Below are 57,671 nucleotides of genomic sequence, written 5' to 3'. Positions count from 1 at the left end.
ACCAGATCCTCGCCCCGAGACCAGATCCACAGGCGCCCGTCGCGTTTGACCAACTGCGAGCGGATGCCGTCCCATTTCCATTCCACCTGCCAGTTCTCGACAGGCCCCAGCTGGGCATCGAATTGATCGACGGGTAGCTGGAGGGCATGCGCCAGGAAAAACGGATAAGGCTGCCCGCCACGCTGGGCATGTTCATCGTCCGACTCGGGAGCGATCAGCGCAAGGTAAGCTTCCGCAGTCGGACGATGGGACAGGTCCGTATAGCCCACCAGACGCTGGGCTACGCGCTTGGCATCCAGGCCTGCCATGGTTGCGAGCGCGCGCGTAACCAGCAGCTTGGATACGCCAACTCGAAACTCGCCGGTAATAAGCTTGAGGCTGACCATGAGACTGGGCCGGTCCAGTTGCGACCACAGCTGCGGCAGGCGCTCAGCCAGTTCTTCCGGCACAAGGCCACGTAAGGGCAGAAGCCGCTCCTCCATCCAGACCGCCAGACCCTCATCCGAAAGATGCTCGGCGGTAGGAATAAGCAGCGACATCGTTTCTGCCAGATCGCCTACCGCCTGATAGCTCTCCTCGAACAGCCATTCCGGAAGGTTCGAGGCGGCAATCGTCAGCTCTCGAAGCTGGCGCGTGGGCACCGTTCGCCGCGGGCGTCCGCCGGCCAGGAAATAAACGGCCCAGGCTGCATCGGCAGGCTCGGCCTGGTTGAAGTAATCCTGCATGGCCTGGAGCTTGGCATTGCTTGAGGTTGTTGCATCCAGGCGGGCATAGAGATCGGCGAAGGCTTTCATCATGGTCTCGCTTTCTACACAGCGTTCAGAAGCAATCAGTAACGGGCCGCTCGCGAGCCTCTGTTAATCCGATATCGCTTCGCTGTTGTTATGAGCCTGTTATGGGGAAAGGAGTTCGTAATGTGGTGTGTTCCTGTTCCCCTGTCCGGTTTATCAGGCGACGTGGAACAGGAGGACCACTACAGCCTTCTAAGTGATTGTCTGACAATGAGGTTGCAGTAGATGGGCCAACATATCCGCTTCATCTGGATCGCCTGCCGGGACAGTCTCTGGTTTATCCCGATGGTGATAGCGCTCCTGGCGGCCGGATTGGCCGTGGCGCTCGTGTCCCTGGAGCGCCTGGGCATCATCAATGCAGGTGATCGGCTGGTGTGGCTGGCGGGTAGTACAGGGGAGGGGGCTCGTTCAGTGCTATCGGCGATTGGAACCAGTGTGGTGACGGTCACGGGCACGGTCTTTTCCATCATGATCGTTGCACTTCAGCTGTCCAGCAGTCAGTTCTCGCCGCGTCAACTCAGAAACTTCACTTCTGATCGAGCCAATCAAGTGGTCTTGGGCCTGCTGATCGGGACCTTCACGTACACCTTGATTGTCATGAGCATGATCCGCTCAGCCTCGCCCTCATCCGCGCCCTTCGTTCCACAGATCGCTATCGCGCTGGGCATAGTGCTGGCGTTGGTCAGCGTTGGTTTGATCATCTATTTCATCGATCACGCCTCCCGCTCCATGCAGATTGCCGTCATCCTGCAGCAGGTGACTCACCGCGCCAACGAACAGATTGAACAGGCCTTCGCGCCTCTCGATGAGCCCCGGGCCGAACCCGATGCGTATGTGGGCGAGGCGCTGGATAAGAACGGGTACCCTTTGTGTACGCAGCGGGGAGGGTATCTGCAGGCTGTCGACCGCAAGGGGCTGCTCAGGCTGGCGCACAAGCAGAGTCTGGTGGTTCGTGTGGAACACCGCACCGGAAGCTTTATCCTGCCCGGTGATCCAATTGCCTCTATCTGGCCTGCCGAGGCGGTTGATGCAACTGTCATGGCGGAGCTGATAAAGAAGTTCATTCTTGGATCGGATCGTACGCCCGAGCAGGATATCGAGTACTGGCTGATAGAAATGGCAGATATCGCGATCAAGGCGTTATCGCCTTCCATCAATGATCCTACTACGGCATTTCGAGCCATTGACCGGCTTTGTGAAACACTGGTGTTCCTAGGGCAGCGTAAGCCTTGCTGGACACATTGCGGTGACGACGGAAAGATTCGGTTGATCGAACGCCCTCTGACATTCGAGTTGGCGGTAGGGCTTGCATTTGAGCAGATCCACCATTTTGGCCAGACCAATCCTTCCGTGCTCAAAAAGCTGGCCGACTCGGTGAATGCATTGATAAAGCGGGTTCCGCATGATGAACGGGTCGCCTTGATTCGATACAGTCGCTTGCCTGATGACATTGCGCTGAAGCATTGATTGGCGCAAGCAAAAGGCGCACGGGCATATTCTTTTTTTTTAGGCGGACTTCTCGTTGTTGGGCTCGTCGTCTTCATCACCGTATTCCGTGGTAAAGCCTTGGGCATCCAGTCCCTGTTCACGAAGGTAGCGCACCAACACTCCCACAGAGCCATGGGTCACCATGACCCGTTCAGCCCCTGTCTGCTCAATGGCCCAGAGCAGGCCAGGCCAGTCGGCGTGGTCGGAGAGCACAAAGCCACGGTCCACGCCACGACGCCGACGCGTGCCACGCAGCATCATCCAGCCGCTGGCGAAGGCATCGCTATGCTCGCCGAATCGGCGAATCCAGGTGCTTCCGCCAGCCGAGGGCGGCGCAATGATCAGGGCCTTGCGCAGAAGAGGGTCGTTCTTCTTGAAGTCCCCTGCGTAGTGGGTATCCGGGATGTACACACCGCCTTCACGGTAGACCCGGTTGAGCGGTTCCACAGCGCCGTGAGTCAGAATAGGGCCGATACTCGCATCGATTCCGTGCAGGATGCGCTGTGCCTTGCCGAAAGCGTAGCAATACAGCACGCTGGCGCGGTCTTCCGCTGCATTCTGCCGCCACCAGGCATTGATCTGCGCAAAAATCTCTGCTTGCGGCTGCCAGGTATAAATAGGCAGGCCAAATGTGGATTCGGTAATGAAGGTGTGGCAGCGCACGGGTTCGAAGGCGTCACAGGTGCCGTCCGGTTCTACCTTGTAATCCCCCGACGCTACCCAGACCTCACCCTGATATTCCAGGCGGATCTGGGCTGAGCCCAGAACATGCCCGGCCGGATGAAGGCTGATCTTGACGCCATGGTGATCGATGACTTCGCCATAGTGCAGCGTTTGCAGATTGATGTCTTGCCCCAGTCGTGTGCGAAGAATGCCTTCGCTGGGTGCTGACGCCAGATAATGCTGATTCCCCCCACGTGCATGATCGCCATGGGCATGGGTAATGACGGAGCGTTCGACGGGGCGCCAGGGATCGATATAGAAATCCCCTGGAGGGCAATAGAGACCTTCGGGTCGGGCGATGACAAGATCCATGGTGTCGCTCTTGATGGGCTTATCTAATAAGAGCGGAACGGGGCGGATCAGTTCGAGCGGGCTGCGCTCGCCTTGTGACCTGAAAGGGCAGGCCTAGATCACCGGCTCTGCGCGGGAAGTGTGCGACCTATAGCAACCGTGGCGTTCCAGCAGCTCAGGAACCTCGGAATTGGGCACCGCCCGGCTGAAGAGGAACCCCTGACCAAATTCACATCCTGCCTCGCGTAGCCACTGGACCTGATAGTCGTGTTCGATCCCTTCGGCAATGGATGGCATGTTCAGACCATGCCCCAGCCCCAGCATGCAGCGTACAATCTTGTCATCCTTGTCATTGATAGCCATGGAGTCGATGAACTCGCGATCGATTTTCAACTTATCAAAGGTAAAGCGGCTGATCTGCGCCATGCTGGAATAGCCCGTGCCAAAGTCATCGACAGCGACCCGTACGCCCAGCTCCCGTAGCAGATCCAGGTTGAGCTTGGCCTGCCGGATATCCTTGACGATGGCGGTTTCGGTGATTTCGATTTCCAGCTGCGAGGCCGCAAAGCCGGTCTCAAGCAGAATACGTTCAATGCGGTCCGGCAGCAGAGGATCGCGCAGATCAATCGCACTCAGGTTGAAGGACAGATAAATGCCCGTAGGCCAGTATTTGGCATCGATACAGGCTTTTCGCAGGAGATAATCCGTCAACTCGGTCATCAGGCCGCTTTCCTCGGCCGCTGGAATGAATTTGTCGGGAACAATGGAGCCATGAATTGGATGGTCAAGGCGAGCCAGGGCTTCGAAACCGGCAATGGTCATTCCATCTAAGGCAACGATTGGCTGGTACTCAGGCCGGACGTAGCCGTGTTTGATGGACTCGCGCAATGCCTGAGCAATCATGGATTGCTGTTCCAGCATATGATCCTGGGCCATGTCGAAGAAGCGAATGATGTTCTTGCCGTTGCGTTTGCCCTGGTAGAGCGCAACATCGGCGCGACGAAGCAACGTACTGATGTCCTGCCCATCATTGGGGTAATGGGAAACGCCAAATGTGGCCGCCGTCATCAGTGCAGTCGAACCATGGACCATCGGGGTTGCAACCAGACCCGCCAGTCCTTTCAGAATGGCGTGGGCTGCGGTCTCGCTCTTGGCGGAATGCAGCAGAACAGCAAACTCGTCTCCACCCAGGCGGCAAATAAAATCTCCTTTAGGTAGAGCCGTAGCCACACGCTGCGAAATCTCTTCGAGCAACCGGTCGCCCGTAATATGGCCGTATATATCGTTGATGGCCTTGAATCCATCCAGGTCGAAAATGGCTAGGAAGAAGGGCTCCCGCGTGCCGCGTATCGCTTTTGCGAAATGCTCATTCAACGCGCGGCGATTCGGCAGGTGCGTGAGGTTGTCATGATTGGCCAGGTGATAGGCTTCCTCCTGCGCCTGCTTGCGTGCTTCGATTTCCTTACGCATATCCGCGATGCGACGGAATCCGAAGAAGAAGCCGCACCACCCAATGATGATGAATGCCGTTATGCATTCGTCGACTTGCCAGTGTTCGTGTCTGGCGCTAAAGGCTACGAGATGCTCGAAGAAATCACATTCGATCATCACGACAAGCAGTAAGACACCCAAGGCAATGATGCTGGCAACGTCTCTGAAATGCCTTTTATGCAGTGAGTAGAAAAAGGTCTTCAGAGACATGAGCAGCTCGGTAGCAAGATCGAACAAGGGGCAGGGCCTGGGACTGAGGTGAAGTCCTTGTCGTGTTATCGACGGCAGGCTGGCAAAGTTGATAGTGGCATTATGCTACGAATATAGTCTTTGAATATATAAAGTGACTTGAGGTTAAAGGCTCGCCTGCTCAGTGACGAGCAGGCGCTTTTTGGTCACCCTGCAAGCGTCTTCTGAACAGGCTCAAGCGGCAGACGAAGCGCCTCAGCAGCAGACGCGACCTCGCCAATTACAAGAATGGCTGGGCTCTTGAGCTGAAAGAGGGCCGCGTCGGCTAACAGGGTGCCCAGTGTGCTTCGGCATTCTCGCTGTTCCGGCAGGGAGGCGTTTTCGATCATGGCGACCGGGGTAGAGGCAGCCATCTGGCCTGCCAGGAGTCCCTGCTGAACATCGTTTAGTCGCGAAACGCCCATATAGATGACAAGGGTCGTGCCGCTTTGGGCCAGGGCGTCCCAATTCAATAAGCTGTCGTCCTGGGTATGGGCTGTGACCAGCGTAACGCCACGGGCAATGCCGCGATGAGTCAGTGAAATGCCGCAGTTCGTCGCACCTGCAAGACCGGCAGTGATGCCGTTGACGATTTCGCTTTGAATGCCATGGTTCGCCAGCCATTCGGCTTCTTCACCGCCTCGGCCAAAAATGCACGGATCGCCGCCCTTGAGGCGCGCCACGACCTTACCCTGGCGTGCATAACGCAGCATGAGGCGATGAATGAACGCTTGAGGGGTCGAGCGGCAGCCGCCCCGTTTGCCTACCCTGATGATGTGCGCATGCGGGCAATGCTCCAGCACGGCAGGATTGACCAGGTCGTCAATCAGGACTACCTGCGCCTCGCCCAATGCGCGAACGGCCTTGAGGGTCAAGAGCTCTGGATCACCTGGGCCTGCGCCGATCAGCCAGACTTTTGCATTCATGAATATACCCTCGTGTTCTACTCAATCAGGACAAATAAAAAAGGCGCAACCGCTGTAACCAGCAGGGACGCCTTTGTCCGGTTCTGTTCGGGCCTTGAAGGCCTCTTCAGAAAATACAGTGCTCGCCGTTGAGCGCCGCATTCTATGTCAGACAAATCAGTGCAGTGATTATGCCAAGTATTGAAATTAGCTGTGTAGAGCACTTTTCATCATGATTATGAATGACCATTACCCTTTTCTTGCACAGGTTTAGGTACTAGCGCACCTAAACGGTGCGCCTTATTGCCGACGTTTCAGGTATGGACAGGTGTCCGTGCCAGCAAGCGCTTGATCTCTGGAACACAGGAGCCGCACTGCGTACCACAGCCCAGCGACTCCTTCAGCCCGTTCAAATCAAGTCCTTCAGCGATACCGCCGCGAATGGCGGCTTCGCTGACATTCATGCAGTTGCAAAGCGTTTTGCAACTAACCCCGGTCTGGCTGCCAGGGGGTGTGCTGAGGGGCGCCAACAACCAACGGCGCAGGTCCTGATCCGCTCGACCTTCTTCCCACAGGCTCTTGAGCCAGCGTCGTGCTGCTGTTTCACCTGTCAGGCAGAGCGCGGTAATACGGCCCGCCTCGATACGAACCCGCTTACCCACCTGGCGGCGCGCATCGTCATAGGCCATGACTGGTCCGTCCAGCAGATTAAGGCCGTTATAGATCTGTGCAAGCAGAGCCTTGTCGGGTGACTCTCCATGTGCAGCGCGAATAAGCAGGGCCGGACGGTCGCGGCCAGTTAGGGTAAGACTGGCATGGCTAAAGGTTTCAAACAGTGGGCGCAGGGTTTCGAAGCGCATTTGTACATGGCCTTCTACCAGTGCGTACAGCTCCCAGGGGAGTTCTACCCTTTCCACTTCAATGCCGGCATGTTTGAGCTCCGGTTGCTTGGAGAGCGGATCGAATTCCGAGAGGGTGAGGGCATTGATACCGAGCCCTTTGAGAAAGCGATCCCCCCAGTGCATGGGCAGGAACGCTTGACCCGGTCTGATGTTCTCGTCTGACTCGACACGGACCAGAAGACTGCCGCGACGGCTTTTGACACGGGTCAGCTGGCCGCTCATCAGCCGACGGCGGCGCATATCGTCCGGGTGCAGGGAGAGAAGTGGCTCCTCCACATGGCTGAATAACCGCGCCGCCGTGCCGGTACGGCTCATGCCATGCCACTGGTCGCGTAGGCGGCCAGTATTGAGGGTCAGCGAATAGCGGGCATCACGCTTCTCTTTCGGCGCGGCGTACTCGTCAGCAACAAAGCGTGCCCGCCCCGACGTTGTGGGAAACACACCGTTTTCATACAGGCGGGGCGTGCCCTGGCTGGCGCCGGTGGGAAACGGCCATTGTTGGGGCCCATGGGCATCGATCAGCGAATAGCTGATACCGGAAAGGTCCAGGTCACGTCCTGTGGTCAGATGTTTATATTCCTCGAAGAGCGCTTCAGGTGTCGGGAAGGCGAATCGGCTGCTTTGCTCAGGGTACAGGCGGCTTTCCAGCCGGCGGGCAAAGTCAAGGGTGATGGCCCAGTCCGGGCGTGCTTCACCCGGTGCGGAGATGGCGCGGCGCACATGGCTGATGCGTCGCTCGGAGTTGGTTACCGTTCCTTCCTTCTCGCCCCAACTGGCCGCGGGAAGCAGCAAGTCGGCATAGCGACAGGTTTCGGTCGTGAAAAAGGCTTCCTGAACCACTACGAACGGACAGCGGGCCAGGGCTTCATGAATTTTGGCCTGATCTGGTACGGACTGAGCCGGATTGGTACAGGCAATCCAGAGTGCCTTGATTTTGCCGCTGTGCACCGCATCGAACAGTTCGATAGCCGAAAGGCCGGGCGTTTCAGGCAGCGCGTCGATACCCCAGTAACCCGCGACTTCGCTACGGTGAACAGGATCGGCTACCTCACGATGACCAGGAAGCAGGTTCGACAGGCTGCCGGTCTCACGTCCTCCCATGGCGTTGGGCTGGCCGGTCAGCGAGAAGGGACCGGCACCGGGTTTGCCGATCTGGCCTGTTGCCAGGTGCAGATTGATCAAGGCTGAGTTCTTGGCCACGCCTGCAGTGGACTGATTCAGCCCCATGCACCAGAGCGACAGAAACGCGGGCGATTCGCCAATCCATCGGGCGCAGGTCGTCAATGCCTCTACGGTAATGCCGCACAGCTCTGCCACCATGCTGGGGTTATAGTCTCGCACCAACGCTTTCAGGGCATCAAACCCCTCGGTATGGGCATCGATATAGCGACGGTCGGTCCAACCCTCCCAGAGCAGCAGGTGCAGGATACCGTGAAAGAGTGCAACATCGGTGCCTGGCTGAATGACCAGGTGCAGGTCGGCCAACTCGCAGGTGTCGGTACGGCGCGGGTCGACCACAATGATTTTCATGTCGGGTCGCTGGGCCTTTGCTTCTTCCAGGCGTCTGAACAGGACCGGATGGGCATAGGCCATGTTGCTGCCTGCAATCAGCAGGGTCTGTGCGTGTTCGATATCCTCATAAGAGCAAGGTGGCGCATCGGCTCCCAGGCTGCGCTTGTAACCGACCACCGCGGACGACATGCATAGCCGGGAGTTGCTGTCGATGTTGTTGGTACCGATCAGGGCACGGGCCAGTTTGTTGAAGGCATAGTAGTCTTCGGTCAGCAGCTGGCCGGAGATATAGAAGGCCACGCTGTCCGGGCCATGCTCGCGGAGGGTGTCGGCAAAGACGGTGGCAGCGTGGTCAAGCGCGCTGTTCCAATCGGTCCGGCTGCGTGCCAGCGTCTTGCCCAGGCGTAGTTCGGGGTAGAGCGCACGTGCATCCAGATCGCCGGTCAGGTGCAGCGTAGCGCCTTTGCTACAGAGCCTCCCGTAATTGGCTGGATGAGCCGGATCGCCCGTCACATTCAGGATGCGAGTACCGTCATGTTCGATCAGCACGCCACACCCTACGCCGCAATAACAGCAGGTTGAAGCAGTGATCTGAGTAGCAGCGCCATCACGCGGCTCGTGAGGATGGATGGTCATGGGGTGCTCCATTCTGTTCACGCGGGCCCGGCGGCGAGCCAGGTCAAACGATTAGGCGGCAGTCGTGCTGGCAATGATGTGAGCGCTGCGGCGCGTCTTCTCCAGAGCGAGATAGACGCGTCCGTCTTCTACTCTGACCGGATACCGATGGGCGCACCCTACATCCGGGGCCAGGGCTTCACCGGAGTCGAGAGCGATCTGCCAGTTGTGCAATGGACAGGCCACGGTCTTGCCAAAGACGATGCCCTGAGACAACGGGCCGTGCTTGTGCGGGCAACGATCATCCAGGGCAAAGACATCGTCAGAAGACGTGCGGAAGAGAGCAATGTCGCCTTTGGGACCTTCGATGACCCGGGCGCCCAGTTGAGGGATATCGGTCAATGCGCAGATGTTCAGCCAGTTCATGAGGTAATCCTGTTCAAGTCGCGTAAAAGGAATACGCGATGGGCCGCTCCGTAGGAGGGTGGTGAGCGAAGCGATACCCATCGATCAAGAGACGTCTATAGCGCCGCCACCGGAATCCGTTCGAATTCCTTCTTGAGCGCCGTCTGTTCGATGCGCGCCTTCCAGGGGTCCTGTTCCAGCGACAGGGCGAACATCAGCTGCTGATAGAGGCCTTTGCGCCGCTCGGCATCGTCCAGAATGGCAGTCTTGATGTGCGCAAGGCCCACGCGCTGCATGTAGTGCACGGTCCGTTCGAGGTAGAAGGCCTCCTGGCGGTACAGCTCGATAAAGGCCAAGCTGTACTCCATGACCTCTTCAGCCGTTTTCACCTTGGTAAAGAATTCGCCAGCTTCGGTCTTGATGCCGCCATTACCACCGATATACAGCTCCCAGCCGGAGTCCACACCAATGATGCCCACGTCCTTGATACCGGATTCGGCGCAGTTGCGCGGGCACCCGGAGACGGCCAGCTTGACCTTGTGCGGTGACCACATGCCGAACAGGGCATGTTCCAGATCAATTCCCATCTGGGTCGAGTTCTGGGTGCCAAAGCGGCAGAACTCGCTGCCCACGCAAGTCTTCACGGTGCGGATGGATTTGCCATAGGCATGGCCGCACGGCATGTCCAGATCCTTCCAGACCCCGGGCAAATCCTGCTTCTTGATACCCAGCAGGTCGATACGCTGGCCTCCAGTGACTTTCACCATGGGCACCTTGTATTTGTCGGCCACGTCCGCGATACGACGCAGTTCCGCTGCGCTGGTTACGCCGCCCCACATACGCGGAATAACCGAATAGGTGCCGTCTTTCTGGATGTTGGCGTGTGCGCGTTCGTTGATGAAGCGGGACTGCGGATCGTCCTTGGCTTCGCTGGGCCACGTGGAGATCAGGTAGTAATTGAGTGCCGGGCGGCAGGTGGCGCAGCCATTAGGCGTTTTCCAGCCCAGGGCCGTCATGGTTTCGGGAATGGTCGTCAGGTGCTGCTCACGGATGGCCTGACGAACGAAGCCATGGGTATGGTCAGTGCAGTTACATACCGGTTTTTCGCTCTTGGGCTTTACATCGGCCGCACCGCCCACCGTATTGATCAGGATCTGCTCCACCAGACCGGTACAGGAGCCGCAGGAGCTGGCCGCCTTGGTGTGCTTTTTCACCTCATCCACGGAGAGCAGGTTGTTTTCAGTGATGGCCTTGACGATAGTGCCCTTGCAGACGCCGTTGCATCCGCAGACCTCCATCTCGTCGCTCATCAGCATGGCCTTGTCCTGCCCCTGATGGCCCGCATCGCCTATGGCATGCTCGCCAAACATGAGCAGGTCACGGATTTCGCTAACATTGTGATTCTCACGAATCTGGCGGAAGTACCAGCCGCCATCTGCCGTATCGCCGTACAGGCACGTGCCGACGAGAATGTCGTCTCTTATCACCAGTTTCTTGTAGATACCGCCAATAGGATCGGAGAGGGTGATCTCCTCACAGCCTTCACCGCCCATGAAGTCCCCGGCGGAAAACAGGTCGATGCCCGTGACCTTGAGTTTGGTAGACGTCACCGAGCCGTGATATTCGGCGGTGCCCTGAAGGGCCAGATGATTGGCACACACCTTGGCCTGTTCGAACAAGGGGGCTACCAGGCCATAGGCAATGCCTCGGTGCGCTGCGCATTCTCCTACGGCAAAGATGTCTGGATCGGAGGTGCGCATCGTATCGTCGACGGTCAGGCCGCGGTTACAGGTCAATCCGGCTGATTCGGCCAGTGTATAGTTGGGACGAATGCCGGCAGCCATCACGACCAGATCAGCAGGTATTTGATCACCATCGGCGAAACGAACGGCGCAGACACGACCGTTGCCGTCATCGAGCAGCTCGGCGGTCTGCTTGGGCAGCAGAAAGTTGAGGCCACGGCTTTCCAGGGCGGTCTGCAAAAGGTTGCCAGCCGTCTTGTCCAGCTGGCGCTCCATCAACCAGTCACCGATATGAACGACGGTGACATCCATACCGCGTAGCTTGAGACCGTTGGCCGCTTCCAGACCCAGGAGGCCGCCGCCGATAACCACTGCGTGGCGATGCGTGGCTGCCGTATCGATCATGGCTTGGGTATCGGCAATGTCACGATAACCAATCACACCCTCCAGATCCTTGCCCGGAATGGGCAGGATGAAGGGGTTGGAGCCGGTGGCAATGATGAGTCGATCATACTCTGCCACGGTGCCGTCTTCGGCTATGACGCGGCGGTTCTGACGATCGATTTCCGTAACCCTGCGATTGAGATGCAGCTCGATAGCGTGCTCGGCGTACCAGTTGAGGTCGTTCAGGACGATCTCCTCAAAGGTCTGCTCGCCAGCCAGAACGGGGGATAGCAGGATGCGGTTGTAGTTCGGGTGTGGTTCTGCGCCAAAGACTGTTACGTCATACAGGTCAGGGGCGAGTTTGAACAGTTCTTCCAGGGTGCGTACCCCAGCCATGCCATTGCCGATCAGTACCAGCTTGAGCTTTTTCATCAGGCGTCTCCGCAAGCTGCCCACCGGGCGTGCTTGAAATCGAGGCAACAAAAAAGGCGTCCCGCACATGAATGCGAGGACGCCTTTGTCCGGTCCCGTTATCGGCCTGCATAGGCCTGTCGGGGGAGCGCTGCCGTTCGCCGTTGAAGGCTGCGCTTGATGTCTGCCTAGAGACTAAGCAGGGGACGTGCCAAGAATGTAACTGCCTGAGCTCGCTCTGTTTTTTGTCAGGAGATCCTGATTATTCTGAGCTTTTGTGCACCACTTTGAAGCGCATTGCACACTATCCGTGCGAACTTTCCTTGATAGGCGTGACGTTCTGTGTACTGGACGCTGGCCGATCACTGACCCAATTAACCTTGGGAAAAATACGGTGGAAAGGTTTGGGCATAGGCTCGATGTGCTTTTCGCGATAGTTGTAAAAGACGAAACCGCACTTGGCGAGCGCAATGGTGGTGTCGGTATCCGGCCGAGTAATGCGGAAGATGATATCGCCCCCGTATTTATTGAAGTCCATGACCCCAATGTCAAATTGCAGCTTGTCCCGCGCAAAGGCTTCAGCCAGATAAACGGTCGCAAGATCCGTCACCATGGTACCAATGCCATCCTCGGCACCATCCCGGATACCGTAGTAAAACATGAAGCGTGTACGAGCTTCTGAAATCATGGAAATCATCGACTCGTTACTCAAGTGGCCACCGGCATTGATGTCGGTACTGCGGACCGTTTGATGGGTAGTAAAATAAAACTGGTCGCTTGGAAGATTGAGTTCGATGCGGGCCATGAGGAGCTCCCTATGATCTTCTTATTGAGGGTTATGCTTGGAGCTTAGCAAGCATGCCGTCTGGAATCACGGTTCCTTCTCTCTTTTACACCCTTGAGGGGCAGTTTGAGAAGCAATTAAGTGAAACGTTTTTACAAGGCTTTCTTCACGAAACGTTGACGAGCCCCTCACCACACTTTTGTCATCTTATTTCAAGAGTTGTACGAGATGCTGAAGTTGAGACCGGTTCGTCCCGAGTGGCTCACGCTGATCGTGAGTGCGGCTTTCCTGATTTTTTACAACGTCCCACTGTGGACTCACCTGTTCAACGTGGTAACTCCTCTCGACGTGAAAGGTGTGCTCACCTTGGGCGCAGTGGCTGTTCTGTTCCTGGCAGCCTTCAACCTGATCCTGACCTTTTTTGCCTTTCGCTGGGTTTTCAAGCCGCTGCTAAGTGTGCTCTTTCTGAGTGCCGCAGGGGTTGCCTACTTCATGAACCAGTACGGCGTCCTGATCGATACGGAGATGCTCCGTAACATGCTGGAGACCGACACGGCCGAAGTGGGGGATCTGCTGTCATTCAAGCTGGCTGCCTATCTGCTCCTGCTCGGCGCGCTGCCGGTCTGGCTGCTCTGGAGGACACCGGTTCAGTATCGTCGGTGGCCGCGCGAGCTGTTGAGCAAATCCATTGCCAGCGGTGTAACCGCCGTGGTTATGGTCGGCGTAGCCATGCTCAATTATCAAAGCCTGTCTTCCCTGTTTCGTAATCACCACGAGATTCATATGCAGCTGACGCCCAGCAATTCTGTGGGTGCCTTGATCAGCTATGTTCATGACGCGACGGCCAAACCCAAGGGTCCGCTGCGCGAGATCGGTACGGATGCTGTACGCCTGGCGCCCGTCAGCGCCGGTGCGCACAAGACATTGACTGTTCTGGTCGTTGGGGAAAGCGCACGTGCCGACAACTTTGGCCTGGATGGCTATGGCCGCGATACAACGCCCGAGCTGCGCCAGGAGGAGGGCGTGATCAGCTTTACCGATATGCATTCCTGCGGCACCGAGACGGCAGTATCCGTACCCTGCATGTTCTCCAATCTGACCCGCGCGCATTACAGTGACAGTGTGGCCAAAAGTCAGGAGAACCTGCTTGATGTGCTTAAGCGGGCTGGATATGACGTGATCTGGCGCGACAATCAGGCCGGCTGCAAGGAAACCTGTAACCGTGTGGCCTTTGAAAGCCTGACAAAGGCTCAGGACCCGGCATTCTGCAGCGATGGCGAATGTCATGATGAAATCCTGCTCAAGGATATACAGGGCATCATCAATCACATGCAGCGCGACACTGTGCTAGTGCTCCACCAGATGGGCAGCCACGGTCCGGCCTACTTCAAACGCTACCCGGCGGCCTTCGAGTACTTTACCCCGGTATGCAAGAACAACGAGCTGAGCCAGTGCTCCCGGGAAAGTATCGTGAATGGATATGACAACACCATTCGCTACACCGATCATGTCCTGGCGAGCCTGATAAATACCTTGCGCGCCAATCAGGACAAGGTGAGTACCGCCATGTTTTACCTGTCCGATCATGGTGAGTCATTGGGTGAATACAATGTATTTCTTCATGGCATGCCGTACGCCGTAGCGCCGGATCAGCAGAAGCATATCGCCAGCGTAGCGTGGTTTTCTCAGCCGTATCAGCAGTCGATGGGGGTGAATAGCCAGTGTGTAGCGGTCCACCGGAATGACTCGCTCAGCCAGGACAACCTGTTCCATTCCATGTTGGGTCTCCTGCGTGTCCATACCCAGGTCTATAACGCAGAGCTGGATTTGTTTGCCAGCTGCCGTCAGCTCTCAGGGGCAACCGTGGCCAGTACGAGCCCGTCAACGCAACCGCCCGCGAACAAGCTCAACTGAAACAGGCGAGCTGGCCTTGGCGGGCTGGCTCGTCAGATCGATCAATGGCGATACAACCAGAGCAGCACAGCGGCGAGGTTGATCAGTAACGAAACGCAGGCCACTGTACGCCAGAATTTCAGTGGCTCGCGCTCCAGCAATGCCTTGGGCGGTAATGCAGGTTGCCGCTCGCCTTGCTCCAAAAGTAATAAGGCTTCCTCTGCCGTCTCGAAACGCTGGGCTGGATCGACCGCTACACCGCGCAGTAACCAGTCATTCAGCCAGAGCGGTACGTCGTGCCGATAGCGCAGCACACGTTCCGGCTGTTGAAAACGCGGTCGCTGGAAGGCCTCTATTTCTCCGTAGGGATAATGGCCTGTCAGCAGGTAATAGAGCGTAACGCCTACTGCAAAGATATCCTGCTGCGGCCCTGGTGCGGCACCTTTGAACGTTTCGGGCGCCAGATAGCTGGGCGTACCCGGCACCGCGCCCTCCCATTCATGGGAAAGGCCAGGGCAATAGGCAAGGCCAAAGTCCAGTAGCCTGAGTTCGCCATCATCGCCCCGGTGCAGATTCTCGGGTTTGATATCCCGGTGCAGAATATTGCGCCGATGCAGTTGACCCAGGGCGCGCAGGAGGCGGGTTGCGGTATCCAGCCACTCGCCAAGCGGAAATGGACCGGCCTGTTTGAATTGGACAGCCAGCGTGCGGCCCGGGTATTCACGCTGTACGTAATACAGGTGCTGACGTTGAGGCAGTGGATGCAGTTCGACAAAAGCCCTTCCGGCGACGCGGCGCAGAAACCACTCCTCCATCAGGAGCGCCTGCATGGCCTGGGTATCACCTTGCTGACCTGGGGCGAGAGTCTTGAGCAGCCAGGGCCGCCCGGCGCTGTCACGCACGCGATACAGCCAGGACTGCTGAGAGATCGCCAGGCGCTGTTCGACCTGCCAGCCCTCGAACATCTGGCCCTCTTTGAATCGTGGTGGAACAGGCCAGCCCGCTACCTCGGCGAGGGCATCCGCCAAGGGCTTTTCGGGCAGTGTATCGACGCGTATCAATAACGCGCTGGCGTTGTCCTGACTGCCCGCCAGATGGGCTGCCTGGATCAAGGCATGGGCCGCTGACATGGGGTTGGCTTCATCCAACAATATACGTCGTATAGCCGCATCACCTAGGCAGGCCCAGACTCCATCACTGACCAGCAGGAAGCAATCACCGATTTGCAGATCACCTTCATGAAAGTCCACGATCAGATGAGCTTCCAGCCCCAGAGCACGTGTCAGAACATGTTGCATGCCGGGCTGTTGCCAGACGTGGTCTTCTGTCAGACAGGAGAGTGTCTGGCCTCTAAGGTGATAGGCCCGACAATCGCCTACATGGGCAAGGGTGTAGCGGTGCCCTCTGAGCACAAGGGCCGTCAGCGTCGTCAGTAACGGCTGGCCTTGGGCCCCGGCTTGTAGCCAGCGGTTCTGTGCCAGGAGCAGACGATCCAGTGACTGTGCAATAGGCCAGGTTTCGGGCGTTGAGTAATAATCCATCGCCACCGCCTGTACGGTTGAGCGGGCAGCCAATCCGCCGTCGGCGCAGTGGCTTACTCCATCGGCCAGGGCAAACAGATGCCCCTTGCTGAGTGCCAGAGCGGGAGCCGGCGTGACGCTACGCAGGGCGTCCTGGTTTTCCGGTCGTGGACCGGTGGCCGTGGCTTCACCGATGCTCAAGGTAAGGGGCATGGATTCGGTCAGGAAGTAGAGAGGTTTAGAAGCGAAATGCCCGTCGTTTGACGGGCGCTTCGAGTTAAACGCGTGCGGCAGACACGGCCGCCGATCCCCAGGTGGTTCTCCAACGCCGCTTCACACTCAGCAGACCAAACCAGGCCAGTACGCCCAGGCAGGCGAATAGCCAGAGGCCCAGCTGATAATCACCGGTGGATTGCTTGATGGCACCAAGGCCCGCCGTCAGAACAAAGCCTCCAATACCACCTGCCATACCGATCAAGCCAGTCATGACGCCGATCTCCTTGCGAAAGCGCTGCGGCACCAGCTGGAAAACCGAGCCATTGCCTGCGCCCAGACTCAGCATGGCGACTACGAACAGCCCCAGGGCGGCCGTTGCACTGGGCAGATGGAAGCCCACCGCGGCAATACAGACAGCTGCCACGGTATACATGCCCAACAGGCAGCGGATACCGCCGATCCGATCAGCCAGCGCGCCACCCAGCGGGCGCATCAGGCTACCGCCAAAGACGCAGGCGGCGGTGTAATAGCCGGCAACGACGGGCTCCAGGCCATATTGGTCATGAAAGTAACCCGGCAGGGTACTGGCAAGGCCGAGAAAACCACCAAAGGTCACGCTGTAGAAAAACATGAACCACCAGCTGTCCTGGTCACCCAGGGCCTTGGCATAGTCGGCTAGTTTCTTCGGCGCAGGCCGCTGCGGTGCATTGCGTGCAAACAATATGAAGAAGACGAGCGTAGCGGCCAGCGGAATCAACGCCCAGCCAAAGACGTTGGTCCAGCCGAACAGTTTTGCAAGGCCAGGAGCGAACAGCGCCGCGAAGACCGTTCCCGAGTTGCCGGCACCTGCAATGCCCATGGCCTTGCCCTGATGCTGCGGCGGATACCATTGCGAGGCCAGGGGCAGGGCGACGGCAAAGGAAGCGCCGGCAAAACCCAGGAAGAGTCCCAGCAGCAGAGCCTGCTCGTAACTGTCGATACCCATCTGCCACGCCACGAATAGCGCCGCGATAACGGCGATCTGGCCAATAATGCCTGCGGTCTTGGGCGAGAGCGTGTCAGCCACAAAGCCGAGGATCAGACGCAGCACGGCGCCTGCCAGAATGGGCGTGGCGACCATCATGCTGCGTTGCTGAGTCGTCAGTTGCAGGTCGGCCGCGATCTGCACGGCTAGCGGGCCAAGCACGTACCAGACCATGAAACTCAGATCGAAATATAGAAACGCGGCGAACAGGGTCGGCGCATGGCCGGCTTTCCAGAAACTCGTGTTCATTCGTGCACCTCGTAATCAACGATGTACCCGCCACGCGGCAGGGCCTCAGTTCGAACATCACAAGGCGAACGCGCCTGACGTGCGTTGTGAAATGCCAGGCATTCAGCACAACCGCGGAGCGTCCACCCGCCCCGGGCATTGGGGCAGAAACGACAAAGGCGCCACGTTGCCCTCTGCCGGAGCAGGAGCAACGCGACGCCTTTGTCGTAGGTGGGTAACCGCCGTTGGCTACCGTTACGGATGGATTAGCAAACGCCACGCCAAGTCAGCAAAGCGCTCTGGCCTGCGGTTTTACCGTCAGACCATCCGCCCGTCTGAATCATTACAGCGCATCGTGGATAGACATGCCCGGATATGGGGCACAGGCATCGTCTTGTTAGGACGTTACATGGTCCGGCTTTTTACTGCGGACAAAGCGCTCGTAGGCATCAAAGTCGAACTTGGTCGCAGACAGGATCTGGCTCTGCTTCAGCGTGAGGTAAATATCCTTGTCCGCATCGGCATAGTGGGTCGTGAACGTTACCCAGAGTTTGTCCTTGTCCCGATAGCCACTCATGATCGGCTTGATGCAGACCTCCTGATCGGCACCTTCCGTTTCGCTGGGTTCGCCCAGAGTCGTGATCTTGCCTACATAGACCTTGCGCTCCTCTAGAGAGAGCATCAGGGTTTCGCGGTTGATCGTGGCATTGAACAGCAGATCATCCAGCGGGCTGTCCTTAAGGATGCCCGCCATGAGAAACATTGCATAATTTTCTTCCTTCAACCCATGCCGCCGCTTGATGTAAGCCTTGGCCAGAAATGCCCAGGGCCTTGGGATCATGAGTGCGGTCACGGTGAGGATAAGAATCCAGGAGAGCTGGGCGGCCTGGCTCGCCTCCTCAATGGCATGGGTCCGCAGGATCAAGCTCGCCAGGCCGGAAAAGTAATCGAGCGAAAAGGTACGGCCTGCAACCGTCCAGTCATGCTGGGCCACGAGCAGAAACAGCATGAGGTTGAGGGTCAGCGAAAGAAGCGCGCAAAACAGACCAAGCCGGGCGCTCTGCAAATAGAGGTACTGTCCCTCGTAGCGATGCAGGCGATAGTAGAAAAGCGGGTGCTTGTGACAGACGAGAAACCCGCTAACCAGGATAGGCAGAAGAAGGAGAAGAAACATTTAGCCGTTGATAAGGCGCTTGGCTCGGTCGAGATCCTGCTTGAACTCCGGCGAGTCGAACACTTCTTCAGGATCAATCCGGATGGTACCGCGGCCCACGACCCGAAGGGACTTGTACGAGTTGTTGATCGTTTGCGCCAATTTCCGCTCTTCTTCCGAAGGCGCTTTGAACAGACCGATCAGGTGTTTGAGCATGATGATGTCCATACGGGGTTTCCGGGCTTATAGCCTAGATAGGGGCCGCCTTCAAGAGAGATCGAACAAACCTGTCGCCTGCCGGAAAAAACAGGCAGACTTACCGGTATGACCGTTGTTCTGCCTTTTTGCTCGATTGCTTCCTGCAAACACTGCTTATGGATTGATCAGCAGCGGCTAGACTTCTAATCCGATAGATGCATCTCCTGGAAACAAGCAATGACCAAGACTGCTTCGCAGTTGCGTAGCCGATTCAGCCTAATCATCGCCATGCTGGTTCTTAATGTGATTGTGCCTCTTAGCAGCACCAGCTGGATTCGCAGCGGCCTGGATAACTACGAAGCAGCTGAAATGCGCCTCCAACAGCTGCAGCGCTTATTTTCAGCAATCAAGGATGGTGAAACCGGCCAGCGTGGGTTCATCATTACAGGCCGTGAAGATTATCTGACGCCTCTGTTTCAAGGATATGCCGAGGTCGACCATCTTGTGATTCCCTTGCGGCAAGCAATGGATGCGAAGCAGTACCCTGAGTTTGCTGCCCTTCAGGATATGATCGGTCAGCAGCGAGCCTATTGGAATGGCACTATTCAGCTGCGCCGTGAGCGGGGGCTGTCCGAGGCAGTAGCACGGGTCAGCACGGGGGAGGGAAAACGGCTCATGGATACCATTCGACAGGAAGTCGCCACGATTGAAAATCGTATGTCGCAAGAGAGCATATTGCTATCTCAGCAGGTGGAATGGCGTCGTCAGATCATCCGTATTGCGCTCCTGCTTATTGCCATGCTCGATCTGGTCCTCGTTGCGATTCTTTATAAGTTCACGTTCCGCGTACTAAATGAGACCAAGACAAGCGAAAAACGCCTGCTTGAACTCTCAGAGCAATTAAGCGACGGCATGCAACAGCTCGAACTGCGCAACCGTGAAACGGAGCTTATGAGCCGTATGGCCAGCGCTTTGCACTCAACTACAGACTTTGCCGAGTGCTACGACATCATCACTCGGTTCGCCAGCCAGCTGTTCGGATCCGCCCCAGGGTGTATTCATCTGTATCACCCCTCGCGGGATGTCCTGGAACTCGCAGGAGCCTGGAATGGCTGGGTTGAGCAGAAGACCATGTTCGAGCCTCACCAGTGCTGGTCGGTGCGTCGTGGGCAGACCCATGATGTTCATGACGTGACCAAGGATCTGGTCTGTCCCCATCTGGTCAATGTCGTCCAGGCGCAAGGTGGCTACGTCTGTGTGCCACTGATGGCGCAGGGTGAGCCGATCGGTGTATTGACACTGTGCGAGCATCCCACCTCAGGACTTAAACTGGCCGAAGCCTTTGCCGAGCAGGTATCCCTGGGCGTGGCGAATCTGGCCCTGCGTGACAGCCTGCGTCATCAGTCCATCGTGGATGCGCTGACCGGACTGCACAACCGCCGTTTCCTCGATGAGACTCTGAGCCGCGAACTGCTGCGTGCCAGTCGCAACCAGACGACAACGGCTGTCGTGCTGTTCGACGTGGATCACTTCAAACGGTTTAACGATACTCACGGCCATGAGGCTGGCGATGCGGTCTTAAGGCATTTGGCCGTGGAGGTTAAACGCCTGGTCAGGGCCAGTGATCTGGCCTGCCGCTTCGGTGGAGAGGAGTTTGCCCTGGTATTGCCCGAGTGCACCCAGGCAGGCGCCCTGGCGCGTTGCGAGGCGCTACGTGAGGCGGTCAGTCACATGCAACTGGTCTATGGCGGTACACCTCTGGGCCCGGTCACCATTTCGCTGGGTATTGCCATGTATCCACAGAGCGGTCAGAAGGCCGAGGAGCTGCTGCAGGCGGCCGACAAGGCGCTCTACGAAGCCAAGCGCGAGGGCCGTAACCGGGTCTGCTTGAGTCAGACGGTCACTGCGCTGCCAACCTCGCCAGCGCACTCCGTGCAACAACGTCAATGAGAGGCTTTACATGCCGAGCAGCTCGTTCATGGAAATGATCTGCTCAGCTACCTGAACGAGCTTTTGCTGTTTACTCATGGCCTGGCGGCGCATCAGGGTGTAAGCCTGTTCCTCATTGCAGTCCCGCATTTTCATCAACATGCCTTTCGCCAGCTCGATTCGCTTGCGCTCGGCTAGTTGCTGTTCCCGTGCCTGCAGCTGGGCGCGCAGAGCCTGATCGGTTTCGAAGCGTGCCATGGCCACGTCGAGGATCGGTTGCAATCGTTGGGCATGAATGCCTTCCACGATATAGGCGCTGACGCCTGACTGAATTGCCTGGCGCATGACATCTGGATCGTGCTCGTCGGTAAACATGACGATTGGCCGAGGGCGGTCTCGCGTCACCAGGCATACCTGATCCATAACGTCACGGCTGGGCGACTGGGTGTCGAACAGGATGACATCGGGGCGGATCGCTTCGATTCGGGCGGGCAGGTCTATGGTCAGGCCGGACTCTTCGATTACGTCAAAGCCGGCTTCCAGCAGGGCGGCCTTCAGGCGGCCTACCTTCTTCGGGGTGTCGTCGATAAGCAGAATGCGCATGGTGCTTGTCGCCTCGAAGTCAAGTCAGTGGATTAAGCATGGCGTCAGCCAGGGCATGCAGGGTAAAGCTGCGGGCGTAGCCTGCCGGATCCTGTCCATCCCATACCCGGCCGTCAATGAGCGTAGCGCTGCGCAGGGGCTGATCAGGAACCTCCACGCCTACACGCGCTGCCGCCTCGCCGTAAAGCGAGAGCTGCTGTACCTGACGGGCCACTCCCACGTAGTCAGGATCATTGCGCAAAAGACCCCAGCGGCGGAATTGAGTCATGAACCACATGCCATCTGATAGATAGGGCATATTGACTGCACCCTTATGAAAGAAGCGCAGGGGATGCTCATCCTGCCAGCGCTGCCCCAGTCCATTTGTGTACTGACCCAGCATGCGCGGCTCGATGGCGCTTACCGGTGCGTTGATATAAGCGGCGCCGCTGATCAGTTGTGCAGTGCTGCGACGATTCTCGAGGCTTTCCTCGATGAACCGGCTGGCATCGAGCAGGGCACAGATCAAGGCGCGGGCCGTGTTGGGATTCTGCTCGGCAAACGCACGGGTACAGGCCAACACCTTTTCTGGATGATCCGGCCAGATGGATTGCGTTGTAGCCAGGGTCACGCCCAGGCCTTGCTCAATGGCCGAGGCGCCCCAGGGCTCGCCTACACAATATCCATCGATTCGGCCAGCGCGTAAATGCTCCACCATCATCGGTGGAGGCACCACAGCGGTGCTCACATCTTCCAGCGGATGGATGCTTTTGGCGGCCAGCCAGTAGTACAGCCAGAGCGCATGAGTCCCGGTGGGTAGGGTATGCGCCAGCACAAGCGGAGCCTGCGAAGACTGCTGAATACGGTGTGCCAGTGCTTCAGCTGTAGTGACACCTTCGGTCGCGAGCGAGGCTGAGAGGTTGATGCTTTGCCCATTCTGGGCCAAGCCCATCAGGACAGCCATGTCGGTAGGTGACGAGCTGCCCAGCCCCAATTGCAGGCCATAGATCATGCTGTACAAGCTGTGCGCCGCATCCAGCTCGCCATTGAGTAGACGATCCCTCAGGGCTGACCAGGACGGCTGACGATGCAGGTGCAGGGTCAATCCGTAGGGTTGAGCAAATCCTTGAGTGGCTGCCACGATCAGCGAGGCAGCGTCGGTCAGGGGCATGAAGCCCAGATTTACAATGCTCCGTTCTGGTGCATCCGAGCCTGATACCCAGGCGAGGGCGTTAATCGTCGTCATAGCAAGCCTTGGCAAAAACATAAACAAAAAAGCGCCGTTAAGGCCGATAACAAGGGTTATCGGCGCAGAACGACGCCATTGTCGAATATACGGTCAGCAAATGCCGCCGTTGGCACTTGCTTCTGAAGAGACATGAAGCAAGTGATATGCCAGGGCCGGCTCGCTTACTGGGCAGGCGTTAGCGTCAGACGACGCGTGCCATAAACACGGTCCAGATTGTGCGGCTGGAAGGGGAAGCTGGAATACTGACCTTTCAGCCAGGGTTCGATGCCCTTGCCGTAGTAAGGGCTGGCCGGATTATCCGACTGCCCCTTGCCATCAATGGCCATGAATGGTTCCGGCTGACCAAAATCCACGACCATGCGCAAGCTGTTGGCACTGTGTGCCCCAAAGCCTTTGCCCCAGCCATAGGCCGAGCGATCTAGTGTCGAGAAGTCACCGCCTGCTGGATATGCCAGGCGAGCGGGATAGCGTGTATTGGTACCTGGCCGGGCAGCCGCCTGTTCGGTTTCGCCCTGCCAGTCATACGTGTGCAGACGCCCCCATTGCCAGCTGTTTCGGTCATTACCCATGGCCTGCTCGCATTCGGCAATGGCTGAGGCAAGCGCCTGGGCAAGAATGGCCGGCTTGTCGTGTCCGGCTGTCGTCTGGGTATCATTCCAGAAAGGACTATCGTCCCGGGTCAGAAGATGATCGATTTGAGCTGAGTAAGAGAGCGTGTCGATCCGGTTGAGGGCCTGCATCGCCGGGCTGTTGCTTCCTCCCAGTTCATCGGCAAAAGTCAGTCGAGCGGTAGCCTGCAGAAACGCTTCATAGACGGCCGCATCGGCTGACGTGGCCAATAGGCGCCCATCGAACGTGCCGATTCGGCGCAAGGCCTCGGTGGCATGTGCGCGTTGCTCAGCCGGTAGGGCCTCGATGGCCGATTTGAGGGGCTGAGCCATGCCCGGTGCGCTCAGCATGGCCTGGACCTTGGCGACCAACGGTGAGGTCTGGTCTGCCTGCATGGCCATCAGGTTGCGAGCTTCCAGCCGTGTCTGCGAGTCTGCAAGCTGAGCGATACGTTCGGCCCGCTCAGGAGCCTGCCATGAGCTTGATAGCTGCATGCCATATCCCAGCGGTACCGTACGGTTGCCAGCATTGCCAAGCCACCCTTGGGAAGGGTCCTGGTCATAGGGATGCAACATCGGGTCGGCAAAACCATCCCATTCATAACGATCGGTCCACCCGGGTGAGGGCAGCAGCCCGCGTCCTTCTCGGCGGTTGGGGTACAGGCCGGTCACCTGCCACGCAACATGTTCGGCGTCGGCAAAGACTATATTCAGCGCAAGCGCTCGGATGTCTCGGGTTATCTCGAACGCGCGGTCAACATCCTTAGCCCGGCTCAGGTCGAATACTGCATCCATGGATTTGTCCGTATCGAGCGTAGCCCTGCGCAAGGCCAGACCATAACCGCTTTGCTGGCCGACTTGATGATTGATCAGCGGGCCATGCCGGGTTTCGAAGACAGTCTCTCGTACCGGCCGCTGGCCTTTGATGAAAAAGGCCTCGGAACGGACCGCTGCAGGTGTCCATTTTCCATTGACCTCGTAGCTCAAGCCGCTGCCCTGGGTGCGTACACGTTCAAGATATAGATCCTGAGTGTCGCCCATGGCTGGAGAAAACGACCAGGCCAGCTTGCCGTTGTAGCCGGAAAGAATGAACGGCGTTCCCGCTAGGGACAATCCTGCCGCCTGATAACGGGGCGCACGAACCTGTACGTAGCTCCAGGCTGATGACAGGGCTAGCGATTGGCTGAGGTCACCTGCCAACAGGCTCTTGCCGCTGCGACTGCGCTGCGGAGCAATAGCCCAGCTGCTTCCAGCGGGAACCGTCAATCCGTTTACCTGGGCGAGGCGTGTTGAGGCTGTGTTCAACGCCTCCAGCCCTGGGATTTGTCCCGCCAAGGACAAACCGTTGAGTTTGGCAGCTTCGTCGACGGGAATCGGCTCATCGGGATAGCTGGGCAGCAACCAGGCCAAGGTATCGGCGCTGACCTTTTGTGCCAACGCCAGACTGGCCAGTTCCTCGTTCAGATTGACGGACAGACTGAAATCGAGCAGAGCAAAGAGCAGGGCGGAGTCCTCAGGCTTCCAATATTCAGGCTGATAACCGGTGGCGGCCAGATCTGCTGGAAGCTTGTTCCGGTAACGGAACAGGTAGGCGTTAACGCCGCGAGCGTAGACCTCTAGGAATTTCTTCAGGCGTGGCGATGCATTCTTGTAGGCAGTTTCTGCCGTTTTCCTGAGATTGACCGCACGCATAAGGCGATCGGTGTCCAATGCGTCCGGCCCTGCCATTTCTGCCAGCCGTCCTTGCGCCAGCAGGCGCAAGGTAATCATTTGGCTCAGTCGATCCGATGCGTGGACATAACCCAGCGTGAACAGCGCATCGTGAAAGGTCGATGTTTCGATCAGGGGCACGCCCAGTTCGCTTCGCCGAATCGACGCGTTTTCTGCAAGTCCCTTGATGGGCTGAACGCCCAAGCTGGGTGGAAGGCTATCCGTGTCACGTTGATCAAACGTTGTCTGGCAGCCCGCAAGCCCCAGTACTGAAACAAGACCAAGGCGACCCAGATGGCGCCGGTAAGCAGGAAAATCCATGAACGGATAGTCTCCAGAGGAGCAGGGTTTCAAAAGCGCGCTACGTTAGTGAGGCGTTGTTATCCAGGCAAGCACTGTCCAGTCCATTCCGCCAGCGGGTGTGATTTTTCTGACCAGTGAAGCGGATCACACTTGTTTAAAAACGACATTTAATCCTTATCACGACAGAAACATTCTGACATGATTTGTCGCTTCGCCAATTGGACGGGCGACTTTTGGCCCGTTGTTGCTCTGTTCATCGGCCTTGAGCCCGTCTTTTAAGGCGCTGACCAAGGAGTACACGATGTCGAATGAGCGCGCGATCCGTCGCGATTTAGGGCCTCTGGCTTTAATGTTTACTGGGCTGGGGTCGATCATCGGATCCGGCTGGTTGTTTGGTGCCTGGCATGCTGCCCAGCTGGCAGGCCCTGGGGCTATCTATGCGTGGTTATTAGGTGCAGTGATCATTCTTTTCATCGCGCTGACCTATGCCGAGCTGGGTGCCATGTTTCCAGAGTCGGGCGGCATGGTGCGTTATGGGCACTATTCGCACGGCTCTCTGGTCGGGTTCATTGGCGGATGGGCCAATTGGATCGCGATTGTATCGGTCATCCCGGTCGAGGCCGAGGCGTCCGTTCAGTATATGGCGTCCTGGCCCTGGCAATGGGCGCAGGACCTTTACAGTGTCAGCAGCGGTCATGGCGAGTTGAGTACAACCGGTCTGATACTGGCCGCGCTCCTGGTAGTCGTGTACTTCCTGCTCAACTTTTGGGGCGTCAAGCTCTATGCCCGCAGCAACAGTGCAATCACGATATTTAAGTTATTGGTACCGGCACTGACCGCCATAGCGCTCATGCTGTCAGGTTTTCACAGTGAGAATTTTACCGTTGGCATCACCGGCGAAGACCACTCCATCAGTATTTCGGCCGTTCTGACAGCAGTAGCCATCAGCGGCATTGTGTTCAGTTTCAATGGTTTCCAAAGTCCGGTAAATCTTGCAGGCGAGGCGCATAATCCCGGCCGTAGCGTACCCTTTGGGGTAATCGGTTCGATTATTATCGCCACGGTGATCTACCTGCTGCTCCAGGTCGCTTTTCTAGGCGCCGTTCCTCCTGAGCATCTGCACGAGGGATGGGCAGGTCTTGAATATAGCTCACCTTTTGCCCAACTGGCGCTGGCCTTGAACCTGAACTGGCTAGCCTTTCTGCTCTATGCGGACGCCTTTGTCAGCCCGAGCGGAACAGGCGCTACTTATACCGCCACCACTGCGCGGATGATCTATGGTATCCAGCGCAACGGCAGCCTGCCGGCCATGTTCGGGCATGTACATCCCAAGTTCGGGATTCCCCGCCCGGCCATGTGGCTGAACCTTGCGGTGTCCTTCATCTTCCTGTTTTTCTTCCGGGGCTGGGGCACACTGGCGGCAGTTATTTCTGTTGCCACGATCATTTCCTACCTGACCGGGCCGGTAAGTGTCATGGCATTGCGGCGGACGGCGCCTGAGCTCTATCGCCCTTTGCGAATCCGAGGGCTGTCTGTTTTAGCCGCACTGGCGTTCATTTTCGCCACTGAGCTTCTCTACTGGGCCAAGTGGCCTCGGACAGGTGAAATCATGCTGCTGATCGTGGCGGCATTGCCCATATACATCTATTACCAGGCCAGGCAGGGGTGGAAGGGTTTCAGCCGTCATTTCTTCGGCTCGCTGTGGCTGCTGTGTTTCCTGCCGGTGTTGGCAGCGGTCTCCTGGGCGGGAAGCGACCGTTTCGGTGGCCAGGGTTATCTGCCATACGGATGGGATCTGGCGGTAGTGGCGGTGATTGGTCTGGTGTTTTTCCTGTGGGGTGTGTCGGCTGGCTGGCGCACGCCAGCGGTTGAAAAGGCGCGCTTCCACGATGATGACGGTCAGCCGCTGACGTGATCATGACAGGCGTCGGTCGCTATAGCGCTGCCGACGCCCGTTCTGGCAATCAGCTCGCCGCTGGCGGGTTTACCTTGTTGACGAGGTCATAGGCGCGGACAGTAGCGGTTCGCATGCTAATCGTCTCAAACCACCGCTTGATATTGGGATAGTCTTCCAGCTTTTGCTGTTGCCATTCGTAGGGCACAATCCACGGATAAATGGCCATGTCGGCAATGGTGTATTCCCCACCCGCCACAAAGTCCCGATCTTCCAGTCGCTTGTTCAGTACGCTGTAAAGGCGCGCGGTCTCGCTCACGTAGCGATCAATCGCATAAGGAATCTTCTCTTTGGCGAAACGCCCGAAATGGTGGTTCTGACCGGCCATAGGGCCCAGACCGCCCATTTGCCAGAATAGCCACTGCATGACCTCCTGACGTCCGCGGATATTCAGCGGGATGAATTTGCCGGTTTTTTCTGCCAGATAGAGCAGGATGGCGCCAGACTCGAACAGCGTCACGGGGCTGCCATTATCTGCCGGGTTCTGATCGACAATGGCAGGAATCTTGTTGTTGGGCGAAATCTTCAGAAAGTCTGGCGCAAACTGTTCATCCTTCATGATGTTGATGGGATGAATGCGGTAGGGCAGTTCGGCTTCCTCAAGAAACAGCGTTACTTTGTGGCCGTTGGGGGTAGTCCAGTAATAAAGATCGATCATCAAGGCTCTCCGGGGCAAAGGGTACTGCCAAAGGAGTGACCGGGCTGGACGCTTACAGTTCGAAAGGAACGATGAACGAGAGCGGCCCACATCAGTGGGCCGTCATTTATTCATGAAGCGCCGTGGCACTTCTTGTACTTTTTCTCGCTTCCGCACGGGCAGGGATCGTTGCGACCGATCTCTTTGAGTGGGTTGCGAACAGGGGTAGCTGGACCATGATTGCAATGCGGCCCATGAACATGGTGATGATGGCCGTGATCGTGGTCATGATTGCAGTCAGGGCCGTGGACGTGGGGTTGCTGGTTCATTGATTACTCCGGTAAAAAATTGTTCGGTACGATCTCGCCGCTGCGCGATATATAGACGCTGCGGCCAAACATCAAACCGGTCTTCACTTCGCCAACGAGACGATAATGAACGGGCTTGTCGGTCCGTTTGATCAGTTTGACGATGTCTTTGACGTACCGCCACATATTGGTCTGCACGGGGAGGGTAAACTCCGTGCTGCCAGAGGCTGGGATCGTGAAGTTACGCCCCGTTTCGCCTTCGGCAAGGGGAATATCTTCCAGGTAGATCGCATACGTCATGCCACGAATGGGCAGATCAATATCGTTGGGGTTGTCCACCTTGAAGTGCAACAGGAATTCCTGTCCCCATAATTTGGCTTTGAGCAGGTCTACCTGGGTCAGCTGTATTTCAGGGTCTTCGTAACCCCTGGAGAACCACGTACAGCCACTGACTCCAAACAGGATCAGGACGCCTAGCGAGAGACCCAGGACTCTCCTGTTGAATGCCCGAAAAAACATGTGACGACTCCATAACGAAGGGCAGCGGTTACAGCGCGTCGGCGCATCGAAAAATAGCTCGGTCCGATTGTTGCACAGGCGTGCCTGGCATAAGCTGGACCTTACCCAAACGCGAGCCATGCTCATTTTATTCTGAAGTCGGCAAGTGCCTGGGCCATTATGTTGTACTTATACAGGTTGAAAAACGGGCTAGCCGCTCCTCAGGCGGTAAGCAATCTACAGAACTTATAGCCCTCAAGCTAGACAGGATGATGAACATGAGCCTTTTCGAGATCGCCTTTTCCGGTGAGGTAGTGACAGGTGCTGACGAAGCGCAAGTACGTGCCAATCTGGCTCGGTTGTTCCAGGCGGACGAGAAGCGTATCGCTCAGCTATTTTCCGGGCGCCGCGTCATTATCAAGAATAGACTGGATGCAGCCGCTGCTGAAAAATATCGGGCTGCGCTGACCCATGCCGGTGCCAGGGTTGAAGTCGTGTCAATGGCGATTGCCGAAGAGATCGACCTTGCACCAGCTCCAGTCAATGCCGAAAAGGCGGAGTCGGGCGCATCGTCTGTAGCACGTCGCGTCTCCGTCGCACCGCGCGATGAGGTCATGGCAGCGTTCGTCAATGTGGATGCTCCGGACTTTGGCTTGGCACCGGTTGGAGCGGATCTGCAGGACCAGAAGGCCGAGGTCGCTCCGCCCCAGGTTGATCTGGGCAAGCTCACACTGGCACCGGTAGGAAGCGACATGGGCGAGGAAAGGCCACAGACAGCCGTCCAGGTGCCCGATACGTCTCATCTCAAACTGGTGTAGCGGCTCTACTCATGGCAGGAAAGGGCCGCAACATTTCTTGAATTTGGTTGTGCTGCCACATGGGCAGGGGTCGTTGCGGCCTGCCGTCATGGGCACGGTCGGATCCAGGAAATACCAGCGCCCCTGCTGTTGAACAAACGCCGAGCGCTCACGGTGGGCATGGTCACCCTGCGCATCGTGCCAGCGGGCCACAAAGATGACCCAGGCGTGCTCAGGCACGCCTCCCAGAGGCTCATGGCCTTCAACCTCAAGCCCAAGCCAGGTGCTCTGGGCACTCCAGGCGCTTATGGCTGCCCTGTCCAGTCCTGCCTGTTGTGCAGGCAAGGTCGTCTCGATCAGGTAGTCGATCAACCCCAGCACATAGGCGCTGTAACGCGAGCGCATCAGCGCCTCCGCTGTAGGGGCTGAGGCACCTGAATGATAGCGGCCGCAGCAGTTGCCGAGTAGCTCGTCGCTGCCGCATGGGCAAGGAGCAGATGCCATCGTTACCACCAATATTTTCCAAAGAGTTCAGGATGGGCCCAGAAGCGGGCGTTCAGCCAGTCCGGTACCTGCTTGTAATCATGCAGATCATACGTGAACAACGTCAGGGTTTGCTGATCACGCTGAAAGCGCTCGCTCTGTTGCATGGCCAGAGCATAGAAGTCCCTGGGCTGCCATTGGCTGGCGGCCAGATCGACCAGGACAGCCAGCCGACTGGCGTTGAGGTTGCGGATTCCGCCCAGTAGTTGCTGACCTTCACGTACGGACAGGTGTTCCAGACAGTCAGCCAGGATAGCCAGGTCATAGCGTTGGTGGGATACCGGTTCCTGTAATGATCCGGCAGGGGACTGCGTCAACTCGCAGTCAGGGTGAGCTGCCTTGAAAGCCTGCACGGCGGGTATCTCGCTGGTACTGACCATCAGCAGGCGAGTAGGGGTGTAGTGATCCAATAGCGCGGCCAAGGCCTGTTGCGGAGTGCGTGACGATAATGTCGCGGTCATGTGGAACCTCGGCGGTTGTTGTGGAGACTAATCAAGCGGCACTGTCAAGATCAGGCCTGTACCGCCAGTCTGACGGAGCGGAGAAATCGATGTCCAATTCCTTTTTCGAGGTCGCTTTTTCTAGTCCTTAATAGGAGACAACAATGACGATTATAAGGACCGCTTTACCCCTCATTCTGGTGGGCAGTGTTTTAACAGGTTGCGCTGGTGTAAAGAAAACGGACTGGCCTGCGTGTGCCGCCATTGGTGGTGCCACGGGTGCGGCCGTCGGCGCCATTGAAAGCAGTAGCTATGCTGGGTGGGGCGGGCTGGTTGCCGGCGCCACGGCGGGGGCTTACTGCTATGTTCATGGGCAGGGTGAGGAGCAGGTAGCTGCTGTCGAACCGGTAACGCCTGCGCCGGCTCCCACGCCTGCACCCGAGCCGCTTCCTCGCCAAGAGACCATTGTTGTACGTGATCTGCACTTTGCCTTCGATTCGGCCGAAATCAGCCCGGCGGACCGTGCGCAGCTCGATACCGTAGCCTCCCGGTTAAGAAACGAAGCGTCCACGACACGGCTGACAATTAACGGGCATACTGACAGCAAGGGTACTGAAAAGTACAACCAGCGCCTGTCTGAGCGTCGTGCAGCAGCCGTGCGTAATTACCTGGTTCAGTCGGGCGTTCCGGCGGCCAGTATTGTCTCTGTCCAAGGGCTTGGGGAAAGTCAGCCTGTGGCTACCAACGAAACGGCAGAAGGTCGTGCTACCAACCGGCGCGTAGAGATCTTAGTCGAGCGTCAGTAACCTGTCTTGAGGCCTATTCCAGGTGCCTGCCAGAGGCTTGCACCTGGAGCAAACTCAGGTATGGTCATCGTCTGAAACAAAGGAGGCGGTGATGAGGCTATTGAGTATTGTGGGCAAAGTGGCGTTTCTGGTGTTTTGGTTGGCAGTCCTGGCCAATCTTCTTGAGCCTTTCGCTTATCCCTTTCAGCTATTGATCAATGGCGCTGCAGTGACATTGTTGATTCTGCATGTCATCGAAGCGCTTGCTGTGGGTGCACGCGTCAGAAACCGACCGAGCCCATGGTTGGATCGGCTTCAGGTGCTGCTGTTTGGCGTCTTCCACTGGTATCGCCTGCCGATTACGGTAGCTGCAGCAAATTGATTCAGCTAAAGGTATTAAGACGAGCCGCCGCGACAATCAGCACAATGACGCCAAGCAAAAGGTTAAAGCCTGCCAGTGTCCGGATTCGCTTCAGCGTCTGGGCGGCCGTCGGCCAATCCTGATCTGATACGCTCCGTTTGAGCTGAGGCAGCTGAACGGCCTGGATCTTGAGGAACAGCGCCACCATGGCCAGATACAATCCCATCATGATCTGGATATAGCGGGGCGCAGTTTCGAAGCCATTGAAATTAAGCTGAAGAATCCCAATTCCTGTAGCCGGTAGTACAATAACGACTCCCCACACCCAGCGAAAGAATTGTGGAAATAGCGTATTCCAGAAGCGGGCGCGTGACGGGATATCCAGTATTGCAGTAACTACCGGATGCAGAATGACCCAGGCGAAAAAGAGGCCGCCTACCCAAAGCACGGCAGCAAGAACATGGATGGTATAGAGCCAGGTAGAGGGTGTCATTCAAACATTCCTGATAAATCGGTGCCGAAATCGGATGATACGTTCGGCACTGGCGTGAAGGCGCGTTATCATAGCGCTTCTGTTCAAGTACTGATAATTTATACAGTCCTGTGTGTCTGATAGGGCCGCCTACCCGCGGTGCCTGCCGGAAGCGTATGACGCTTCCCTGTCGAGGAACCCCATGCTTAGTGCCGAACTCAAGTCCCAGATTCAGGGGGCTTATACCCGCTTTCTCGAAGCCAAGTCGCTCAAGCCGCGCTATGGTCAGCGGCTGATGATTGCCGAGACGGCTAAAGGGCTCGGTGCGATCAAGCAGGATGACGAAGGGCGTCGCGTTGGCGATCCTGCCGTCGTGGCTGTGGAAGCCGGAACCGGTACCGGCAAGACCGTTGCCTATAGTCTCGCCGCCATTCCTGCGGCCAAGGCGGCCGGCAAGCGTCTGGTCATTGCGACGGCAACAGTGGCTCTGCAGGAGCAGATCGTCAACAAAGACCTTCCGGATATCCTGCGTAACAGTGGTCTGTCGTTCAATTTTGCCCTGGCAAAGGGGCGAGGGCGCTACCTGTGCCTGTCGCGCCTGGATCTCATGTTGCAGGAAAGCGAAGCCCAGAATACGACCGCTCAGCTGTTTGCGGATGATGGCTTTACGATCGACGTCGATGAGGCTGGTCAGAAGCTGTTTACGAAGATGATCGAGCGCTTGGCCAGTAATCGCTGGGACGGTGACCGTGACAGCTGGCCAGAAGCCATTGATGACCAACACTGGTCACAAATAACCACTGACCATACGCAGTGCACCAATCGGCACTGCCCGAATTTTCAGCAATGCGCCTTTTTCCGTGCCCGTGAAGGCATGACCAAGGTAGACGTGATCGTTACCAACCATGATCTTGTACTGGCTGACCTTGCGCTCGGTGGCGGGGCTATTCTGCCCGACCCGCGCGATACCATTTATGTGTTTGACGAAGGCCATCACCTGCCGGACAAGGCGATCAATCACTTCGCTCACTTTACCCGCCTGCGCTCCACGGCCGAGTGGCTGGAGCAAATCGCCAAGAATCTGACCAAGCTGCTGGCTCAACATCCCTTGCCGGGCGAGCTTGGGCGGCTGGTTGAGCAAGTACCCGAACTGGCCAGACAGATTCGTACCCAGCAGCAGTTCATGTTTACAGCCTGTGAGCAGCTGGCCGAGTTTCGCGCCGGCGAAGACATGGAGGGGCGTGATCGGCCTCGCCATCGGTTCGTTGGTGGCCTCGTCCCAGCGGATTTAAGGGAAATGGGAGCTGAGCTCAAAAAGGGCTTTGCCCAGCTGTCCGACCTGTTCACTCGTCTTACGGACCTCTTGAAAGAGGCCATGGACGGGGAGAAAAGCATTGGCATTGCAAGCTATCAGGCAGAAGAGTGGTATCCGCTGTTTGGCAGCCTGCTGGCTCGGTCCCAGGGTAATTGGGAGCTGTGGACGGCCTTTACGCTGGAAGATCCGACCGACTCACCACCAATGGCGCGTTGGCTGACGTTAGTGGAATCCGGCTCGTTTCATGATATCGAGGTCAATGCTAGTCCCATCCTGGCTGCGGAAACGCTACGCCGTACGCTATGGAATGTGGCTTATGGCGCGCTGGTAACTTCCGCCACCTTGACGGCGCTGGGGACATTCGATCGTTTTCGGATGCGGGCAGGCCTGCCTCAAAGCGCCAACACGGCAATTGTGCCCAGTCCCTTCAAATATGCCGAGGCAGGGTTATTGCGCGTACCCAATCTGCAGGCGGATCCGAGAGACTCTGCGGCCCATACGGCGGCTATCGTGCGAGAGCTGCCCGATATGCTGGAAGGGGCCAAGGGGGCATTGGTGCTGTTTTCTTCCCGGCGACAGATGCAGGATGTCTTCGATGGGCTGGAGCGTGACTGGCGCCGCCGTGTACTGATCCAGGGCAACCTGTCCAAGCAGGAGACGCTCAATAAGCACCGCTCCCGTGTGGATGATGGCGAGCCCAGCGTATTGTTCGGTCTGGCCAGCTTTGCCGAAGGGGTCGACCTGCCCGGGGCCTATTGTGAGCACGTCGTGATTGCCAAGATTCCCTTTGCGGTGCCGGATGATCCTGTCGAGGCTGCTTTGGCCGAATGGATCGAGGCACGGGGTGGCAATCCGTTCATGGAAATCGCTGTGCCCGATGCCTCGCTGCGCCTGATCCAGGCTTGTGGACGTCTCCTACGCACCGAGTCGGACAGCGGCACGATCAGCCTGCTGGATCGTCGTGTCGTTACGCAGCGTTATGGCAAGGCCATCCTGAGCACCTTACCGCCGTTCCGGCTGGAAGTGCAGCAGTAGAGGTCTCTTCTCGTCAGTGTGAGAGACTTGAATATGACCACGATGAGGAGACAGCTGTGCAGATCCAAGGTTATTTCGATCTGGCCTTTGAAACCGTCAGGGACCGCTTCAGTGCTCTGTTCGACGAGCCGGGGCGAGGCGTGCATACCCGCGGTGCAGCCCTGTGCGTTCAGGTGGACGGCGAAACCGTTCTGGATCTCTGGGCAGGCACGGCGGACAAGGATGCGCAGAGCGCCTGGCAGACGGACACGATACTGAATCTGTTTTCCTGCACCAAAGCCTTTACTGCCGTGGCTGCCATGCAGTTGGTTCAAGAGGGCAGGCTTGAACTGGATAAACCAGTACAACATTACTGGCCAGAGTTTGCAGCTGCAGGCAAGGGTGCCATTACGGTGCGCCAGTTACTGTGCCATCAGGCAGGACTGGCTGCCTTGCGTGCTCCATTGCCTGCCAGTGCGCTGTATGACTGGGACACCATGACGGCTGCCCTTGCCGCCGAAACGCCTTGGTGGACGCCAGGCGAGAGCCACGGCTATTCACCGATGACCTATGGCTGGCTGATGGGAGAACTGATTCGCCGCATTGATGGCCGCTCACCAGGGGAAGCTATTGTTGCCCGAACGGCCAGGCCGCTTGGGCTGGATTTTCATATCGGTCTGCCTGAGAGCGAAGAGTATCGGGTTGCGCATATTGCTCGAGGCAAGGGCGACATGGGGGATGCTGCCGCCCAGCGTCTCTTGAAGACCACCATGACCGACCCCCAAGCCTTGAGTACCCGTGCTTTTGCCAACCCGCCGGGCATTCTGACCAGCACCAATAAACCGGAGTGGCGCCGTTTCGAGCAGCCTGCCGTCAACGGTCATGGCAATGCGCGCTCACTGGCAGGGTTTTATGCGGGGCTGCTCGACGGTCGATTGCTGGACCAGACGGTCTTGCAGCACATGCTCACGGAACATAGTCGGGGTGACGACAGGACGCTAATGACCTCGACACGCTTCGGCCTGGGATTCATGCTGGACCAGCCTGACCACGCCAACGCAACCTATGGCCTGGGCGTGCAGGCCTTTGGTCATCCAGGTGCGGGTGGGTCTATCGGGTTCGCCGACCCTGAGCGCAGGGTAGCATTTGGTTTCGCCACCAACACATTGGGACCTTATATTCTCATGGACCCGCGAGCTCAGCAGCTGGCAGAAGCCGTTGGGCAATGCCTCTGACATCAGGATAGGATGGATTGACCGGCAGGGGTGGCCGGTCAATCCGCTATGCACTTCAACTTATCAGTCGTTCACGGCCTTGAGTGTGGGTGTTGTGGGTGCAAGATCCGCCTGGGTCTTTTGTAGCGCTGACGCCAGATCGGCCGTCGCTTGCGCAGATGCAGGGCGATAGGCCAGAAAATAGGCCAACCCTACAAAGCCGGCGCCACCCACAGCATTACCCAGGAAAACCGCTACCAGGTTGGGCAGACATTGGGCCCAGGTAGCCTGGCCTGCAAAGATAGCGGCTGGAATGATAAACATGTTGGCAACCACATGCTGAAAACCGATGGCAACAAAGGCCATGACGGGAAACCACATGCCCACGACTTTACCTACCACATCCTTGCTGGCAAACGCGATCCAGACGCCCAGACAGACGAGCCAGTTGCATCCGATACCGGAAACGAAGGCGTGAAGGAAGTCGGCGTTCATCTTTGCCTGCGCAATGGCAACGGTCTTGCCCAGGAATGCACCCTCGGTGAGACCCAGCATATGACCGAAGAAGTACGCGACAGCCAGGCTGCCGACAAAGTTGGCAAGCGTGACCCATAGCCAGTTGCGAATCACCCCCATCGTGCTGATACCGCCTGCAAAACGTGCCAGAGGAAGCAGCAGCATATTGCCCGTCAGTAACTCACCGCCTGCCAGCACGGTCATGATCAGGCCGACCGGGAAAACCGCTGCGCCAACGAAGCCTGCAAACGAGCCCCATTCGGCGGGCATGGTGCCAATAACGTGAATATCGAGAAGAAAACCAGTCGCAATGAACGCGCCGGCCATAACGCCAAGAATGAATAGGGTAGGAATGGAAAGCCGATTTTTGGCAATACCAGCCTGTATCGCCAGTGTTGCGATTTCTTTAGGTGTATTTATAGACATGAGTGTACGCAAGGGAGGACAAATTGACGCGCCCAGCGTAGTGATGGCCAATGGCAATTTCAATAGCGAGCTATCTATCGTTTGATAAGCACCGTCTATGACGTGATACCCTTGCCGCCCTCGTTCACCTGACCGTTTCGCCACTGAGTCTACTCAACCGCTTGTCGGTTGATACAAAAGGACAACGTACACCCCTTGCGAAATAATCAGTTAAAGACACAATCTAAGAAACCACTTTAACTTTGCCTGTCGGTGCCGATTCGGCGGGCTTGCGCCTGATGGGATAAAAACGCATGAAGCTGCTCAAGACTACTACTGTCGTTCTCTGCATGAGCGTTTCCGCCTGCAGTTATTTTCACAAGGAAAGCGACGTTGCCACTGCCAAGGAGCCAGTCCCCCAGGCGAAGGTAGAAACGCAAAAGACCGAAACCCAGGCGAAAGCGGAAGGCGGACATTGGTGGTGGCCGTTTGGCAAGAGCGACAAGACTGTAACCGAGGCAAAGGCTCAAGCGAAAGCCCAAGAGATAACAGTCAGCAAGGACTGGCTGGATCAGCATGAAAAAACGATCCGCGAAGCCATCGCCGGTAGCAAGATGCAAATGGAGCGTAGAGAGGACGGCTTACTGCTGATCGCCAACGTTGACGACTCCTTCAACCCTGATCGTGCTGAGATGCTTCTGCCATCCATGCTCGGCCCGCTGGGCCGTACCGCCAAGCTGGTATTCAAGGATGACCAGAGCGCCGTCATTGTGCTGGGACACACGGATAGCACTGGTTCCAAGGCGGTTAATGACCAGCTCAGTCTCGGCCGCGCCAAGGCGGTAGCCTCCATCTTTCGTCTGAGCGGGCTTAATGGCAATCGTCTGGTCGTTCGTGGTCTGAGCGATACCCAGCCGCGTGCAGCAAACGACAATGCCGAAGGGCGCGCTCAGAACCGTCGTGTCGAGGTCCTTATCCAGCCACGTACAGTGGTATTGGCTTCTCTGCAAAGCAAGCGCTGAGTCAGTAAAGGCATCCGGAACCGTTTGGTTTCGGATGCCAATTCGCCATATACCTGGCATGAGTCAAGCAACCTGGCGCATGACTGGGTAAGCTGTAAGTTCCATTCCCAATCAGGAGCTTGCCATGACCCAGACGCTGGCTGACATGCGTCGTGATTACACCCGCGACGGATTGACCGAAGCGCAGGCGCCCGCCGAGCCATTTGCCTTATTTGGCCAATGGTTTGAGGATGCTGTTAAAACCGAGCAGCCCCCTGTAGAAGCCAATGCCATGGTACTGGCAACGGTTGATGCCGAGCAGCAACCCCATTGTCGTGTACTTCTACTCAAGGGTGTAGACGCCAAGGGGTTCGTGTTTTACACCAATTACGAAAGTGCCAAGGGGCAGCAGCTCGCTGGGCAGCCTAGGGCCGCCATGACCTTTTTCTGGCCCACACTTGAGCGTCAGGTGCGAATCGAGGGTGTGGTCGAGCGCGTAAGTCCTGAAGAGTCCGACGCGTACTACCGTGTCCGTCCGTTGGGTAGTCGGTTGGGCGCTTGGGCTTCGCCGCAGAGCCAGGTGCTGGGCGGTCGGGAAGAACTTGAGACGAAAGTGGCTGAAGTGCAGGCACGCTTTGCCCATGAGGAGCCACCGCGCCCGCCACATTGGGGAGGCTATCGGCTGATTCCCGAGCGGGTCGAGTTCTGGCAGGGCCGCTCCAGCCGTTTGCATGATCGGCTCGATTACCGCCGTGAAGGAGAGGGCTGGAAGCGCCAGCGTTTGGCTCCTTAAACAGTGCTCATGTAAAGGAAGGGATTGCCGTGATTGAACTTGATTCAACCCTTGCGCAACACATTGTGGATCGCTCCATGGCAATCCTTCCCTACAACGTCAATGTGATGGATGCGCAGGGCATGATTATCGGCAGCGGTGATCCCTTGCGATTGCATACCCGTCACGAAGGCGCTCAGCTGGTGTTGGCCAACAGTCGAGTCGTCGAGATCGACGATCAGGCCGCCTCTTGCCTGCGAGGTGTGAAGCCGGGGGTCAACATGCCACTGCTCTATGCCGAGCGGTTGATCGGGGTCCTCGGTATCACGGGTAGGCCCGAGGTTGTCAGGCCATATGCCGAGCTGGTCCGCATGGCGGCCGAAATGTTGGTGGAGCAGCGACAATCGCATCTGGAGCGTCATTGGCAGCGGCATCGACTGGACAGCTGGATCGGCCAATTGCTGGACCCTTCGGTAAGCCTGAACACGCTTTCTGTTGAGGCTGAGCGACAGCAGGTACCCCTGAGTTGGCCACGTCAGGTATGCCTTATCGAGCTGAATGAAGCCTCAGACTCCCGTTCGGCCAAGGCGTTGAGCGCCATGTTGTCTGCCAATCTGGAGAGTTTTTGCGCCCCCGTCGGTATGCAGGAATGGTTCTGGTGTCGTCCGCTCGGGCGGCCTCATGAAGAGCAACTCTGGCTTGATCAGGCAAAGGCCAAGGGGCTGAACGTATTACGCGTTACAGCATCGGGTCCGCTGGAAAGTCTGGTTGACTTGCGAGAGGCCTGCCAATCACTGCGCTTGCTGCAAGCCTATGCCCGTGCGTGCTTGCCTGATGTGCGGCTACTCAAGCTGGATGAGCACCGGCTGACGGCACTGCTTTACAGCCAGCGGCAGAGCTGGCTTTTGCAAGGGTGGCTCGATCCCTTGAAGCGACTGTTTGCGCAGGATGAAAATGGCGTGTTACGAGAAACCTTGCAGGCGTGGTGCGAGCACCATGGGCAGGCATCTGCCTGTGCCGCGTCCTTGAATATCCATCGGAATACGTTGCGCTATCGTCTCGAGCGTATCTGTGAGCTGACTGGGCTCAGCCACGATATGCTGGGGCAGTGGCTTTACCTGTCGCTGGGAATCAGTCTGCTGGAATGCGCCTGATTGTGCAGATGCACAATACATAGGGTGAAATCAGCTGCTTATCTTGTGCTTTTGTACCAAGCGGAACTCATTGAACTGATAGCACAATAAGCTCATCCACAGTTATCCGATCACAATAACAACCGGAGCCTGTCATGAGCCTCGTCCTTATTCTGGTGGCGTTGATAGCATTCATCGTCGTGACCACCACACGCTTCAAGCTTCATCCATTTCTGGCCTTGCTCCTGGCGGCTTTTCTCGCCGGTTTCGCCTATCAGGTGCCCATCGCCGATATCACCAAAACCCTTACAGCAGGCTTTGGCAGCATCCTGGGATATATCGGTATCGTCATTGTGCTGGGCACGATCATTGGTGTAATTCTGGAGCGTAGCGGCGCGGCCATAACCATGGCGGAAACCGTGATTCGCGTACTCGGCGAACGCTTCCCAACCCTGACCTTGTCGATCATCGGTTACTTGGTTTCGATACCCGTATTCTGCGATTCCGGCTACGTGATTCTCAACTCGCTTAAGAATGCTCTGGCTGCTCGTATGAAGGTCTCCCTGATTTCCATGAGTGTAGCCCTGGCGACTGGCCTCTATGCTACGCATACCTTTGTGCCACCTACGCCGGGGCCGATTGCGGCTGCAGGTAATCTAGGGCTCGATGCAAGCCTCGGATTGGTTATCGGCGTCGGCCTTGTCGTGTCATTCGTGACAGCCATGGCAGGGCTTTGGTGGGCCAACCGCTTCCTGGATAAAGACATCCCGCTGGTCGACGATGGCACGCCGATGCCTTCCCAAGCGGATTTCACGGCATTACGCGAAAGTTATGGTGTACTTCCCAGCGCCTGGCAGGCTTTTGCCCCAATTTTTGTTCCCATTGGATTGATTTGCCTGGGGTCAATCGCTGCCTTTCCCAGCAAGCCTTTCGGAGAAGGGGCGGTGTTGACGCTGTTGGGTTTTATTGGGCAACCCGTCCCGGCGCTGCTGGTAGGCCTGGTGCTGGCCTGTTCGCTGCTCAAGGGCGATGACAAGCGCCAGGAGTTTCAGAACCATGTGGCCGAAGGCATCTTGTCAGCGGCTCCCATCCTGCTTATTACCGGCGCTGGTGGGGCGTTTGGTGCCGTGCTCAAAGTCACTCCACTGGGCGATTACCTTGGCAGCACGCTTTCCGCCTTGGGGATTGGGCTGTTCATGCCATTCGTAGTGTCCGCCGCCCTGAAAACAGCCCAAGGCTCGACTACGGTCGCACTGGTGACAACCTCTGCCTTGGTGGCACCACTGCTGGGCCAACTGGGACTCGACAGTGAGATGGGGCGTGTATTGACCGTAATGGCGATCGGCGCTGGAGCGATGACGGTTTCACATGCCAACGACAGCTTTTTCTGGGTTGTGACTCAATTCAGCCGTATGAGCGTAGCCACAGCGTACCGTGCCCAGACACTCGCTACCCTGATTCAAGGACTTGCCGGGATGGCTACGGTATGGCTTTTAAGTCTTTTCCTGCTGTAACGAGCAGCCATACCCATCGACAGGCGAACCGTCAGCCGGGAGAACATTGATGAAACTCGTGATCGCACCTGATTCGTTCAAGGAAAGCCTGAGCGCACCCGAGGTCGCCCAGGCTATTGCAGAGGGTTGGAGAGCGGTTTTTCCCTCCGCCACTATCGAACTCAAACCCATGGCCGACGGAGGAGAGGGCACGGTCGAGGCCTTGCTGGCTGCAACCGGAGGAGAGCGTCGTGAGCTGACCGTGCAGGGGCCGCTGGGGCAGCCGGTATTGGCTCACTGGGGATGGCTGGGCGAGGGGACAGCCGTGATCGAGACGGCGGCTGCCAGCGGCTTGCACTGGGTGCCAAAAGCGCAGCGGGATGCCAGACGAGCCAGTAGCTACGGTACCGGTGAGTTGATCCGCGCTGCACTGGATGCTGGAGCTCGACGAATTATCCTGGGGTTGGGTGGCAGCGCTACGAATGATGGCGGTGCGGGGTTGCTGAACGCCTTGGGAGTTAAGTTCCTGGATAAACATGGTCAACCTCTGCCGCCAGGGGGCGCTGCGTTAGCCGAACTTGCCCGTATTGAGCTGAACGGCCTGGATAAGCGTCTTGCTACCGTTCAGATCGATGTGGCTGCCGATGTCGATAACCCCTTGTGTGGCTCTCATGGTGCCTCCCATGTCTTTGGCCCTCAAAAGGGCGCAACGCCTGAGGATGTCGCTGTGCTGGATGCAGCACTTGGGCATTACGCTCAGGTTGCAGCTCAAGTACTTGGGGAAGATCACAGTTGCTTTCCAGGAGTGGGAGCGGCAGGGGGGCTGGGTTTTGCTGCTAGGGCCTTTCTTCAGGCGCATTTTCGATCGGGTGTCGAGCTGGTTGCAGAAGTTTCCGGGCTGGCAGAGGCGCTCCGGGACGCGGATCTGGTCATTACCGGAGAGGGGCAACTGGATTACCAAAGCCTGCATGGCAAGACGCCCATAGGAGTTGCCAGGGTCGCCCGTGAGGCTGATGTGCCTGTCATTGCATTGGTGGGTAGCTTGGGTGCGCACTACCAGCAGGTATATGAGGCAGGAATTGAGGCGGCATTCAGTCTGGTGCCTGGCCCTGTCACGCTGGAGCAGGCCTGTCGGACCGCCGCACAGGAGCTGTGCGCGCGCGCAACCGACCTTGCTCGTGTCTGGCGTCTGGCCCGGCAATCACGCGAGGGTTGAACAGGATGAGTCGTCCTATTTCAGGTAAAGCAAGCGAAGCGGATGAACGAAAGCTGTCTGGATCAAAAGATTCAACCGTTTGCCTTGAGGCCATATGAGAGGATGATAAAAGCTGAACATTCCTGTAAGGCGGAGGGTCCACCATAGGGTTCCGCCGAGAACAGCCCTGTAGGAACTGGAGTTGAATGATGAACAAGACCACTCAAATTATTACTGCACTGACCGCCTCCGCGCTGCTGGCCGGGTGCGTATCCAGCCAGACCGGTGACGTGTACTCACGCGATGAGGCTCGTCAGGTTCAGACCGTACGCATGGGGACCATCACAGCCTTGCGCCCCGTTAAGATTGAAGGAACCAAGACCCCCATCGGCGCAGGTGCCGGTGCGGCGGTAGGTGGTATCGCCGGCAGTGGCGTAGGTGGCGGTCGGGGTAGCTATGTCGCCGCTATCGTGGGCGCCGTAGCAGGCGGCCTGCTTGGTGCCGCTACCGAAGAAGGTTTTACTCGTGCCAACGGGGTCGAAGTGACGGTACGTGAAGACGACGGCAGTACACGTGCCTATGTACAGGAAGTCAGCAAGGGAGAGGTATTCCGGGTAGGCGAGCGCGTACGCATCGTGACGGTAAACGGCACCAGCCGTGTAGCACCTAATTCTGCCCAGTAAGATCCAGTGGCTGCAGAAAGCGTTTCTGCGGCCACTATTTCAGCGTTTCACTCATTGTTGCCTAACTGTGCGTTAAAGATGAGCATCTACTGATGCTTCCCGCATCTCTCCGTACACCCTAGACTGCGTATTGCCGATGTTTTCTGTCGCATATCTGTAAGCCGCTCCGCTGGCTGGTTGTGCGCTGTAAATAGTTGTCGCATAGCGGCAATGCCCGGCGTGATCTACTCCCTACAATCCTTCCATCGCTAGCCAACAACAGGCAGGAGAATTTTCGATGTCTGCTCCGCAGTTCTCGGTGCAACGCACCGACTTCGACCAGATCATGGTGCCCAATTATGCGCCCGCCGCATTCATTCCCGTCCGAGGCGAAGGTTCACGCATCTGGGACCAGGCCGGGCGTGAGCTGATCGACTTCTCTGGCGGCATTGCGGTTAACGCACTGGGGCACGGTCATCCCGCCCTGATGCAGGCCTTAATGGAGCAGGCTAACAAGCTCTGGCATGTATCCAACATTTACACCAACGAGCCTGCATTACGCATGGCTCGCAAGCTGGTTGACGCTACCTTTGCCGACCGGGTGTTTTTTGCCAACTCCGGCGCAGAAGCCAACGAGGCTGCGTTCAAGCTGGCCCGTCGTTATGGGCATGACGTCAGTGGCGGAAGCCGTTATGAAATCATTGCTGCAACCAACAGCTTTCATGGCCGCACACTGTTCACGGTAAGCGTGGGCGGGCAACCCAAGTATTCCGAAGGATTTGGTCCAAAGATCGAAGGTATCACCCATGTGCCTTATAACGATCTGGACGCACTCAAGGCGGCCATCTCCGAAAAGACCTGCGCGGTCGTGCTCGAGCCCATCCAGGGCGAGGGTGGAGTACTGCCGGGTGACCAGGCGTATCTGCAAGGCGCACGTGACCTGTGCGACCAATATGGCGCACTGCTTGTATTCGATGAGGTGCAGAGTGGGGTAGGCCGTACCGGCCACCTTTATGCCTACATGCACTACGGCATCACACCAGATGTACTGACTACAGCCAAGAGCATTGGTGGCGGTTTCCCGTTGGCGGCAATGCTGACAACTGACAAGCTGGCGGCACATCTTTCGGTAGGCACTCACGGCAGCACCTACGGTGGTAACCCTCTCGGCTGTGCTATCGGTTCCGCCCTGCTGGACGTAGTCAACACGCCTGAGGTTTTAGAGGGTGTGAAGACTCGCCATAACCGTTTCCGTACCGCGCTTGAGGCCATGGGCCGCAAGTACGGCATCTTCTCCGGTGTGCGCGGGATGGGCCTGCTGATTGGCGCTCCGCTGAGCGAGCCCTGGAAAGGTCGGGCGAAGGAAGTGCTGACGGCAGCCAACGAGGAGTCGCTGATGGTGCTTCAGGCCGGTCCGGATGTCATCCGCTTTGCTCCCAGTCTGGTCATCAGCGAGGCTGACATTGATGAAGGCCTGGCGCGACTAGAGCGCGCTGTGGCCCGCATTACCCAGGCTTGAGCCTGAACGTGGCGCAGGGAGGCGCCACGGTATTCAAGAGCGATTTCAATTAGAAAAATTAGAAGGAGTGACTTCATGCTGGTGATGCGACCTGCTCGGGCAGCTGATTTGCCCCATGTGCAGCATCTGGCCGCGGACAGTCCGGTAGGTGTCACCTCTTTGCCGGATGACATCGAGCGGCTCAAGGAAAAGATCCGGGTTTCAGAAGCCTCTTTTGCCGCCGAAGTAAGCTTCAATGGCGAGGAAAGTTATTTTTTCGTACTGGAGGATTCAGACACGGGGCGTCTGGTTGGCTGTTCAGCCATCATTGCTACGGCTGGCTTCTCCGAACCGTTTTACAGCTTTCGCAACGAGACCTTTATCCATGCCTCGCGTGAGCTCAAGATTCACAATAAGACGCATGTGCTTTCACTCTGCCACGACCTGACGGGCAACAGTGTGCTGAGCAGCTTCTACATCGATCGTGATTTTCTGGATACCCCTATAGCCGAGCTCAATTCACGGGGTCGATTGATGTTCATGGCTGGTCATCCCGAGCGATTTGCCGAGTCTGTCGTGGTCGAAATTGTAGGCATGAGTGACGAGCAGGGCGATTCGCCGTTCTGGGACTCAGTAGGCCGTCACTTCTTTGATGTGAGCTATGCCGAAGCGGAGCGCATCTGCGGTGCCAAGAGTCGCACTTTTTTGGCCGAGCTGATGCCGATCTATCCGATCTATGTGCCGTTGTTGACAGATGCCGCCCAAGAGGCCATTGGCCAGGTTCATCCACGTGCGCAGATCACTTTCGATATCCTGACCCGCGAAGGCTTCGAAACTGACAATTACGTCGATATTTTCGATGGCGGTCCGACGTTGCATGCGCGTACCAACAACATCCGTTCGATGGCAGGGAGTCATGTGGTCGCGGTGGAGGTGCAGGATGCGGTCGACGGCAACCGTGCCTATCTGATCAGCAATGATCTGCTACAGGACTTCCGTGCCATTGTTCACGAGCTCGATTGGGAGCCAGGAGCGCCGGCAGTTCTGTCGAGTGCCGCCGCCGCCGCACTCAACGTCAAGGCTGGCGATACCGTACGGCTCGTCGCTGTTTAACCATGATACGTGCTGTCGTCATGAGAGTAGTGCGTGCCCAGGGCACGTCAGACGCAGGCGCGGCGAAGCGCCGGTCTGGGTCATCGGAGGGAATATGATTATTCGTCCTGTCACCCGCGCGGATCTGCCCGCGCTAATCGAGCTTGCGCGCACTACAGGCGCCGGGCTTACCACTTTGCCTGCCAGTGAAGAGCGTCTGGCTCATCGGGTGGAATGGGCTGAAAAAACCTTCCGCGGCGACGTCGAGCGTGCCGATGCGGATTATCTCTTCGTACTCGAGCAGGACGATGGCACCGTTATCGGTATTTCCGGTATTGCCGGCGCCGTAGGTCTACGTGAGCCCTGGTACAACTACCGGGTGGGGCTGACAGTCAGTGCCTCTCGCGAACTCAATATCCATCAGCGGATTCCCACGCTGTTCATGGCCAATGACCTGACCGGTAATTCGGAGCTCTGCTCGTTATTTCTGCACGCAGGCCATCGTAACGGATTGAACGGCCGTCTGTTGTCCAAGGCGCGCTTTCTGTTCATCGCCGAGTTCCGCTCGTTGTTCTCAGATAAGCTGATCGCAGAAATGCGTGGGGTGTCGGACAGCCGAGGACTTTCGCCTTTCTGGGAAAACCTGGGGCGTAACTTCTTCAAGATGGAGTTTTCTCAAGCGGATTACCTGACCGGTGTAGGCAATAAGTCATTCATTGCCGAACTCATGCCCAAGTTTCCGCTTTACACGTGTTTCCTCTCAGAAGAAGCACGTGCTGTCATTGGCCGCGTCCATCCTGATACCGAGCCTGCACTTCGCATGCTCAATGCAGAAGGGTTTGCCTACCAGGGGTATGTGGACATCTTCGACGCGGGCCCGGCGATTGAATGCGAAACCGACAAGGTTCGTGCCATTCGGAATAGCCAGATACTCGTTTTGTCCATCGGCACGCCGGGCGAAGATGCCCAGCCCTATGTAATTCACAACCGTAAGCGAGAAGGCTGCCGGATTACCGCTGCACCTGCACGGGTAGCCTCTGGAACACTGGTGGTTGACCCTGTTACGGCGAGAAGGCTGCAGTTGTCTGCTGGCGCTCAGGTCCGCGCAGTGTCAGTAGCGCCCTAGGAGAAAACGACATGAGTACGCATTACATTGGCGGTCAATGGCTGGCTGGCGAAGGCGCCGAATTCACTTCGCTCAACCCTGTCGGGCAAGCCGTGATCTGGCGTGGAAACGAAGCCTCTGACAAGCAGGTATCGGACGCTATAGCCGCTGCTCGCGCCGCTTTTCCTGCATGGGCTCGCAAGCCGCTGGACGAGCGTATCAAGGTGCTCGAAGCCTTTGCAGCAACACTTAAGACGCGTAGTCAGGAACTGGCCAATACCATTGGTGTGGAAACCGGCAAGCCTCTTTGGGAAGCTGCGACAGAAGTCACCAGTATGATGAACAAGGTGGCCATCTCGGTTCAGGCCTACCATGAGCGCACGGGTGAAAAGGCGGGCGTCTTGGGCGAGGCTAAAACGCGGCTACGACACAAGCCCCATGGTGTTGTTGCGGTATTTGGTCCTTATAACTTCCCAGGCCACTTACCCAACGGGCATATCGTGCCGGCTTTGCTGGCAGGAAATACTGTTGTTTTCAAGCCCAGTGAGATGACGCCTGCTGTCGCCGAGCTGACGGTCAAGTGCTGGATCGAGGCGGGGTTACCGGAAGGCGTACTCAACCTGGTGCAAGGGGCTCGCGCTACTGGTGTTGCCTTGGCTGCGCAGCCTGACCTCGATGGGCTGTTCTTTACGGGGTCAAGCCGGACGGGCGCCTTGCTCCATCAACAGTTTGCCGGTGCCCCCCACAAGATCCTGGCGCTTGAAATGGGAGGGAATAATCCGCTGGTGGTCGACACGGTCGATCAGATCGATGCAGCGGTCTACACGATTGTACAGTCTGCCTTCATTTCGGCCGGGCAACGCTGCACTTGTGCACGCCGTCTGTTAGTACCGAATACGGAGCAGGGCGACATCATTCTGGAGCGTGTGGTACAGGCAGCGGCCAGGCTGCAAGTAGGACGGTTTGATGAGGAGCCGGCTCCTTTCCTGGGGGCTGTTATCTCTCTGGACGCTGCCCGCCAGCTACTTGAAGCGCAAGAGCGTTTCCTGGCCAAGGGTGCAGTGCCACTGCTGACCATGACTCAGCCTCATGCTGAGAGCGCTTTGCTCACGCCTGGCATTCTGGATGTGACCAGCGTTGCCGATCGCCCTGACGAGGAGTTCTTCGGGCCGTTGCTGCAAGTCATTCGCTATGAGAGCTTCGACGAAGCTGTACGCGAGGCTAACACTACCCGCTTTGGCCTGGCGGCAGGCTTGCTCTCGTCATCCAGCGCGAGGTACGAACAATTCCTGATCGAGTCGCGCGCGGGCATTGTCAATTGGAACAGGCCTTTGACAGGTGCTGCCAGCAGTGCTCCCTTTGGCGGTATAGGCGCTTCCGGCAATCATCGTCCCAGCGCTTATTATGCGGCGGACTACTGCGCTTATCCGGTCGCCTCGCTGGAAGCCGACACGCTTGATTTACCGGCAACACTGTTGCCTGGAGTCCATCTATGAACGCTTATGAAGTCAATTTTGACGGATTGGTCGGCCCGACCCATAACTATGGTGGGCTTTCCTATGGAAACGTAGCCTCTCAAAGCAATGGGCAACTCACTTCGAATCCTCGCGAAGCCGCTCGCCAGGGGCTGGCCAAAATGAAAGCGTTGATGGAGCTCGGCTTCAAACAGGGCGTATTCGCGCCTCAGGAGCGTCCCCACGTTGCTGCGTTGCGCCAGCTGGGCTTCACCGGGACAGATGCTCAGGTCATAGAGCGCGCCGCCAGGGAAGCCTTGCCGCTGCTTGCCTCGGTCAGCTCTGCTTCTTCAATGTGGACGGCCAATGCCGCTACCATCAGTCCTAGCGCAGATACGGCAGATGGACGGGTGCACTTCACGGCAGCCAACCTGAACAGTAAGTTTCATCGTAGCATCGAGCACCCTACGACCAGCCGTGTACTGGCAGCCATGTTTCGTGATGAAACGCATTTTGCGCATCATGCGGCCTTGCCGGCCGTAAACCAGTTTGGTGATGAAGGGGCTGCCAACCACACGCGTTTCTGCCGCGACTATGACGAGGCTGGCGTAGAGTTCTTCGTGTTTGGTCGGAGTGCTTTCGACAACCGCTACCCGGCGCCGCAGCGTTATCCGGCGCGTCAAACCCTGGAAGCCTCCCAGGCCATAGCGCGGCTGCATGGACTGACGGAAGAGGGTGTGGTCTATGCTCAGCAGAATCCTGAAGTCATCGACCAGGGGGTCTTCCATAATGACGTGATCGCGGTGGGCAATGCTGAAGTATTGTTCTATCACGAGGATGCTTTCCTCGAAAGCGATCGCGTGCTCAAGGAGTTGACCGACAAGCTGGCTCGACGTGGCGGGACGCTGCGCGCCGTATGCGTACCCCGTAGTCAGGTAAGCGTCAATGACGCGGTACGGTCTTACCTGTTCAATAGCCAATTGCTGCTCAAGCCGGATGGCCAGACACTACTGATCGTGCCTGAAGAGTGCCGCCAGAATGCTCAGGTGTGGACATATCTGGATCAGCTCGTCAAAAGTGATGGGCCTATCCGCGAGGTCAAGGTATTCGACCTCAAACAGAGCATGCAGAATGGTGGGGGGCCAGCCTGTCTACGGCTACGTGTAGCGCTGAAGCAGACAGAGCTTGAAGCTGTCAATCCTGGTGTGCTGATGACGTCCGAGCTCTATACACGACTGGTAACCTGGGTAGATACTCACTACCGGGATCGCCTTAACGTATCTGATCTGGCTGATCCGCAGCTACTACTCGAGTGCCGAACAGCCCTGGATGAGCTTACACAAATCTTGAAGCTGGGTTCGGTTTATCCATTCCAGATCGATTGAGTACAAACATGATCGAAAGCTTGTCCCTTATTCTCGAAGACACCCAAGGCGAGCGCCGCGAAGCGCGAGCTGCCCGCGTTGCCGTTCAAATCAATGGCCGTGACCTCTGGCTGGAGCCAGACGGACAGGGTGGGCTTACGATCTATGCCGAGTCCTTTGAAGATGAGGCTGAGACCCCGGTACTGGGGTTACGCCCGCAGGCAGTGAACCAGTTTGGACTGGCGCTCAGTCTGGAGCCGGTCGAAGAGGACCATGAGCATGGTCCAGATTGTGGTTGTGGGCATGGTCACTGACTAACACTACTTGCCAGCCAGGATCATCATGACGGAACAGTACGGTCTTTCTCTGGGCAAACTGCTTGAACTCACACTGGCTGGCCGAGAGCCAGCCGAAAAAATCCAGGTTACCTCCAGCGGTATTCGCTTGCAGTGGTTGAATGAGGGCGCCTTGCTCGTCAAGCCGGCCAACGGAACGGATGCAGGAGTCGACCTCCTGCTTTCAGCCGGTATTCACGGCAACGAGACAGCACCTATCGAAATGCTGGATCGGCTGCTCAAACGCATTGCGAGAGGTGAGATAAAGCCTCGTGTTCGCATTCTCTTTCTTCTGGGTAATCCCGAAGCCATGCGGCGCAATGTTCGCTTTGTCGAGCAGGATATGAATCGCCTGTTCAACGGTAAACATGTGCTGACGTCAGGATTCGAAGCTCAGCGGGCCGATCAGCTGGAGCGCTTGGTCGCACAGTTTTTCAGCGAGCCGGACAGAGCTCGACTGCATTACGATCTGCATACGGCAATCCGTGGTTCGGCCATTGAGCGTTTTGCGCTGTATCCCTGGAGCGAGGGGCGAGAGCACTCGCAGGCCGAGATGGCCAGGCTCGAAGCCGCCGGTATTGACGCTGTGCTATTGCAGAGCAAGCCTGGTATCACCTTCAGCGCTTACAGCTACGCGGCCCATCAGGCTGAAGCCTTTACGCTTGAGTTGGGAAAGGCTCGTCCATTCGGTCAGAATGCCGGCGTCGATGTTAGTCAGCTCGAGTCCCGACTTAAGGCTATCATTGAGCAGTGCGAGCCCGAGTTGACGCAAACACTGGAGCGGCTAAAGGTGTTTCACGTATCGCGAGAAATCATCAAGCAGAGTGAAGCGTTTCGCCTGCATCTGGCTGACGATGTCGCGAATTTCAGTCCACTGCCCGAAGGCTATCTGCTTGCAGAGGATGGCTCTCAAAAGTGGATAGTCACTGAAACGGACGCCAGGATCATCTTTCCAAATCCCAACGTAAGACCCGGTCTGCGCGCAGGGATTTTGATCGTTCCAACCAAAGCTTTAGACAATTCGTGATTTTCGAGGCGGCTTTGCATTAGCATCGGGATTTTCTCTTTCCGGAGCTGTTTGCATGAGCCTCATCGATTTGAGAAGTGATACCGTCACCCAGCCTACGCCAGCGATGCGCGACATCATGGCGAAGGCTGAGGTGGGGGACGACGTCTACGGTGAGGACCCTACCGTTCTCAAGTTGCAGCATTATCTGGCAGATGAGCTGGGTTTCGAGGCTGGTTTGTTTGTGCCGAGTGGGACCATGAGCAACCTGATGGGGCTGATGGGGCACTGCGAGCGAGGTGATGAATACCTGGTAGGGCAGCTGGCGCATACCTATAAATATGAAGGCGGTGGGGCCGCTGTTCTGGGCTCGATCCAGCCACAGCCAGTCGAGATGGAGGCTGACGGAAGCCTGGATCTGGATCGCGTAGCGTCCTACATCAAGCCCAGGGATTTTCATTTTGCACGTACCCGCCTTCTGGCGCTGGAAAACACCATGCACGGCAAGGTGCTTCCCCTGAGCTATCTTGCTGATGCACGCCGCTTTACCCACGAGCATGAATTGGCACTCCATCTGGATGGCGCCCGTCTCTACAATGCGGTCGTCAAGCTGGGCGTTCCACCAAAAGACATTACGTGTCACTTCGACTCTGTATCGGTGTGCCTCTCAAAAGGTCTTGGCGCGCCAGTAGGATCAGTTCTGTGTGGCAGCCAGGGATTGATCGATAAGGCCATTCGCTGGCGTAAGGTCGTTGGCGGCGGCATGCGCCAGGCGGGCGTCCTGGCGGCAGCAGGACTTTACGCGCTTCAGCACAACGTGACCCGACTGGCAGAAGACCATGCCAACGCAGCTCGCCTCGCTGAAGGACTTGAAAAGCTGGGCTACACTGTCGAGCCGGTGCAGACCAATATGGTTTACCTTGCCGCGGGCGACAAGGCTCCCAAACTCGCTTCTTTTCTGCGAGAAAGAGGCATTGTAGTCAGCCCGGCCGCACGGTTAAGGTTGGTGACGCATCTGGATGTGTCCAGCGCAAACATTGAAACCGTGCTGGAGGCATTCGCCGCCTATCGCAAGGCCTGAATCTACTTGAATCAAATAGGCAACGCCTATATCGCAAATTGACGACAGCCGGCGCTCCGTCCCGATATACTGCAAGACTTTGCTGGCGCGCTGTAGCCCTGTATCTGTCTGGAAGAATTTATGAAAAGCGCAGAAATCCGTGAAGCCTTCCTCCGCTTCTTTGAAGAGAAGGGGCACACTCGAGTGGCCTCAAGTTCGCTGATCCCCGCGAACGACCCAACCCTGCTGTTCACCAATGCAGGCATGAACCAGTTCAAGGACTGTTTCCTCGGCCTTGAAAAGCGCACCTATACTCGTGCGACCAGCAGTCAGAAATGCGTACGTGCCGGCGGTAAACATAACGACCTGGAAAACGTCGGCTATACAGCACGTCACCACACCTTTTTCGAGATGCTGGGTAACTTCAGCTTTGGCGACTATTTCAAGCGTGACGCCATCAGTTATGCGTGGGAATTCCTGACCTCACCCAAGTGGCTGGGTCTGCCGCAGGAAAAGCTCTGGGTTACCGTCTACGCCACCGACGATGAAGCCTACGACATTTGGACCAAGGACGTTGGCGTGCCTGCCGAGCGCATGGTTCGTATCGGTGATAACAAGGGCGCTCCTTACGCCTCGGATAATTTCTGGGCAATGGGCGACACAGGTCCCTGCGGCCCTTGCACAGAAATCTTCTTCGACCATGGTGAAGGCATCTGGGGCGGTCCACCCGGCTCGCCAGAAGAAGACGGTGATCGTTATATCGAGATCTGGAACAACGTATTCATGCAGTTCAACCGTACGGCTGACGGGGTTCTTCACCCGTTGCCGGCGCCCAGTGTGGATACGGGGATGGGGCTTGAGCGTATCAGTGCCGTTCTGCAGCACGTTCACTCCAACTACGAAATTGATCTATTCAGGAATCTTTTGGCGGCTTCTGCGCAGGCAATCGGCTGCGCCAATGATGACGCGCCTTCGCTCAAGGTTGTAGCCGACCACATTCGCTCCTGCGGCTTCCTGATTGCCGATGGTGTACTGCCTTCCAACGAAGGTCGCGGCTATGTACTACGTCGTATCGTCCGTCGTGCCTGCCGTCACGGTAATAAGCTCGGCGCCAAGGGTACGTTCTTTCACAAGATCGTGGCGGCCCTGGTGGCTGAAATGGGCGAGGCCTTCCCTGAGCTAAAGGATCAGCAGGCACATATCGAGCGCGTTCTACGTACCGAGGAAGAGCAATTTGCCAAAACCTTGGAGCAGGGCCTCAAGATTCTGGAGCAGGATCTGGCTGGCCTTGAAGGCGACGTGATCCCGGGTGATGTGGTGTTCAAGCTGTATGACACCTACGGCTTCCCCGTTGATTTAACAAACGACATCGCACGTGAGCGCAACCTGACCCTGGATGAGGAAGGGTTTGAGCGTGAAATGGAGGCTCAGCGTGAGCGAGCCCGCTCGGCCAGCTCGTTTGGTGTGGACTACAACAGTCTGGTCAAAGTCGAGGGCGAGACGCTCTTCACGGGTTATGACAGTCACGCCGGTAGTGGCAAGATCGTTGCGCTGTTCAAGGCAGGCAGTCCGGTGCCTCAACTGGTTGAAGGTGACGAGGGTGTCGTGGTGCTTGATCAGACACCTTTCTACGCCGAGTCGGGCGGTCAGGTGGGTGACAGCGGTTATCTGTTCGCTGACGGCCAGCGTTTCGATGTGCGTGACACTACTAAGGCAGGCGGTGCGTTCCTGCATCATGGCCTGGTTGCCGCTGGTACGCTCAAGGTAGGCGAGACACTGGAAACACAAGTCGACGCCTCTGTGCGCCAGGCTACGGCACTTAACCACTCGGCGACTCACCTTCTGCATGCCGCACTGCGTCAGGTACTGGGCGATCACGTCCAGCAAAAGGGCTCCCTGGTTGATAGTCAGCGTCTGCGGTTCGACTTTAGTCACTTCGAGGCTATCAAACCTGAACAGCTCAAGGAGCTGGAAGAAATCGTCAATACCGAGGTTCGCCGGAACACGACGGTTCAAATCGAGCTAATGGACATCGAAAGCGCCAAGCGCAAAGGGGCCATGGCGCTGTTCGGTGAGAAGTATGGCGATACCGTGCGCGTACTGACTATGGGTGACGGCTTCTCCATTGAACTCTGTGGCGGCACTCACGTTGCCCGCACCGGTGATATTGGTGTGTTCAAGATCATCAGTGAAGGCGGTGTGGCATCGGGTGTACGCCGTATCGAGGCGGTAACTGGTGCTGGTGCGCTGGCGTACCTGAACAAGGCGGAAGAGCAGCTCAAGGAAGCGGCAGGCCTGCTCAAAGGCAGTCGTGAAAATGTTCTCGATAAGCTCTCCGGTGTGCTTGAACGTAACCGTCAGCTAGAAAAGGAACTTGAGCAGCTCAAGGCCAAGGCTGCCAGCGCAGCTGGTAATGACCTGGCGGGATCTGCCGTCGAGATCAAGGGCGTTAAGGTGCTGGCTGCTCGCCTTGATGGGCTGGATAGCAAAGCGCTGATGGCTATGGTCGATCAGCTCAAGAACAAGCTGGGCTCTGCCGTGATTCTGCTGGGTGGCGAGCAAGACGGTAAGGTCGTGCTGGTCGCGGGCGTGACCCAGGATCTGACCGGTCGACTAAAGGCGGGCGATCTGATGAGGCAGGCTGCTGCGCATGTGGGCGGGAAGGGTGGTGGTCGCCCTGATATGGCTCAGGGTGGCGGTACCGATCCGGCTGCGCTGGAAGGCGCACTTGAGTTGGCCCGCAGCTTTGCCGAAGCGGGATTGTGATTGAATAAGCGATGGGGCTCGCATCGCGCTCTGTGAGCCCTTGGCAGGTGTATACCTGAATTGTTAAATGAGCGCCCTCGCGTTAGGCAGCAATCAAATGGCATTGATCGTACAGAAGTTCGGCGGCACCTCGGTGGGTACTGTCGAGCGCATCGAACAGGTGGCCGAAAAGGTCAAGAAGTTTCGCGAAGCCGGTGACGATATCGTAGTAGTGGTTTCTGCCATGAGTGGCGAGACCAATCGTCTGATCGACCTGGCTAAGCAAATCATGCCGCAGCCAAACCCGCGCGAGTTGGATGTAATGGTGTCAACAGGTGAGCAGGTGACCATCGCCATGCTTGCCATGGCATTGACCAAGCGGGGTGTTCCGGCCGTGTCCTTCACCGGTGGACAAGTCCGGATCCTGACCGATAGCGCTTTTACCAAAGCGCGTATCGTCAGCATTGACGAACATCGTATCCGTGCCGAACTCAAGGCAGGGCGAGTCGTGGTTGTGGCAGGTTTCCAAGGCGTGGATGAGCAGGGCAATATCACTACCTTGGGCCGGGGCGGCTCTGACACCACGGGTGTCGCGCTTGCAGCTGCGCTCAAGGCAGATGAATGCCAGATCTATACCGATGTGGACGGTGTGTATACCACTGATCCGCGCGTAGTGCCTCATGCACGTCGTCTTGAAAAGATCACCTTCGAGGAGATGCTGGAAATGGCCAGTCTCGGCTCGAAGGTTCTGCAGATTCGCTCGGTTGAGTTTGCAGGCAAATACAACGTGCCTCTGCGCGTACTTCATAGTTTTAAAGAGGGTCCAGGCACCCTAATTACTCTTGATGACGAGGAATCCATGGAACAGCCGATCATCTCCGGCATCGCCTTTAATCGTGACGAAGCCAAGCTGACCATCCGCGGTGTTCCAGACACCCCGGGCGTTGCATTCAAGATCCTGGGTCCCATCAGTGCGGCCAATATTGAGGTCGACATGATCGTGCAGAATGTTTCGCACGATAACACCACGGACTTCACGTTTACGGTACACCGTAACGACTACCAGAATGCGCTTGAAATCCTAAAGCAGACGGCAGCGACCATCGGCGCACGTGAGGCAACCGGTGATACCAAGATCGCCAAGGTATCAATCGTTGGGGTGGGTATGCGTTCTCATGCCGGGGTGGCGAGTCAAATGTTCGAAGCGTTGGCCAAGGAAAGTATCAACATACAGATGATTTCGACGTCTGAGATCAAGGTGTCGGTCGTTATCGAAGAGAAATACCTGGAATTGGCTGTACGTGCTCTTCACACGGCTTTCGAACTCGATGCACCTGCTCGGGTAAGCGAATAGCCAATCTCTCTGGAGGGCGTTTTTGGATGCCTTCCATCGATTTGATCATGCCGCCGGAACTTTCTTTCTGGCGGTATTGGTCAATAGATCAGTAAGGATCGCGGGTTCCCGGAATTGATCCTGATTTTTTTGCAGACTGTGGTCCTGAACGAAAGGAGAAAAGGAATGCTTATTCTAACTCGACGGGTTGGAGAAACCCTTATGGTAGGTGATGAAGTGACCGTAACGGTCTTGGGAGTTAAGGGAAATCAGGTGCGCATTGGGGTGAATGCTCCTAAAGAAGTGGCGGTTCACCGTGAGGAAATCTACCAGCGAATTCAAAAGGAAAAGGACCAAGAACCTAACATCTGATTTTTATTTAACTTTTTGCTTGCATACGGGAAAAAATCGCGTATATTACGCCCCGTCGCGGTGAGGTGGCCGAGAGGCCGAAGGCGCTCCCCTGCTAAGGGAGTACACCTCAAAAGGGTGTCGAGGGTTCGAATCCCTCCCTCACCGCCATTTACGTTACAGGCTCCGGGAAAAGCGATTCAGAGTTCTATCCCTCTGATTCTATTAAGAAATTCGCTTGACTCAAAAAGATATGAGCCTATAATGTGCACCCTCAGCGCGCTCGTAGCTCAGCTGGATAGAGTACTCGGCTACGAACCGAGCGGTCAGAGGTTCGAATCCTCTCGAGCGCGCCATTTTGAAGGGTGTTTAAAAAACACCCGGTTTTACCAGTGGTGGTCTGGATATAAAAGCACCAAGTTGCGCGCTCGTAGCTCAGCTGGATAGAGTACTCGGCTACGAACCGAGCGGTCAGAGGTTCGAATCCTCTCGAGCGCGCCATACCCCAAAGGGCTTGCAGAAATGCAAGCCCTTTGTTTTTGTGCCCTGAAAAACTTACGCAGACATGTTCCGGCGAGGCTATATGAACTGGGAACTTGAAAATCCGTTCGTCATATCGTTGCAGGTATCAATGACTGACATCGATGCGCTTGGGCATGCCAATAATGCTGTTTACGTCGCCTGGCTAGAACAGTGTGCCTGGCAGCATTCAAGTAGCTTAGGACTTGGTGTTGACGAGTTTCACCGGTTGGACCGCGCCATGGCGGTAGTTCGGCACGAGATCGACTATCTCGCAAGTGCTTTCGAAGGTGATCAGTTGCTGCTGGGAACATGGCTGACTGATTGGGACAGGCGGCTACGTATGACACGTCGTTTTCAACTGATGCGCCCGTCCGATGGTATGACCTTGCTGCGTGCAGTCACGACTTTCGTATGTATAGAGCTCTCTTCAGGTAAGCCGCGGCGTATGCCTGAGGCTTTCATTCAGGGTTACGGTCAGGCGCTGCCTGATTCGCTTTAAGTGTTCCAGAGGTCTACATGCAAATCGCTTTGGCGCCCATGGAGGGGCTGGTTGATGAGATTCTGCGCGATCTGCTGACGCAGGTAGGTGGCATCGACTGGTGTGTCACGGAGTTTATTCGCATTACCAACCGGCTATTGCCTCTAGCAACGTATGAAAAATACGCTCCGGAGTTGGCAAGCGGCTCGATGACGCGAGCGGGAGTACCCATGCGAGTCCAGTTCCTAGGGTCGGATCCTGTCTGTCTGGCAGAGAATGCGGCGTACGCCTGTACGCTGGGTGCTCCGGCCATTGATCTGAATTTTGGTTGTCCTGCCAAGACTGTTAACAACTCCAAGGGCGGTGCCATTCTCCTTAACGAGCCAGAGCTGTTGCACTCGATTGTCTCGCATGTTCGTCGTGCCGTGCCTTCGTCTATCCCGGTGACAGCCAAGATGCGGTTGGGCTATGACAGCCCTGAAGGCGCGCTGGAGTGCGCTCAAGCGTTGGTTTCTGGCGGGGCGCAAC

At 57.1% G+C, this 57,671-nt stretch carries 50 protein-coding genes and 3 tRNA genes (2 of these 53 only partly in view); 31 read left to right on the top strand and 22 right to left on the bottom strand.

The genetic code is table 11. The features are described from left to right. A protein-coding gene (locus GM154_RS12275) for an ATP-dependent DNA ligase (protein WP_219652448.1) crosses the window boundary here: on the bottom strand, nt 1-794 show its 5' portion. It extends 925 nt beyond the left edge of the window; the window shows 794 of its 1,719 coding nt (coding positions 1-794); it begins with the start codon at nt 792-794; its stop codon lies off the left edge, out of view. Between the two features lie 222 nt (nt 795-1,016). On the opposite strand from GM154_RS12275, the gene GM154_RS12270 reads away from it, so the two are divergent. Continuing rightward, the gene (locus tag GM154_RS12270) at nt 1,017-2,258 is read left to right on the top strand and encodes a DUF2254 domain-containing protein (RefSeq protein WP_219652390.1); all 1,242 of its coding nucleotides are present in this window, start codon (nt 1,017-1,019) and stop codon (nt 2,256-2,258) included. Nucleotides 2,259-2,297: 39 nt separating this feature from the next. Here GM154_RS12270 and GM154_RS12265 read toward each other — a convergent pair whose 3' ends face one another. The 7 genes from GM154_RS12265 to GM154_RS12235 all read right to left on the bottom strand — a co-directional run bounded on the left by GM154_RS12265 (nt 2,298) and on the right by GM154_RS12235 (nt 12,693). Next, a complete protein-coding gene (locus GM154_RS12265) occupies nt 2,298-3,314 on the bottom strand; it encodes a ligase-associated DNA damage response exonuclease (RefSeq protein ID WP_219652389.1) in 1,017 nt (338 codons plus the stop codon). Between the two features lie 93 nt (nt 3,315-3,407). Next, entirely contained in the window at nt 3,408-4,994 is a 1,587-nt protein-coding gene (locus GM154_RS12260; protein ID WP_219652388.1) for a bifunctional diguanylate cyclase/phosphodiesterase, read from the bottom strand. Nucleotides 4,995-5,179: 185 nt separating this feature from the next. After that, nucleotides 5,180-5,938 (bottom strand): uroporphyrinogen-III C-methyltransferase, encoded by a 759-nt coding sequence (gene cobA, locus GM154_RS12255; RefSeq protein WP_219652387.1) that lies wholly within the window; start codon nt 5,936-5,938, stop codon nt 5,180-5,182. A 293-nt stretch (nt 5,939-6,231) separates the two neighbouring features. Beyond that, the gene (locus GM154_RS12250) at nt 6,232-8,967 is read right to left on the bottom strand and encodes a nitrate reductase (protein WP_219652386.1); all 2,736 of its coding nucleotides are present in this window, start codon (nt 8,965-8,967) and stop codon (nt 6,232-6,234) included. A 51-nt stretch (nt 8,968-9,018) separates the two neighbouring features. Beyond that, nucleotides 9,019-9,372: a nitrite reductase small subunit NirD gene (gene nirD / locus GM154_RS12245; protein ID WP_010794994.1), complete on the bottom strand. Its 354-nt coding sequence runs from the start codon at nt 9,370-9,372 to the stop codon at nt 9,019-9,021. Nucleotides 9,373-9,467: 95 nt separating this feature from the next. Further along, nucleotides 9,468-11,909 (bottom strand): nitrite reductase large subunit NirB, encoded by a 2,442-nt coding sequence (nirB, locus tag GM154_RS12240; RefSeq protein WP_219652385.1) that lies wholly within the window; start codon nt 11,907-11,909, stop codon nt 9,468-9,470. A gap of 283 nt (nt 11,910-12,192) precedes the next feature. Continuing rightward, nucleotides 12,193-12,693 (bottom strand): thioesterase family protein, encoded by a 501-nt coding sequence (locus GM154_RS12235; RefSeq protein ID WP_074823733.1) that lies wholly within the window; start codon nt 12,691-12,693, stop codon nt 12,193-12,195. A gap of 207 nt (nt 12,694-12,900) precedes the next feature. Between GM154_RS12235 and GM154_RS12230 the strand changes: the two genes are divergently transcribed. Further along, on the top strand, nt 12,901-14,586 hold the full coding sequence (locus GM154_RS12230) for a phosphoethanolamine transferase (RefSeq protein ID WP_219652384.1): 1,686 nt from the start codon (nt 12,901-12,903) through the stop codon (nt 14,584-14,586). A gap of 41 nt (nt 14,587-14,627) precedes the next feature. Here the strand turns inward: GM154_RS12230 and GM154_RS12225 are convergent, their stop codons facing one another. The 4 genes from GM154_RS12225 to GM154_RS12210 all read right to left on the bottom strand — a co-directional run bounded on the left by GM154_RS12225 (nt 14,628) and on the right by GM154_RS12210 (nt 18,934). Further along, complete coding sequence (locus tag GM154_RS12225) at nt 14,628-16,298, bottom strand: bifunctional protein-serine/threonine kinase/phosphatase (RefSeq protein WP_219652383.1); 1,671 nt, start codon at nt 16,296-16,298, stop codon at nt 14,628-14,630. 64 nt (nt 16,299-16,362) lie between these two features. Continuing rightward, a complete protein-coding gene (locus GM154_RS12220) occupies nt 16,363-17,574 on the bottom strand; it encodes a NarK/NasA family nitrate transporter (RefSeq protein WP_219652382.1) in 1,212 nt (403 codons plus the stop codon). A 376-nt stretch (nt 17,575-17,950) separates the two neighbouring features. Continuing rightward, on the bottom strand, nt 17,951-18,727 hold the full coding sequence (locus tag GM154_RS12215) for a hypothetical protein (protein WP_219652381.1): 777 nt from the start codon (nt 18,725-18,727) through the stop codon (nt 17,951-17,953). After that, on the bottom strand, nt 18,728-18,934 hold the full coding sequence (locus tag GM154_RS12210; RefSeq protein WP_169715109.1) for a hypothetical protein: 207 nt from the start codon (nt 18,932-18,934) through the stop codon (nt 18,728-18,730). 207 nt (nt 18,935-19,141) lie between these two features. Here GM154_RS12210 and GM154_RS12205 point away from each other — a divergent pair, with 207 nt between their 5' ends. Beyond that, nucleotides 19,142-20,854 (top strand): diguanylate cyclase, encoded by a 1,713-nt coding sequence (locus GM154_RS12205; RefSeq protein WP_219652380.1) that lies wholly within the window; start codon nt 19,142-19,144, stop codon nt 20,852-20,854. A 6-nt stretch (nt 20,855-20,860) separates the two neighbouring features. On the opposite strand, the gene GM154_RS12200 is transcribed toward GM154_RS12205, so the two are convergent. From GM154_RS12200 to GM154_RS12190, 3 genes are all read right to left on the bottom strand, one after another. Further along, entirely contained in the window at nt 20,861-21,436 is a 576-nt protein-coding gene (locus GM154_RS12200; protein WP_010794985.1) for an ANTAR domain-containing response regulator, read from the bottom strand. 19 nt (nt 21,437-21,455) lie between these two features. Beyond that, nucleotides 21,456-22,661 carry a CmpA/NrtA family ABC transporter substrate-binding protein gene (locus GM154_RS12195; protein ID WP_219652379.1) on the bottom strand — a complete coding sequence of 402 codons (1,206 nt, stop codon included), beginning with the start codon at nt 22,659-22,661 and terminating at the stop codon, nt 21,456-21,458. Between the two features lie 164 nt (nt 22,662-22,825). Then, nucleotides 22,826-25,303, bottom strand: coding sequence for a penicillin acylase family protein (locus tag GM154_RS12190; RefSeq protein WP_219652378.1), 2,478 nt, complete (start codon nt 25,301-25,303; stop codon nt 22,826-22,828). Between the two features lie 283 nt (nt 25,304-25,586). Between GM154_RS12190 and GM154_RS12185 the strand changes: the two genes are divergently transcribed. Beyond that, nucleotides 25,587-27,200 (top strand): APC family permease, encoded by a 1,614-nt coding sequence (locus GM154_RS12185; RefSeq protein WP_219652377.1) that lies wholly within the window; start codon nt 25,587-25,589, stop codon nt 27,198-27,200. Nucleotides 27,201-27,249: 49 nt separating this feature from the next. On the opposite strand, the gene GM154_RS12180 is transcribed toward GM154_RS12185, so the two are convergent. From GM154_RS12180 to GM154_RS12170, 3 genes are all read right to left on the bottom strand, one after another. Beyond that, nucleotides 27,250-27,897: a glutathione binding-like protein gene (locus tag GM154_RS12180; RefSeq protein WP_074823778.1), complete on the bottom strand. Its 648-nt coding sequence runs from the start codon at nt 27,895-27,897 to the stop codon at nt 27,250-27,252. 110 nt (nt 27,898-28,007) lie between these two features. Further along, complete coding sequence (locus GM154_RS12175; protein ID WP_010794980.1) at nt 28,008-28,205, bottom strand: SEC-C metal-binding domain-containing protein; 198 nt, start codon at nt 28,203-28,205, stop codon at nt 28,008-28,010. A 3-nt stretch (nt 28,206-28,208) separates the two neighbouring features. Continuing rightward, nucleotides 28,209-28,703, bottom strand: a complete 495-nt coding sequence (locus GM154_RS12170) for an LEA type 2 family protein (RefSeq protein ID WP_074823781.1) — start codon at nt 28,701-28,703, stop codon at nt 28,209-28,211. 257 nt (nt 28,704-28,960) lie between these two features. On the opposite strand from GM154_RS12170, the gene GM154_RS12165 reads away from it, so the two are divergent. Continuing rightward, nucleotides 28,961-29,500: a hypothetical protein gene (locus GM154_RS12165; RefSeq protein WP_074823783.1), complete on the top strand. Its 540-nt coding sequence runs from the start codon at nt 28,961-28,963 to the stop codon at nt 29,498-29,500. 9 nt (nt 29,501-29,509) lie between these two features. Here the strand turns inward: GM154_RS12165 and GM154_RS12160 are convergent, their stop codons facing one another. Together GM154_RS12160 and GM154_RS12155 are read right to left on the bottom strand one after the other, a co-directional pair. Beyond that, nucleotides 29,510-29,983: a YchJ family protein gene (locus GM154_RS12160; RefSeq protein ID WP_219652376.1), complete on the bottom strand. Its 474-nt coding sequence runs from the start codon at nt 29,981-29,983 to the stop codon at nt 29,510-29,512. A gap of 2 nt (nt 29,984-29,985) precedes the next feature. Then, nucleotides 29,986-30,483, bottom strand: coding sequence for a DUF6231 family protein (locus GM154_RS12155; RefSeq protein WP_122042161.1), 498 nt, complete (start codon nt 30,481-30,483; stop codon nt 29,986-29,988). Nucleotides 30,484-30,626: 143 nt separating this feature from the next. Between GM154_RS12155 and GM154_RS12150 the strand changes: the two genes are divergently transcribed. After that, nucleotides 30,627-31,268: an OmpA family protein gene (locus GM154_RS12150; RefSeq protein WP_010794975.1), complete on the top strand. Its 642-nt coding sequence runs from the start codon at nt 30,627-30,629 to the stop codon at nt 31,266-31,268. Between the two features lie 91 nt (nt 31,269-31,359). Next, entirely contained in the window at nt 31,360-31,629 is a 270-nt protein-coding gene (locus GM154_RS12145; RefSeq protein WP_219652375.1) for a DUF1145 domain-containing protein, read from the top strand. 1 nt (nt 31,630) lies between these two features. Here GM154_RS12145 and GM154_RS12140 read toward each other — a convergent pair whose 3' ends face one another. Beyond that, entirely contained in the window at nt 31,631-32,101 is a 471-nt protein-coding gene (locus GM154_RS12140; RefSeq protein WP_219652374.1) for a CopD family protein, read from the bottom strand. 181 nt (nt 32,102-32,282) lie between these two features. Here GM154_RS12140 and dinG point away from each other — a divergent pair, with 181 nt between their 5' ends. Next, complete coding sequence (dinG, locus tag GM154_RS12135) at nt 32,283-34,430, top strand: ATP-dependent DNA helicase DinG (RefSeq protein ID WP_219652373.1); 2,148 nt, start codon at nt 32,283-32,285, stop codon at nt 34,428-34,430. A gap of 56 nt (nt 34,431-34,486) precedes the next feature. Then, nucleotides 34,487-35,644 (top strand): serine hydrolase domain-containing protein, encoded by a 1,158-nt coding sequence (locus GM154_RS12130; RefSeq protein WP_219652372.1) that lies wholly within the window; start codon nt 34,487-34,489, stop codon nt 35,642-35,644. Nucleotides 35,645-35,707: 63 nt separating this feature from the next. Here GM154_RS12130 and GM154_RS12125 read toward each other — a convergent pair whose 3' ends face one another. Then, entirely contained in the window at nt 35,708-36,565 is an 858-nt protein-coding gene (locus GM154_RS12125) for a formate/nitrite transporter family protein (protein ID WP_010794970.1), read from the bottom strand. A 293-nt stretch (nt 36,566-36,858) separates the two neighbouring features. On the opposite strand from GM154_RS12125, the gene GM154_RS12120 reads away from it, so the two are divergent. The 22 genes from GM154_RS12120 to GM154_RS12015 all read left to right on the top strand — a co-directional run. Then, complete coding sequence (locus GM154_RS12120; RefSeq protein ID WP_219652371.1) at nt 36,859-37,566, top strand: OmpA family protein; 708 nt, start codon at nt 36,859-36,861, stop codon at nt 37,564-37,566. Between the two features lie 124 nt (nt 37,567-37,690). Continuing rightward, the gene (gene pdxH / locus GM154_RS12115; RefSeq protein ID WP_074823803.1) at nt 37,691-38,338 is read left to right on the top strand and encodes a pyridoxamine 5'-phosphate oxidase; all 648 of its coding nucleotides are present in this window, start codon (nt 37,691-37,693) and stop codon (nt 38,336-38,338) included. A gap of 29 nt (nt 38,339-38,367) precedes the next feature. After that, nucleotides 38,368-39,471 carry a sugar diacid recognition domain-containing protein gene (locus GM154_RS12110; RefSeq protein ID WP_122042164.1) on the top strand — a complete coding sequence of 368 codons (1,104 nt, stop codon included), beginning with the start codon at nt 38,368-38,370 and terminating at the stop codon, nt 39,469-39,471. A gap of 134 nt (nt 39,472-39,605) precedes the next feature. Then, nucleotides 39,606-40,964 carry a GntP family permease gene (locus tag GM154_RS12105; protein WP_074823810.1) on the top strand — a complete coding sequence of 453 codons (1,359 nt, stop codon included), beginning with the start codon at nt 39,606-39,608 and terminating at the stop codon, nt 40,962-40,964. A gap of 49 nt (nt 40,965-41,013) precedes the next feature. Next, nucleotides 41,014-42,159, top strand: coding sequence for a glycerate kinase (locus GM154_RS12100; RefSeq protein WP_219652370.1), 1,146 nt, complete (start codon nt 41,014-41,016; stop codon nt 42,157-42,159). Nucleotides 42,160-42,347: 188 nt separating this feature from the next. Further along, on the top strand, nt 42,348-42,821 hold the full coding sequence (locus GM154_RS12095) for a glycine zipper 2TM domain-containing protein (protein ID WP_010794964.1): 474 nt from the start codon (nt 42,348-42,350) through the stop codon (nt 42,819-42,821). 277 nt (nt 42,822-43,098) lie between these two features. After that, entirely contained in the window at nt 43,099-44,319 is a 1,221-nt protein-coding gene (locus tag GM154_RS12090) for an aspartate aminotransferase family protein (RefSeq protein ID WP_219652369.1), read from the top strand. A gap of 75 nt (nt 44,320-44,394) precedes the next feature. Next, nucleotides 44,395-45,411: an arginine/ornithine succinyltransferase subunit alpha gene (gene aruF / locus GM154_RS12085; RefSeq protein WP_010794962.1), complete on the top strand. Its 1,017-nt coding sequence runs from the start codon at nt 44,395-44,397 to the stop codon at nt 45,409-45,411. A 94-nt stretch (nt 45,412-45,505) separates the two neighbouring features. Further along, nucleotides 45,506-46,516, top strand: a complete 1,011-nt coding sequence (gene astA / locus GM154_RS12080) for an arginine N-succinyltransferase (RefSeq protein WP_219652368.1) — start codon at nt 45,506-45,508, stop codon at nt 46,514-46,516. An 11-nt stretch (nt 46,517-46,527) separates the two neighbouring features. Then, on the top strand, nt 46,528-47,991 hold the full coding sequence (astD, locus tag GM154_RS12075; protein ID WP_219652367.1) for a succinylglutamate-semialdehyde dehydrogenase: 1,464 nt from the start codon (nt 46,528-46,530) through the stop codon (nt 47,989-47,991). Beyond that, complete coding sequence (gene astB, locus GM154_RS12070) at nt 47,988-49,334, top strand: N-succinylarginine dihydrolase (protein WP_219652366.1); 1,347 nt, start codon at nt 47,988-47,990, stop codon at nt 49,332-49,334. Before astD ends, astB begins: the two co-directional genes overlap by 4 nt. An 8-nt stretch (nt 49,335-49,342) precedes the next feature. Then, nucleotides 49,343-49,627 (top strand): GTPase, encoded by a 285-nt coding sequence (locus GM154_RS12065; protein WP_219652365.1) that lies wholly within the window; start codon nt 49,343-49,345, stop codon nt 49,625-49,627. Nucleotides 49,628-49,655: 28 nt separating this feature from the next. Further along, nucleotides 49,656-50,675, top strand: a complete 1,020-nt coding sequence (astE, locus tag GM154_RS12060; protein WP_219652364.1) for a succinylglutamate desuccinylase — start codon at nt 49,656-49,658, stop codon at nt 50,673-50,675. Between the two features lie 55 nt (nt 50,676-50,730). Next, nucleotides 50,731-51,735 carry a low-specificity L-threonine aldolase gene (gene ltaE / locus GM154_RS12055; protein ID WP_219652363.1) on the top strand — a complete coding sequence of 335 codons (1,005 nt, stop codon included), beginning with the start codon at nt 50,731-50,733 and terminating at the stop codon, nt 51,733-51,735. Between the two features lie 120 nt (nt 51,736-51,855). Continuing rightward, nucleotides 51,856-54,480, top strand: a complete 2,625-nt coding sequence (alaS, locus tag GM154_RS12050; RefSeq protein ID WP_219652362.1) for an alanine--tRNA ligase — start codon at nt 51,856-51,858, stop codon at nt 54,478-54,480. Between the two features lie 97 nt (nt 54,481-54,577). Continuing rightward, on the top strand, nt 54,578-55,813 hold the full coding sequence (locus GM154_RS12045; protein WP_010794954.1) for an aspartate kinase: 1,236 nt from the start codon (nt 54,578-54,580) through the stop codon (nt 55,811-55,813). Nucleotides 55,814-55,978: 165 nt separating this feature from the next. After that, on the top strand, nt 55,979-56,164 hold the full coding sequence (gene csrA / locus GM154_RS12040) for a carbon storage regulator CsrA (RefSeq protein WP_010794953.1): 186 nt from the start codon (nt 55,979-55,981) through the stop codon (nt 56,162-56,164). Nucleotides 56,165-56,223: 59 nt separating this feature from the next. Next, a tRNA-Ser gene (locus GM154_RS12035) sits at nt 56,224-56,314 on the top strand. A gap of 108 nt (nt 56,315-56,422) precedes the next feature. Continuing rightward, a tRNA-Arg gene (locus tag GM154_RS12030) sits at nt 56,423-56,499 on the top strand. Nucleotides 56,500-56,567: 68 nt separating this feature from the next. Then, a tRNA-Arg gene (locus GM154_RS12025) sits at nt 56,568-56,644 on the top strand. Between the two features lie 82 nt (nt 56,645-56,726). Continuing rightward, nucleotides 56,727-57,164: a thioesterase family protein gene (locus GM154_RS12020; protein ID WP_019365431.1), complete on the top strand. Its 438-nt coding sequence runs from the start codon at nt 56,727-56,729 to the stop codon at nt 57,162-57,164. A 17-nt stretch (nt 57,165-57,181) separates the two neighbouring features. Further along, on the top strand, nt 57,182-57,671 hold the 5' portion of the coding sequence (locus tag GM154_RS12015; RefSeq protein ID WP_219652361.1) for a tRNA-dihydrouridine synthase. The gene runs 476 nt beyond the window's last position; 490 of the gene's 966 nt are visible here — the first part of the coding sequence; the start codon lies at nt 57,182-57,184; its stop codon lies beyond the right edge, outside the window.

The sequence above is a fragment of the Pseudomonas sp. MAG002Y genome (assembly GCF_019400845.1).
Classification (GTDB): Bacteria; Pseudomonadota; Gammaproteobacteria; order Pseudomonadales; family Pseudomonadaceae; genus Chryseomonas; species Chryseomonas luteola.
This window is presented reverse-complemented; position numbering and strand designations above follow the sequence as displayed.

Excerpts from the sequence above, each read along its gene's own strand:
- GM154_RS12270 (WP_219652390.1), top strand. The coding sequence starts at position 1,017 with ATGGGCCAACATATCCGCTTCATCTGGATCGCCTGCCGGGACAGTCTC.
- GM154_RS12265 (WP_219652389.1), bottom strand. The coding sequence starts at position 3,314 with ATGGATCTTGTCATCGCCCGACCCGAAGGTCTCTATTGCCCTCCAGGG.
- GM154_RS12260 (WP_219652388.1), bottom strand. The coding sequence starts at position 4,994 with ATGTCTCTGAAGACCTTTTTCTACTCACTGCATAAAAGGCATTTCAGA.
- cobA (WP_219652387.1), bottom strand. The coding sequence starts at position 5,938 with ATGAATGCAAAAGTCTGGCTGATCGGCGCAGGCCCAGGTGATCCAGAG.
- GM154_RS12250 (WP_219652386.1), bottom strand. The coding sequence starts at position 8,967 with ATGACCATCCATCCTCACGAGCCGCGTGATGGCGCTGCTACTCAGATC.
- nirD (WP_010794994.1), bottom strand. The coding sequence starts at position 9,372 with ATGAACTGGCTGAACATCTGCGCATTGACCGATATCCCTCAACTGGGC.
- nirB (WP_219652385.1), bottom strand. The coding sequence starts at position 11,909 with ATGAAAAAGCTCAAGCTGGTACTGATCGGCAATGGCATGGCTGGGGTA.
- GM154_RS12235 (WP_074823733.1), bottom strand. The coding sequence starts at position 12,693 with ATGGCCCGCATCGAACTCAATCTTCCAAGCGACCAGTTTTATTTTACT.
- GM154_RS12230 (WP_219652384.1), top strand. The coding sequence starts at position 12,901 with ATGCTGAAGTTGAGACCGGTTCGTCCCGAGTGGCTCACGCTGATCGTG.
- GM154_RS12225 (WP_219652383.1), bottom strand. The coding sequence starts at position 16,298 with ATGCCCCTTACCTTGAGCATCGGTGAAGCCACGGCCACCGGTCCACGA.
- GM154_RS12220 (WP_219652382.1), bottom strand. The coding sequence starts at position 17,574 with ATGAACACGAGTTTCTGGAAAGCCGGCCATGCGCCGACCCTGTTCGCC.
- GM154_RS12215 (WP_219652381.1), bottom strand. The coding sequence starts at position 18,727 with ATGTTTCTTCTCCTTCTTCTGCCTATCCTGGTTAGCGGGTTTCTCGTC.
- GM154_RS12210 (WP_169715109.1), bottom strand. The coding sequence starts at position 18,934 with ATGGACATCATCATGCTCAAACACCTGATCGGTCTGTTCAAAGCGCCT.
- GM154_RS12205 (WP_219652380.1), top strand. The coding sequence starts at position 19,142 with ATGACCAAGACTGCTTCGCAGTTGCGTAGCCGATTCAGCCTAATCATC.
- GM154_RS12200 (WP_010794985.1), bottom strand. The coding sequence starts at position 21,436 with ATGCGCATTCTGCTTATCGACGACACCCCGAAGAAGGTAGGCCGCCTG.
- GM154_RS12195 (WP_219652379.1), bottom strand. The coding sequence starts at position 22,661 with ATGACGACGATTAACGCCCTCGCCTGGGTATCAGGCTCGGATGCACCA.
- GM154_RS12190 (WP_219652378.1), bottom strand. The coding sequence starts at position 25,303 with ATGGATTTTCCTGCTTACCGGCGCCATCTGGGTCGCCTTGGTCTTGTT.
- GM154_RS12185 (WP_219652377.1), top strand. The coding sequence starts at position 25,587 with ATGTCGAATGAGCGCGCGATCCGTCGCGATTTAGGGCCTCTGGCTTTA.
- GM154_RS12180 (WP_074823778.1), bottom strand. The coding sequence starts at position 27,897 with ATGATCGATCTTTATTACTGGACTACCCCCAACGGCCACAAAGTAACG.
- GM154_RS12175 (WP_010794980.1), bottom strand. The coding sequence starts at position 28,205 with ATGAACCAGCAACCCCACGTCCACGGCCCTGACTGCAATCATGACCAC.
- GM154_RS12170 (WP_074823781.1), bottom strand. The coding sequence starts at position 28,703 with ATGTTTTTTCGGGCATTCAACAGGAGAGTCCTGGGTCTCTCGCTAGGC.
- GM154_RS12165 (WP_074823783.1), top strand. The coding sequence starts at position 28,961 with ATGAGCCTTTTCGAGATCGCCTTTTCCGGTGAGGTAGTGACAGGTGCT.
- GM154_RS12160 (WP_219652376.1), bottom strand. The coding sequence starts at position 29,983 with ATGGCATCTGCTCCTTGCCCATGCGGCAGCGACGAGCTACTCGGCAAC.
- GM154_RS12155 (WP_122042161.1), bottom strand. The coding sequence starts at position 30,483 with ATGACCGCGACATTATCGTCACGCACTCCGCAACAGGCCTTGGCCGCG.
- GM154_RS12150 (WP_010794975.1), top strand. The coding sequence starts at position 30,627 with ATGACGATTATAAGGACCGCTTTACCCCTCATTCTGGTGGGCAGTGTT.
- GM154_RS12145 (WP_219652375.1), top strand. The coding sequence starts at position 31,360 with ATGAGGCTATTGAGTATTGTGGGCAAAGTGGCGTTTCTGGTGTTTTGG.
- GM154_RS12140 (WP_219652374.1), bottom strand. The coding sequence starts at position 32,101 with ATGACACCCTCTACCTGGCTCTATACCATCCATGTTCTTGCTGCCGTG.
- dinG (WP_219652373.1), top strand. The coding sequence starts at position 32,283 with ATGCTTAGTGCCGAACTCAAGTCCCAGATTCAGGGGGCTTATACCCGC.
- GM154_RS12125 (WP_010794970.1), bottom strand. The coding sequence starts at position 36,565 with ATGTCTATAAATACACCTAAAGAAATCGCAACACTGGCGATACAGGCT.
- GM154_RS12120 (WP_219652371.1), top strand. The coding sequence starts at position 36,859 with ATGAAGCTGCTCAAGACTACTACTGTCGTTCTCTGCATGAGCGTTTCC.
- pdxH (WP_074823803.1), top strand. The coding sequence starts at position 37,691 with ATGACCCAGACGCTGGCTGACATGCGTCGTGATTACACCCGCGACGGA.
- GM154_RS12105 (WP_074823810.1), top strand. The coding sequence starts at position 39,606 with ATGAGCCTCGTCCTTATTCTGGTGGCGTTGATAGCATTCATCGTCGTG.
- GM154_RS12100 (WP_219652370.1), top strand. The coding sequence starts at position 41,014 with ATGAAACTCGTGATCGCACCTGATTCGTTCAAGGAAAGCCTGAGCGCA.
- GM154_RS12095 (WP_010794964.1), top strand. The coding sequence starts at position 42,348 with ATGAACAAGACCACTCAAATTATTACTGCACTGACCGCCTCCGCGCTG.
- GM154_RS12090 (WP_219652369.1), top strand. The coding sequence starts at position 43,099 with ATGTCTGCTCCGCAGTTCTCGGTGCAACGCACCGACTTCGACCAGATC.
- aruF (WP_010794962.1), top strand. The coding sequence starts at position 44,395 with ATGCTGGTGATGCGACCTGCTCGGGCAGCTGATTTGCCCCATGTGCAG.
- astA (WP_219652368.1), top strand. The coding sequence starts at position 45,506 with ATGATTATTCGTCCTGTCACCCGCGCGGATCTGCCCGCGCTAATCGAG.
- astD (WP_219652367.1), top strand. The coding sequence starts at position 46,528 with ATGAGTACGCATTACATTGGCGGTCAATGGCTGGCTGGCGAAGGCGCC.
- astB (WP_219652366.1), top strand. The coding sequence starts at position 47,988 with ATGAACGCTTATGAAGTCAATTTTGACGGATTGGTCGGCCCGACCCAT.
- GM154_RS12065 (WP_219652365.1), top strand. The coding sequence starts at position 49,343 with ATGATCGAAAGCTTGTCCCTTATTCTCGAAGACACCCAAGGCGAGCGC.
- astE (WP_219652364.1), top strand. The coding sequence starts at position 49,656 with ATGACGGAACAGTACGGTCTTTCTCTGGGCAAACTGCTTGAACTCACA.
- ltaE (WP_219652363.1), top strand. The coding sequence starts at position 50,731 with ATGAGCCTCATCGATTTGAGAAGTGATACCGTCACCCAGCCTACGCCA.
- alaS (WP_219652362.1), top strand. The coding sequence starts at position 51,856 with ATGAAAAGCGCAGAAATCCGTGAAGCCTTCCTCCGCTTCTTTGAAGAG.
- GM154_RS12045 (WP_010794954.1), top strand. The coding sequence starts at position 54,578 with ATGGCATTGATCGTACAGAAGTTCGGCGGCACCTCGGTGGGTACTGTC.
- csrA (WP_010794953.1), top strand. The coding sequence starts at position 55,979 with ATGCTTATTCTAACTCGACGGGTTGGAGAAACCCTTATGGTAGGTGAT.
- GM154_RS12020 (WP_019365431.1), top strand. The coding sequence starts at position 56,727 with ATGAACTGGGAACTTGAAAATCCGTTCGTCATATCGTTGCAGGTATCA.